Below are 56,127 nucleotides of genomic sequence, written 5' to 3'. Positions count from 1 at the left end.
CGGCCGGTCGCGCGCCCGCCAGGTGAGCCAGACCGCGGTGAGCAGGAAGCCGGCGGCCGGCACGTCCAGGGTCGCCAGCGAGCCGTGGGTGATGACGTCGGGCGAGAGGGCGTACAGGGCCAGCGCCAGCACTCCCCCGGCCGCGCCGGTCAGGTCCCGTGCGAACGCGAAGACGACCAGGCCGAACAGCAGGGTGAGGACGATCATCGGCAGCCGGGCCAGGAACATCAACCGGTACGGGTCGTTGCCGGCCTCGTACAGCACGTGCCGGCCCAGCTCGCCCTGGTCGCCCCGGAACGCGGGATCGAGGCGGGGCGACGCGAAGGCCAGCCCGGCGGCCATCAGCAGCTTGCCCAGCGGCGGGTGCTCGGGGTTGAACACGACGCGGCGCTCGTGCAGGTAGGTGACCGCGGTGCCGACGTACACGGGCTCGTCGATCGTCGGGGTCTGCTGCACCGCCGTGGTGACCATGGCCGCCGCCATCTGCCCGAGCAGCACCACGACCAGCAGCAACACCACCCACCGGCGGCGGCGACGGTCGGCGGGCGTCGCGGCGGGCAGGCGCTCCTCGGGCTCGGTCACCGGAAGAACCTACCCGGCGGAGCTAGGCTCGGCCCATGTGCCGAAACATCCGTCAGTTGCACAACTTCGAGCCGCCGGCGACGCCCGACGAGGTGCAGGCCGCCGCGCTGCAGTACGTCCGGAAGGTGGCCGGCTCGACCCGGCCCTCGCAGCGCAACCAGGAGGCGTTCGACAGGGCGGTCGCCGCCGTGACCGCCGCGACGAGCACGCTGCTGGAGGAGCTGGTCACCGCCGCCCCGCCGCGGGACCGCGAGATCGAGGCCGCGAAGGCACGCGAGCGCGCCCGCCAGCGGTACGCGTCCTGACCGTCAGCCCCACCGCAACGTCGCGCCGCGCAGCGTCAGGTACCACGGCGACGAGGTGAAATCCGGTCCGGTCTCCTCGCCGATGTACGCGTCGAGGTGCCGGTTGCCGCCGAGCCCGGGGGTGAACTCGTCGGTGACCGTCCAGCGGGCGTCGCGCAACGCCTTGCACACGGGCTCGGCCGGCCGGGAGCCGTCGTCCGTGCGCCCGCAGCCGGCGATCCGGAAGCGGGTGCCGCGCGCGAGCACGCCGGGGTCGGCCGCGGCGGAGACGAAGGGCCGCAGCCTCCGCCCGCCGGTGTCGCGCGGCTGGGTGTCGAGCCAGAAGCCCACGTCGTACGACCAGTTCAGATACCTGCCGTCGGCGGTACGCCCGGTGCCCTCCTCCCGTACCGCCGCCACGAAGCCGGAGCGGTACTCCCCCAGGTCCTCGTCGCCGTGCGCGCAGTCGAGCCCGGGGCACCCGGTCACCGTCTCCACGTCGCCGGAGTGGTACTCCTCGACCGCCGTGTAGTAGACCGTCACCTCCCAGCCCTTCGAGAGCACCGCCGGTGGACTCGGCCCGCGCGACGGCGACGGCGACGGCGACGGCGACGCGGACGCCGACGTCCCGCCCCAGCCGGCTCGGGAGGACGGGCCGGCCGCCGACCCCGGCATCGCCCCCGGCACCGGCGGCTCCTCCGGCGGCCCGGCTTCCGTGCAGCCGGCCAGCAGCGCGCACAGCAGGACCCCGGCCAGTCGCATCTGCCGAGTCTGCCAGCGCTCCCGGCCGGAAATCGCCTGATTCCGTGCTGGCTTATATAAGTGCGGCTTGATAACGTCGGCCCGTGCAGGCGTTCGACGTGCTCGGCGACCCCGTGCGCCGCCGCATCCTGGAGCTGCTCGCCGACGGCGAACAGTCCTCGGGCGCGGTGACCGCGGTGATCCGGGCCGAGTTCGGCATCTCCCAGCCGGCGGTCTCCCAGCACCTGCGGGTGCTGCGGGACAACGGCTTCGCGACCGTGCGCCCCGACGGCGCCCGGCGGCTCTACGCGGTGGACGACACCGCCCTGCGTGAGGCCGACGCCTGGCTGGGCCGGTTCCGGCGGTTCTGGACACCGCACCTCGACGCGCTGGCCACCGAGGTGGCCCGCGGCAAGCGGCAGCGGCGCCTCGCCGCCCGCGATGACGACGACCCGGGAGTGGACCCATGATCCAGGTGAAGCAGCAGATCAGCGACGTGAGCCGGACCCTCGGCACGCGGCGGCTCGAGGCCGGCGAGGCCCGCGTGGCGACGATCGTCCAGGTGTACGACACGAACCTCGACGACCTGTGGGACGCGGTGACCAGCGCCGAGCGGATCCCGCGCTGGTTCGTGCCGATCAGCGGCGACCTGCGCGAGGGCGGCCGCTACCAGCTCGAGGGCCACGCGGGCGGCACGGTCACCCGCTGCGACGCGCCGCACGCCTTCGACGCCACCTGGGAGTTCAACAACGAGGTGAGCTGGATCGAGGTACGGCTGACCGCGGAGGGCGACGGGCGTACCCGCTTCCAGCTGGAGCACACCGCGCACGTCACCGCCGAGATGTGGGACCAGTACGGCCCCTCCGCCGTCGGCATCGGCTGGGACAGCATCCTGCTGGGCATCGCCAACAACGTGGCCGCGCCGGGCTCCGCGATCACGCCGGAGGAGGCCGCGGCGTTCGTGGCGTCGCCGGAGGGCAAGGACTTCCTGCGGCAGAGCGCCGACGCGTGGGCCGAGGCGGCGATCGCGGCCGGCGACGACCCGGAGCAGGCCCGGGCGAGCGCTGGGCGGACGTACGACCTCTACACCGGCGCCGCCTGAGCCTCACCCCGCGGCCGCGTCCTGCTCGGCCAGCCGGGCCACCAGTTCCTCGCGGGCGCGGGCGACCCGGGAGCGGATCGTCCCCACCGGACAGTCGCAGATCTCGGCCGCCTCCGCGTACGAGAGCCCGAGGATCTGGGTCGCCACGAACGCCTCCCGGCGCTCCGCCGCGAGCCCGGACAGCAGGTCGTGCAGGGCGTGGTGGTCCTCGAACCGGGGCCGCTGCCCGGCCGTCGCCGCGTCGGCCGCGGCCTGCCAGTCCTCGATCCCGGCCAGCCGGGGCCGGACCACCGCCGCCCGCACCTGGTCCACCGCCACCCGGCGGGCGATCGTGTAGAGCCAGGTGCGGGCGTGCGAGCGCCCCGCGAAGGCGGGCAGGCTGCGCAGCGCGCGCAGATAGGTCTCCTGGACCAGATCGTCGAGCTCCGCCGGGCCGGCCAGGTGGTGCAGGAACCGCCGCACCTGCCGCTGGGTGGCCCGGACGAACGCCGCCGCCGCGTCCGCGTCGCCGCGGCCGGCGGCCAGCGCCCACCCGGTCACCTCGTCGTCGGTCACTCCGCGGCGGCCGGTCCGGCCGGCGGCGCGGCGGCGGCACCGGAGCGCCGGTACGCCAGCAGCCCGAGCACCAGCGCCGCCAGGCCGAGCGCGATGCCCGCGAACCCGGCCCACGTCCCGGTGCCGCCGCCCTCGTCGTCACCGTCGTCCGCGACCGCCCCGGCAGCCGGCGCACCGGCCGCGGCCAGGGTGTCCGCGGCGGTGGCGGTCAGCCTCAGCACCGGCGCGGGATGCTCCACCTCGGTGCCGTCCGAGGCAGGCTCGTCGATCCACCGCACGATCTTGCCGTCCGAGTACGTCTGCAGCGCCTTGAACACCACCCGGTCCGTCTTCGGCAGCGGGCCCAGCGAGACGTCGAACTCCTGGAACTGGCCCGGCTTGACGGCCGCGTCGCCGGTGGCGGTCCAGGCGATCTTCGAGACCGCCTCGCTGATCAGCGAGCCGTGATCCTCGATGGGCTGGGGCAGCTTCGTCTTCTCGGCCGTCATCGTCCACCCGGGAACCGGCTTCAGCGACACGAACGTGAACGGCGTGCCGGCGGGCAGGGCGACCTCGACCTTCGTCGTATCCGTGGCGTCGGTCTCGTTCGGCACCCGGAACGTGACCTTCGCGAAGCCGCCCTGGACGGCGGTGCCGGGGTTGACGGTCACGTGCGCGGCGGCCGGCACCGCCGTGGCGAGGGTCAGCGCGGCGATCGCACCGCCGACCACCACCGAACGCTTGAGCAGGGACATCTCGGACCTTCCGGCTCGACAGGGCGCGACGGGGGTGCGCGCACGGTCGTTGGTCGGGCCGGCGGGGGGAAAAGTTCCCGGGACTTCGGCGATTCAGGCGGCGGGCAGGCGCACCTCGGCGCGCAGGCCGGGCGGCGGGACAGCACCGCGCAGCGTGACCGTGCCGTGGTGCCGGCGAACGAGCTCCCGGACGATGGCCAGGCCCAGGCCGGAGCCGCCGGCGTCGCGGGCCCGGGCGTCGTCGAGGCGGGTGAACCGGTCGAAGACCCGCTCGCGGTCCGCCGCCGGGATGCCCGGGCCGTCGTCGACCACGGCGATCCGCTGGTACGCCCCGTCCGCCACCACCTCCAGCCGCACCGCCGAACGCGCGTGCCGCACGGCGTTGTCCAGCAGGTTCGCCACCACCCGGCCCAGTGCGTCCCGGTCGCCGCGCACCCGCAGCGGGACCGCCGGCCGCTCGTACGCGACCTCGTAACGGCCCGCCACCTCCGCGAGCAGCTGGCCCAGCTCGACCGGCTCGGCCGGCGCGCGGGCCGGCCGGGTCGTCGCGTCGTCCGCGCGGGCCAGCAGCAGCAGGTCGTCGACGAGCCGGCTCAGCCGCTGCACGTCGGTGAGCAGGTCCCCGGCCAGCTCCGGCCAGTCCGTGGTGTCCGGCAGCCGCTGCGCCACCTCCAGCTCGGTGCGCATGTTGGTCAGCGGGCTGCGCAGCTCGTGCGCCGCATCCGCGACGAACGCCCGCTGCCGCGCCCGCGCCGCGTCCAGGCGGTGCAGCATGTCGTTGAGGGTCACGGCCAGGCGGTGGATCTCGTCGCCGGAATCGGGTACGGGCAGCCGCCCCGGCCGCGCCCCACCGGTGATCTCCTCGGCCCCCGCCCGCAGCGCCTCGACCGGCCGCAGCGCCGCGCCCACGACCCGCCACGCCACCAGCGCCAGCAGCGCCACGAGCAGCGGGAACGTCACCAGCAGCGTCGTACGCAGCAGGTGCACGCTCTGCTTCAGATCGTCGGTGGGCCGGGCGACGAGCACCGTGACCCGCTCGTCCGCGGGCCCCGCCGCCAGCGCCACCACGCGCACCCGCCCGTCGAACCCGATCCGCGAACCGGGGATGAACATGCCCTCGCCGTCCGGCAGCCCCGACAGCTCCCGCGCGTAGAGGATCGGGACGAGCCGGTCGGCGCCGGCCGAGACGGACAGCACCTGGCCGCGGGCATTGAGAACCTGCACGCGTACGGCCGGAGCGGCCGGGACCGGATCGGACAACGAGTCGGTGTTCACCAGGGCGGCCACCGCGCGGGCGGTCTCCAGCGCCTCGGTGTTGGCCGTACGCAGCAGGGCGAAGTTCATCGTGGCGACCAGCGCGACACCGCCGCCGGCCAGCCCCACCGCCAGGACGACGACCGACACGAGCAGCAGGCGCGCCCGCAGGCTCAGCCGGCGCAGCCAGGCCACGCTCAGGCCCCGTCGGCACCGGCCGCGGCGAGCCGGTACCCGGCGCCCCGGACGGTCTCCAGCCGCTCCCGGCCGATCTTGCGCCGCAGGTAGCCGACGTACACCTCGACGGCGTTCTCGGCGGTCTCCAGCGCGGCGTCCCACACGTGGTCGAGCAGCTCGGTCTTGGAGACCACCTCGCCGGGACGCCGGATCAGGTACTCCAGCAGGGCGAACTCCCGCGCGGTGAGCGCCACCTCGGACCCGTCGACGGTGACCTTGCGCAGGGCCGGGTCCAGCTCGACGTCGCCGTGCCGCAGCACCGCCGGGCGCTGCGGGGTGCCCCGGCGCAGCAACGCACGCAGCCGGGCGAGCAGTACGACGTACGAAAAAGGCTTGGTCAGGTAGTCGTCGGCGCCGCAGTCGAGGCCGTCGGCCTGGTCGTACTCGCCGTCCTTGGCCGAGAGCATCAGCACCGGCAGCCACTTCTGCTCCGCCCGCAGCTGCCGCACGACCCGGTAACCCGACAGCCGGGGCAGCATGACGTCCAGGATCATCGCGTCGTACTCGCCGTGCCGCGCCATCTCGAGGCCGTCCGCCCCGTCCAGGGCGACGTCCACGGCGAACCCCTCGGCCTGCAACCCCCGGCGCAGCGCGCTCGCGAGCCGCTCCTCATCCTCCACCACCAGCAACCGCACCCGACTACCTTGGCACAGGGGCTCCTCCCCCTAAGGGATGTTCTCAGCCGGATCACAGGCCTCGCGGCGGAGGATGGCTGCACACAACGGGAGGTGGACATCGTGAGTGTCTTCAGGTCGAGGCCGGCGCTGCGCTGGCTGGTTCCGGCGGCCGCGGCGGTCGTCGTCATCGGTGGCGGCGCGGCGGCGGGCACGATCGCGGCGAGCGCGGACCCGGCACTGCCGGAGCGCAGCGCCGCCCAGCTGCTCGTGGACGTGCAGACCGCCAAGATCGACGGCCTGTCCGGCACGGTGGTGCAGACCGCGGATCTGGGGCTGCCCTCGCTGCCCGGCATCACCGGCGGGGCCGGCAGCAACGCCGACCTCATGAAGCTGGTGGCCGGCAGCAACACCGCGCGGGTCTGGTACGCCGGCGACGACAAGGTGCGGCTGGCGGTCCTCGGCACCCTCGGTGAGACGGACGTCATCCGCAACGGCACCGACATGTGGGTGTGGCGCAGCACCGAGAATTCCGCCACCCACATCAAGATCCCGGCCGACGCGAAGCGGCAGGAGCGCAAGACGCTGGCCGGCGCGGTGCCGGCCACCCCGCAGGAGGCCGCGGACGCCGCGCTCGCCGCCATCGACCCGACCACCGCGGTCACCACGACCGGCGCGGCGAAGGTCGCCGGCCGCGACGCGTACGAGCTGGTCCTGACGCCGCGCGACACGGCGTCGCTGGTCGGCCAGGTACGCCTCGCGATCGACGCGGAGAAGCACATCCCGCTGGGCGTCGACGTGTACGCCAAGGACGCCAACAACCCGGCGCTGCGGATCGCGTTCCAGCAGGTCAGCTTCGAGACGCCGGACGCCGAGCAGTTCACCTTCAACCCGCCGCCGGGCGCCAAGGTGACCACACCCGACCGCTCTTCCTCCGCGAAGCCGGGCGCGCCCCACAGGGCTGACAAGGCAGACAAGTCGGACAAGTCGGCGCCGGAGGGCACCAAGGTCGTCGGCAAGGGCTGGACGTCCGTCCTGGTGGCCAAGACCTCCACGGCCAAGACCGACACCAGGAACGCCGAGGGTACGCAGCAGCTCGAGGCGATCACCGGCGCCCTGCCGAAGGTCAGCGGCACCTGGGGCAGCGGCCGGCTGCTGCAGAGCGCCCTGTTCAGCGCCCTGCTCACCGACGACGGCCGGGTCCTCGTCGGCGCGGTCGCCCCGGAGAAGCTGTACGAGGTAGCGGGTCAGTGACCGACCTCGCGGTCGCCTCACACGGGCTGACCAAGCGGTTCGGCAGCCAGGTCGCGGTGAACGCCGTCGACCTGGCTGTCCCCCGCGGCGCCGTGTACGGCTTCCTCGGCCCGAACGGCTCCGGCAAGACGACCACGATCCGGATGCTGCTCGGGCTGATCGCCCCCACCGCCGGCAGCCACCACCTGCTCGGCGAGACGATGCCGGACCGCGCCGGCCACGTGCTGCCCCGCGTCGGCGCCCTGGTCGAGGGGCCGGGCTTCCACCCGTACCTCTCGGGCCGCGACAACCTCCGCCGCCTCGACGCCGCCGACCGCACCGCGACGGCCCGCACGGCCGAGGCCCGCATCGGGGACGCCCTCGACCGGGTGGGCCTGACCGCGGCGGCGGGAAAGCGGTACCGCACCTTCTCGCTCGGCATGAAGCAGCGCCTGGCGATCGCGGCGGCGCTGCTCAAGCCCCGCGAACTGCTCGTGCTGGACGAACCCACCAACGGCCTCGACCCCCAGGGCACCCGCGAGGTCCGCACCCTGGTGGGCGCGCTCGCGGCGGAGGGAGCGACGGTGCTGCTGAGCACCCACCTGCTCGCGGAGGTCGAACAGGTCTGCACCCACGTCGGCGTCATGCACCGCGGCACCCTGGTGGCCCAGGAACCGCTGGCGGACCTGCGCTCCGACGCGGCACCCCGGGCCCGCGTCCTCACCGACCAGCCGGCCGAGGCGGCGCAGGTCCTGCGCACCCTGGGCCTGACCGAACTCGCCGAGACGGCCTCCGAGGCCTCCGGCCAGCTCGGCGCGGTCGCCCCGGAGAAGGTCGTGTCGGACCTCGTGCACGCAGGCGTGGCCGTACGCGGCTTCACCGTCGAAGCACCCAGCCTCGAGGACGTGTTCGTGCACCTGACCGGGCGAGGATTCGATGTCTCAGGCTGACACCCGGCTCTCCCCCCGCTTCCTGCTCTCGGAGCTCCGCCTGATCGCCGTCCGCCGCCGCAACCAGGCAGGCCTCGCGGCGCTCGCGGCCGTACCCGTCATCCTCGCCGCAGCCATGAAGCTCACGGTGCCGGACGCCGGCCGCGGCCCCGGCCAGGGCCCGGACTTCTTCAGCCAGATCACCGGAAACGGCTACTTCGTAGCCCTCGCAGCCCTCGGCGTGGAACTCACCCTCTTCCTCCCGATAGCCGTAGCCATGCTCGCCGGCGACGCGGTGGCGGGCGAAGCCAACCAGGGCACCCTCCGCTACCTGCTGACGGTCCCGGTGGCCCGCACCCGCCTCCTGGCGATCAAGTACGCGGGCATCCTCATGGGCGCCTTCCTCGCTCCGCTCGTGGTGGCAACCTCGGGCCTCCTCGCCGGCTTCCTCCTCTTCGGCGCCGGCGACGTGACAACCCTGTCGGGCACCCGCATAGGCTTGGCAACGGCCCTCCTCCGCCTCCTGGTTATCTGCCTCTACCTCGGCGTCTGCCTGGCAGCCCTGGGAGCGGTAGGCCTCTTCCTGTCGACCCTGACGGAGCAACCGATGGGCGCCACCATCGCCCTGACGATGCTGACGGTGGCCAGCTTCGTCCTGGGCCAGATCCCCCAACTCGACTGGCTGCACCCCTACCTCCTGACCCAGCACTGGCGAGACTTCGGCGAACTCCTCCGCGAACCGGTTGCCTGGGAAGCACTGATCCCGGGACTGACATCAGCCGGCGCCTACATCTTGGTCTTCCTGTCGGCAGCCTGGGCCCGCTTCAGCGGCCGCGACGTCACAAGCTGACCCGAGACGGGTCACACGGCGACCGGATCGACCGGGTCGAGGAGACGCCCGCCGCGACCCGCCACCGCAGAACGATCAGCCACCACGAACCGGAGGCGCCCGCAGCGCAGCCCCACCGGCGCTCCCGCCACACGCGCGTCCCCTCCCACACGCGCGCCTCCTCCACACGCGCGCCTCCTCCACACGCGCGTCCGCGCTCGCGCACCAGGTCCACACGCGCCCGTTCCGCTCGCGCACCAGCTCCACAGGCGTCCCCAAGTCCACAGGCGTCCCAACTCCGCATGTGTCCCAGCTGCACGCCGTCCTACTCGGGCACCAACCCCACTCACGCCGACCTGCCCGTGCCATACCCGGCTCGCGCCGCACACCCGCAGTGCAGCCCTCCGCCGCGCTGCCCGCTCGCGCCGCACCCGCAGCGCGTCCCCACTCATCCACGCCCCGCCCGCAGCCTCCGCCACGCACCCCACCCGTCCACGCCCCGCCCGCTCCGCCGGCCGCACCGCAGGGCGTCCCCACTCGTCCAGGCCCGCTCCCGCCGCATTCGCAGCACGCCCCGCTGTGGGCGCACCGGGCACCGCGCCGCCCACCGTGGCCCACTCACCGTGGGGCGGTCCAACCCGGCGGCGGGCGGCGGCTCGGCGGGCCGCTGCGCGAGACCGGCGGGTGGGTCAGTTCTGCTGGCGGGTCCATTGGAGGGAGACGCCGGTCGCGGCGCGTTCGGTGCGGATCTCCATGACGGTGCCGAGGATCGTCGCGCGGTCGAACAGGATCGGCCGGTTGTCGAGCCCGTACGTGACCCGGTCGGACACGAACACGGGCAGCCCCGCCTCCTGGTGCATCAGCGCGGCGATGTCCTCGTCGAGGAGCGCGGGCCGCAACACCTCCGAGGCCCGGTGCACCACCACGCCGTGGGCCGCGAACACGGCGTACAGCGAGGCACCGCTGTAGTCGAGGTCCGCGAGCCGAAGGCCCACACGGTCCGGAGCCCACGACAACTGGTGCACGGCGGGCCGCCCGGACAGCAACCGCAGCCGCTCCAGGCGCAGCACCCGGCGGGTCGCCGGGACATCCAGGTGAGCGGCCACCCAGGCAGGCGGGCGACGCATGTCCTGGCCGACGATGTGGGTGGTCACCGCCTGCCCCTGCGCCTTGAGGTCCTCGGCGAGCCCGCGCAGCGAGTCGAGCCGGTACATCAACCGGGGCGAAGCCACGAACGTGCCCCGTCCCGGCTCCTGCGAGACCAGCCCCTCGTCCTCCAGCCGTTGCAGCGCCTGACGCAGGGTCACCAGCGTCACCCCGTACCGGGAACTCAGTTCCTTCTGCGGCGGCAGCATCGAACCCGGCGCCAGTTCGCCGGCGCGGATCTTCGCGGTCAGGTCATCGGCGATCACCTGATATTTCGGCGTGCGGCGTTCCAGTGGACACCCCCAGGTCGAGTGCGGCGCGCAGGGCCGCGACGTCGTCCCGCAGATCGTCGGCCGAGGCCCCGCTGAGCACCCTACGCATGAGCGCCGCACCGACGATCACACCGTCCCCGGCGCGTCCCGCCTCGGCGGCCTGCTCCGGCGTCGACACCCCGAACCCGATCAGCACTGGCAGCCCACCGCCCCCGCCACTCGGCCCCTCGACTCCGGCACGCACCTCGTGAGCCGCAGCGCTCGGCTGAGCACCCTCATCCTCGACAGGGCGGCCAGCCGAAACGCCGCGAGTTCCGTCGCCGACCCGGCCAGTCGGAAGCCCCCGAGTTACCCCGGCCGCGCGGCCAACAGGAACGCCGCTCACTTCCCCGGCAACGTGGCCAGCGGGAACGCCGCGAGCATCCCGGACAACGCGGCCAACAGGAACACCGCGAGCTCCCTCGGTGAGACCGTCAACCGGAACGCCGCGAAAGTTTCCGTCGCCTGATCGATCGGCTTGTCCGCGGTCGGCGCACCCTTCGGCGACCGGGTCGTCAGGACTTCGCTCGGTGGTGCCGGTATGCGGGCGCGGGCCCGCGGTCCGGTCCCGGGTTCGCGGGGTTGCTGCTTCCCACACCCGTCGCACCAGGTCGGCCGCCGTGGCGGAAAGCCTGTCGCGCTCCCCCGTCGTGCCCATGACACTGATCGCGTACACGAAGCCTCGGCTGCGGGCGCAGATCTCCCGGAGGCGGTCGTCGGGGGTTGCGGGAGCAGCGAGCAGCACGAGGTCGATGCCGACGGCGGCGGCTTCGCCCTCGAGCTCCGCCGACTCCTCCAGCGGCAGGTCCGGAACGATGAGCCCGGAGACGCCGGCGTCGGCGAGCCGGCGGACTCCCACGCGCAGCGCGAGGTTGGCGTAAGTCATCACGATGATCGGCACGCGGAGCCGACCGGTCGCGGCCGCGAGGTCCGCGAGGATCCCGTCGACCGTGGCGCCCCGGGCAAGGGCGCGGTCGGACGCCTGCTGGATGGTGGTGCCGTCGAGCATCGGGTCGGAGAAGGGCAGGCCGACCTCGATGGCATCCGCGCCGGCGTTCTGGCAGGCCAGTACGTAGTCGATCCAGGCCTCGGTCACACCGCCGGTCACGTAAGGCACCAGCAGGGGGCGCCGGGCAGCGCGCAGCGCCGCACCGAGGGAAATCCGCCGGGAGCCCGGCGTCGCGGTGGGACCGCCAGGAAGAGCCGCGACTTCGCCGCCCATCAGAGCACCTCCCCGCCCGGCACCGCGGCGGCTCCGGGGTGAGCACGCCCCGCAGCGGCATCGACCCGAACGCCGGGTTCGCGCAATGCGGCCATCTCCTGGAGCTGGCCCATGTCCTTGTCGCCGCGCCCCGACAGGGTCAGCAGCACCGTCGATCCTGACGGCAGCCGATCCGTTCCCGCCGCGCCCAGCACCCAGGCCACCGCGTGCGCCGATTCGAGCGCGCAGATGATGCCCTCGGCGCGGGCGAGCCGGCGCACCGCGGCCAGAACCTCCTCATCGGTCACGGTGACGTATTCGGCGCGGCCGGCGGCTCCCAGGTGGGCGTGTTCCGGCCCGATGCCCGGATAGTCCAGGCCCGCCGCGACCGAGTGCGCCTCCGCGATCTGGCCCTGCTGGTCCTGCAGCACCATGGACCGGGACCCGTGCACGACCCCCACGGTGCCGTCGGTCATCGCCGCGCCGCCCGCCGCCTCGACACCGATCAGGCGGGCCCCGGTGTCGACGAAGCCGGCGAAGGTTCCCGCGGCGTTGGATCCACCGCCGACGCAGGCAACCACGACGTCGGGGGCACCGGTGGACAACTCGGCCGCGCACTGGCTGCGAGCCTCGTCGCCGATGACCCGCTGGAATTCCCGGACCATCCACGGGTACGGGTGGGGCCCGGCGACCGACCCCAGACAGAAGTGGGTGTCGCCGACCGACGAGACCCACTGCCGCATCGCCTCGTTCGTCGCGTCCTTCAAGGTGCGGCTACCGCTCGTGACGGGCACGACCTCGGCACCGAGCATGGTCATCCTGAAGACGTTCAGCGCCTGCCGCGCGATGTCGAGCTCTCCCATGAAGACAGTCGCGCGCAGGCCGAAGAGCGCGGCGGCGGTCGCGGTGGCCACGCCGTGCTGGCCGGCTCCGGTCTCGGCGATGAGCCGGGTCTTGCCCATCCGCCGGGCGAGCAGCGCCTGACCCAGCACGTTGTTGATTTTGTGCGAGCCCGTGTGCGCGAGATCCTCGCGCTTGAGCAGGAGGGTGACACCCAGCTCGGCGGAGAGGTTCCACGCCGGCGTGAGAGCGGTGGGGCGGCCGGCGTACACGGTGCGGAACATGTCCAGCTGCTGCCGGAACGAGGGATCAGCCCATGCCTCCCGGAAGGCCTCCTCGAGCGCGGCGCAGGCGGGGATCAGGGACTCGGGGACGAACCGGCCACCGAACGCGCCGAACCGGCCGCCAACTGCCGATTCGCGCATCGGTCGGGACAGGGCGAGGGTCATCACAGCCTCCATAGTTCTATAACTCTTCGCAGAGCATGCCATATCGCTCGGCGGAGTTCTAGAACTGTAAGAAGTTCGTAAGATCGATCGGCGGCTGTCCGGGACATAATTTGTTCGTGAAGGGACTCCAGATCGCGTGCGACGAATCCGGGTACGAGGGCGAGAAGCTCATCGGCACCACCACCGATGTCTTCGCGCATGCGGGTGTCCGTTTGCCCGCCGACCTCTCCGCCGCCTGTCTCGCGGAGCTGCGGCAGCGGATCCGCTCACCCGCGACCGAGTACAAGGCGAACCATCTGCTGAGGGAGAAGCATCGGGCCGTGCTCGTGTGGTTCCTGGGCCCGTCGAGCCCACTGTTCCGCAACGCCCATGTGTACGTGATCGACAAGGTCTGCTACGTCCTGGGCAAGCTCGCCGATCTGGTTTTCGCCGAGCCCGATGCTCCCGGTCTCAGCACCGATCGCCGGGCCAGGACCGCCGCCGACAGGCTCTACCGCTGGGCGTGGGCAGGGCAGGCGGTGGCCGGCCGGGCGGACGCGGCGACCGCCAGGCCGGTGCAGGAGCTGCTGGTGGCGGCGAACGACCTCATGCGCGGCAAGGATCGGGACGACGTCGCCGGGCCCGTCGACGCGTTCTTCGCCGCCCTCGACCGCGAGGACGACGCCGGTGGCATCGGCGGTGAGACCGGAGCGCGGGACAAAGCGGTGGCTCTGCGCGTACGGATGAAGAATGATCCTTCGCTGTCGATCTTGGACCCGTTGATCCCCGCTCTCGTGCGGGCGGTGGCACGGTGGGGCGGAGGCGGGCGGCCCGTCACCATCGTCCACGATCGGCAGACGATGCTGCCCGGTGAACGGGTGGCGGAGCTGCAGCGGGTGCTCCGGCGATCGGGGATGACGCTGGAGCGGGTGGAGCTCGCCGCGGCCGAGACGGAGCCGCGCGTGCAGCTCGCGGACATCCTGGCGGGCACCGTGCGGAAGATCACGCAGGACGAGCTGCACGGGCACGGGGACGCCGAGCTCATCACTCTCGCGCGACCGTACCTCGACCCCTACTCGATCTGGGGCGACCGCCGGAGCTGGGCGCGCCTGCACGGCCGGCCGACGGCGGATCCGGACGACCAACCTGTGGACACCGGGTGAGGCCGGCCGCAGCCCTCACGGCGCGCTTGATCCAGCTCCACCGCGTCGCCGGGCGACCGAGCACGCCCAGCGCGCCCAGCACCGTGCGCCGTGCGTCGTCCGGGTCTGCCGTCGGCACACGTCCACGTGGCCCCGTGGGTCGACGCCGGGGCTGGGAGCGGGCCATGGCACAGGCCTGCCGCGGCCCGGCGGGTCGACGCCGGGGTTCGCAGCCGGCCAGCACGCAAACCTGCCGCGGCCCGACGGGCTGGCGTCAGGGCTCGCAGCCGGCCAGCACGCAAACCTGCCGCGGCCCGACGGGTTGACGTCAGGGCTCGCAGCCGGCCAGCACGCAAACCTGCCGCGGCCCGACGGGTTGACGTCAGAGTTCGGAGCGGGCCAGCACGTAGGCCTGGGGTGATTGCTCCTTCAGGACGACGTAGTCGTCGGGGGCGCGGACCGTTTCGAGCCGGATCTCGAAGCCGGCCGTGCGGAGGGCGTCGGTGACCTGCGCGGGGCGCCGGCGGCGGAAGGTGAGGCCGCGGTGGTGGCGTTCGTCGTCTCCGACCTGGAACGCCAGGAAGAGGTGACCACCGGGGCGCAGGACGCGGCGGAACTCCGCGAGGACTGTCGGCAGTTCCTCGTCGGGGACGTGGATGATCGAGTACCAGGCGACGACCGCGGCAACGGTGGCGTCGGGGCGATTCAGGGAGGTCATGGAGCCGGTGGTGAAGGGGATGCCGGGGTGGTCGCGGCGGGCTATGGCCACCATCTCCGGCGAGAGGTCGACTCCGGAAACGTCCAGACCGAGGCCTTTCAGGTACGCCGTGACGACGCCCGGGCCCGAGCCTACGTCGAGCACCGGGCCCGGAGCAGCACGTAGTACGTCGGCGAGTCCGTTGAGCAGGGCGCGGTCCCAGTGCTTGTGGGCAAGCTCGTCGCGGAAACGGTCGGCGTACTCGCCGGCGAACGCGTCGTAGCCGGCGCGGGCTTCGGTGAGGAAGGATGGTTCGCGGAGGCGCTCGCGGACGGCGTCGATCTCCGACCGGGTGACGCCGGCGGTCCGCAGGTACGCCTCGACGCCGCCGTACTCGCGCTCGGCGTGGTCGAGGGTGTTCAGCATCGTGGCGGCGAGGGCGTCGGCGGTGAGGGCGTAGTCCTCGGCGATCGCGGCGGGTGCGACGCCGGCGGCGGCGAGGGCGAGGGCCACGACGATGCCCGTACGGTCTCGGCCGCCGTGGCAGTGCACCAGCACGCCGCCGGGCGGGGCTGTGGCTACGGCCCGGAACGCGGCGGCGACGTGCTTCCGGTTGTGGTCGAGGAGGGGGCCGTACGACTCGTCCGTGTAGTCGTAGGTGATCGGATCCATGAGGAGGGGAACGTGCACGTAGACCGGGTCGCCGGCGAACGGGCTGGGGTGCTCGTCGAGTTCGTGCGGCCAGCGCAGATCGACGATCCGGGAGACTCCGGCCGCTCGGATGCGTTCCATCGCCGCCGGGGTGAGCCGGGCGTGATGATCCGAGCGGAGCAGCGCGCCCGCTCGGATCGACGCGCCGTCGACGGTGGGCAGGCCGCCGACGTCACGGGCATTGCGGCAACCGGGCCAGTCGAGGATCACCGGGCGCACTCCGTTCCGATGGGGAGGGGCGGGTCGGGAGGTCCACCCAACCTCGCGGGGACGGGAGCCGTCAAACGGGCCGCGGGTACGGCGAGGTCGGCCCGGGATGTCGCCGGCCGGCCGGGCGTGTCGGATCAGAGCTCGGCCAGACCCGGCAACTCGCCGCGCCGATCGGCCGGATCAGAGCTCGGCCAGACCCGGCAACTCGCCGCGCCGACCGGCCGGATCAGAACTCGGCCAGACCCGGCAACTCGCCGCGCCGACCGGTCGGATCAGAACTCGGCCAGGCCCTTCGCCGCGCCGATCAGCCCGGCTGTTCAGTCAGCCACGGTGTCTGGCGTGTCCCGCACCGCCTCGCGACGCGGCGCTCCCCCGGCTGCCCACGTCCGCCACCAGCGCCGCCAGGCCTGTGGTTATCGGGACCGAGGCGACCAGGCCGATCGTTCCCACGGCGCTGCGGAGGACCTCATGGGCCAGGAACTCGCTGGTCAGCAACTCTCCCACCGGCTGACTCCCGGCGGCGATCAACAGCAGCAACGGCAACGACGCTCCGGCGTACGCGAGAACGATGGTGTTGACCGCCGAGGCGACGTGGGCGCGACCGACTCTGATCGCTGCCTGATAGAGCGCCCAGCGGCTGGTTGCCGTCGGTGTCAGCTCCGCCACGGTCACCGCCTGGGTCACGGTCACGTCGTCGAGTACGCCGAGCGCGCCGATCACGATGCCCGCGAGCAGCAGTCCGCGCAGGTCCAGCCCGGCCCGGGTCACCGACAGGTACGCGCTGTCGTCGCTGCCCGCGCCCGTCAGGTGCATCGCCGACGTGAACACCGCGCCGAGCACGCCGGTGAGGACCAGGCTGGCCAGGGTTCCGGCCACCGCCACCGACGTGTGGACGTTGATGCCGTGCGTCAGGTACAGGGCCGCGAACATGATGGCCGACGCGCCCACCACGGCCACCACCAGCGGAGGCGAACCGTCGAGGATGGCGGGCACCACGAACAGCAGCAGGACGCCGAAGCTCACCGCCAGACCCGCCAGCGACGTCACGCCGCGGAGGCGGCCGAAGGCCAGGATCACCGCGACCGCGAGCGCCACCAGCCAGGTCATCGGCGTGGACCGCTGCCGGTCGACCACCGCGTACGCCCGGCCGCCCGGCACCGCCTCCGGGAAGTACAGCAGCACCACGTCGTCGCCGACGTGCAGGGCGGTGGAGCCGGGGCCCTGCGGGAGGTCGACGGCGGGGCTCGTGCCGCTGCCGGGGCCGTCGGTCACCCGTACGGTGGCGGAGCCGCAGCGGCGCTGGGCCGAGCCCGCCGGGCACGCCTGCTCGGCGACCGCGGTGACGGTGCCGAGCGCCCGTTCCCCGCCGGCGGTGGAGGGCTCGTCCCGGACGCTGCCGGGCGACAGCACGACCAGCGCGACCAGGGTGAGGACGGCCGCGGGGACCAGCACCGCGGTGACGATCCGCCGGGTGCGGCGGGTCGCGGCGGGCACAGGACCATGCTGATGCGCGTGACTCACCGCCCGGGCCGTTCCTGCCGCGGTCCGGAGTGTCCTGAATGTCCTGGTGGCGGCTCAACCCCGGAAGCCGGCGAACCCCCAGGCGGCGAGAACCCGGACGGCGGCGGGGACCCCGGAGGCGGCGGGAAGCCGGGAGCCGGCGAGGACCCCGGAGGCGGCGGGAAGCCGGGAGCCGGCGGGGATCCCGGAGGCCACGGGTAGCCGGCAGGCGGCAAGGACCCCGGAGGCGGCGGGTAGCCAGGGGGCGGCGAGTGCCCGGCAGGCGGCGGGAAGGGCCCCGAGCCCGGAGGTGGGAAGCCGGCCGGAGGCGGGGAGCCGGCGGCAGGGTCGGGCGATGCGGGATCGGCTCCGGACTCGCGCAGGGTTCGCTTCGTGTCGCGCCACCACTGCTTGAAGTCCTCGCCCCAGGCCCGGAACTCCTCCCTCGAGTCGCCCATCGCGTGCCGGAAGCCGGGATCGTCGATGCGCAGGCCCAGCATCTCCGCCGCGCCGAGGACCCACAGCACCGGCACCGCCACCACGGCCAGGAGCGCAAACCACGAGAGACCCGTCATTGCGTACGCGATGAGCAGCGTGACCATGGCACCCACCGTGACCAGGCTCGCGTGGGTGGCCCGGCGGAGCAGCCGGGGCACCAGGTGCAGGCAGCGCCACGGGAGACGGCCGGCCGGGATCAGCACGCGGAGTCCGAAACCGATCACCACCGCCGCGATCAGGGCGGCGAGGGCGCGGCTCGGGGTGACCGCCGGCGGCCAGCGCAGCGCGACCAGGGCGGCGATCGTGACGAGGGCGGTCGCCGCCGCGAACCAGCGGCGGAGGGCGGTGAGGAGGCTGCGTACCGGCCAGGTCATGGAGATGACGTCGGGGCGGGCCGGGTTGTCGCGGGCGACGTCGCGCAGGGCGCGCATCGAGCGGCCCACGTGGAGGCGTTCGGCGTCGAGCATCGCCGTGAGCCAGCGTCCGTACGTGTTCTCCGGGTCGAGGGCGAGGGCCGCGCGCACGGCCTCGCCGGCGTTGTCGCGGCGGCCGGCGTACCGTTCGACCTCGGCGACGGTGAGCAGGGCCTCGACGGACTGCGGGTCGAGGGACAGGCCGTGGCGGGCCGCGGCGCACGCCTCGTCGAGCCGGTTCGCCGTGGCGAGGGCGCGGGCGAGCACGAGGTGACCGCCGGGGCGGGCCGGGTCCAGCCGGACCGCCTCCTCCGCCGCGGCCGTCGCGTCCCTGCCGCGGATGAGGGTGATCAGCACCTCGGCCCGCTCCGCGTGGGCGCCGGAGGAGATGGGGTCCGCCGCGATCGCCGCGTCGCAGGCCTGCAACGCGGGCAGATAGTTCTGCTGCCGGCGCCGGGCGTAGGCGAGCAGGATCAGCAGGTCGGCGTCGTCCGGGTCGTCGGCGAGGGCGGTGCGCAGCTTCGCCTCGGCGTCGGCGTAGCGGCCGATCTCCGCGAGGTGCCGCGCTTCGCGGTAGGCGGCGTTCACCACGGCCGGCGGTTCAGGGCGTCGCTCATGACACGCGATTATGCCTGCGCCCCATCCCCCGGGTCACGGCGGAAAGGGTCCAGGAAAGTGCCGGCAAGGGGGAAAGGCCCAGGAAAGGGCCGGGAAGAAGCACGGAGAGGGAGCGCCGGGCACGAGAGGCCGCGGAGGGAACGAGCCGGGCCAGAAGGCCGGCGGGCGGTGAGGGGGTGGACAGGTGATGCGACAAGCGCGCCGCGGCGGGCAACGGGGGCCGGCGTGAATCGCCGCGAGCCGGGACGGGCCGCGAGGCCGGGACGGGACCAGCAGGCCGGCGCGGGATGAAGGGTTGGCGCGGGATGAAGGGTTGGCGCCGGATGAAGGGGTGGGGGTGGGAGAAAGAGCCGGGGTGGATGAAGGGTCGGGGTGGGAAAGAGCCCGGGTGGGATGAGGGGCCGCGGGTGAGATGAGGGGCCGGGGGTGAGAAGCGAAAGAGCCGCCACGTGGGGCGTGGCGGCTCTTGCCTACGGTGGTGCTGGGTCAGCCCGGCCGGCGGATGGCCGTGATGGCGCCCGGGCTGTCGATCTTTGCCATGCGGACGTGGTCGCCCGTGTGGGGGGCGTGCACCATGGTGCCGCCGCCCACGTAGAGGCCCACGTGGTGTACCGGGCGGCCGTAGAAGAGCAGGTCGCCCGGGTAGAGGTCGTCTCGGCTGACCGGTCTGCCCGTGTGCACCTGGTCGCCGGTGAAGTGCTCGAGGTGCACTCCCGCGGCGGCCCAGGCGACCTTGGTCAGGCCGGAGCAGTCGTAGCCGTTGGGCCCCTCGGCGCCGAAGATGTACTTGACGCCGATGAGGTCGCACGCCCGCTGCGCGGCGCGCCCGCCCTTGTCGTTCGTGTAGGTCACGGGACAGGGGCCGGTGCGCAGCGGACCGTCGTTGGCGCCGGCGGCTCCGTACGCCCGGGTCCGCAGCTTCTGCAGCGAGTCGACCTTCTTCTGGATCTCCTTCTTCCGCGTGGCGAGGTCCTTGTCGCGGGCCGCCACGGCGTCGGTCAGGGTGACCAGTGCTTCCTTGTCCTTCGCGTACTTGTCGCGGAGCTTGGCCACGCCGGCCACCTCGCGCCGCTGGTGACTGGCGATCTGATCGAGGAACGTCAGCTTCTCGGTCAGCCCGGTCGGTGAGCCACTCACGAGCATCGCCTTCATCATGCCCGGCGAGCCCTGCATGTACGCGTCGGCCGCCATCCCGCTCACCTGCGACATGGCCAGATCCACTTCGAGCTGCAGGGGTTGCAGCCGCTTGTTGATCTTGTTGAGCTGTGCACGGTTCTTGATCAGCTGGTTGTGCACGTCGTTGTACTGCTCGATGACCGGTTCGAGCTTGTTCCACTGCTCATCGATCTGCTTCTCGATGCTCGAGGGCGACGGCGTGGCATGCGCCGCGGTGGGTACCAGCAAGACCCCGACCGCCACGATGACACCGAGCAGACTGCGCAGAATCGCGGCGCGTCGCGTCCCGATCCGTTTCACGTAGGTGCAGTGTCCTTTCTTCCCTCGGCCGCCGACCGGGTCAGCTGTCGGGTTCGGACGGGAAGCGCGCCCGGCCGCGGTGGTGCTGCGGCTTCACCCCAGGTACATGGGTCCCCGGTTCGTGTGCACGATTAGGCGGTGACCCGCCAGTTCGCCCGGTTTGGACGAGGGGGGACCGACGAGTCGGGCACCACCGTACTCCCGATCTCCGCAGAACAGAACACGGCGGTAACAGGACACCCACCGCGTCACGACCGGTGACGGTGCGTAATAAGGGACGACCTAGAGCGGCCATGCGGAGAGTGCGCGGTCGAGCCACGGGACCACCACGATGACTGTGGGTAGCACCAGCAGGCCGACCGCCATGAGCGTCGCCGCGACCGTCCACATCGACGAGCGAGGATCCGGACCGTCGAGCCGATCGATCCGCTGCCGCCGCTCCGCACCCGCCCCACCCCCGTCCTCCGCGCCGCCGGGATCCCGCACGCCCGCCTCCCCCGGGCCGCCACGGCGCCGAGCGCCCGCGCCGCCGGGCTGTGCCGCATCCCGGGACCCCGGGCCGCCGGGCCGTGCCGCATCCCGGGACCCCGAGTCGCCGGGCCGCGGCCCGTCCGGGCCCACCGCGTCGCCGAGCACGGCCAGCGCGCTGCGCAGCGGAGCGGCCCCGCACCGCCGCCGGGCCGCGTCGTCCGCGACCATCTCGAGCAGCAGGTGCACCGCGTCGAGCGGCACCCGGCTGCGCAGCGGCCGGGGCACCGCCCGGTGGAACGCGGTGAAGGACTCCATCACGAGGTCGTGCCGGTGCCGCAGATGCGCCTGCTCGTGCGCGATCACCGCCGCGACCTGCGCCCGGTCCAGCACCCGCAGCGCTCCCCCGCTGAGCACGACGCGCGGGCTGCGGCCGGGCAGGCAGTACGCGAACGGCAGCGGGCCGTCGAGCACCCGCAGGCCCTCGGGCACCTCGGCGGGCAGCTCGCCGTGGCGCTCGGCGTCGTCCAGCAGGTCGACGAGGAGGCGGTGCCGGGCCCGCCGGGTCCTCGACCGGTACGTCACCCCGGCCAGCGAGACGAGCAGCCGGACGATGATCAGCGCGGCGACGACGAGGGCGGCGACGAGGGCCGCCGCACCGGCCGGCTTGCCGGAACCGAGCTCCTCGACCAGTTCCTGCGGGCCGGCCAGCACGACGCCGAGCGCGCAGAGGATGCCGGTCAGGGTGATGCTCTGCCACAGCGCCACCGCCGCGGCCGGCGCCCGCGCGGGCCAGCGGGCCGCGGCGAGGCTTCCGGGCACCACGAGGGACAGGGTCAGGCCCAGCGCGCCGAGCAGCAGCGCGGTCACGATCCGGCCGGGCCCCTGCGGGCGGCCTCGATGGCGGCGGTGAGCGCGGACGGGTCGATGCGCCCGACGAAGTGGGCCAGGGCCGCGTCGCGTACCCCGTCCGGGGCGGCGCTGAGCGCGTCGAGCATCAGCGCGGCGGTCATCTCCTCGCGGGACTGCGCGGGCGCGTACCGGTAGGCCCGGTCGGTCTTCTGCTGGGTGACGACCTTCTTCTTGGCGAGCCGGTCCAGCACGGTCATGACCGTCGTGTACGCGAGGTCGCGCTCGCGGCTGAGCCGGTCGTGCACCTGGCGCACGGTCAGCGGCTCGCCGGCGTCCCACAACTGCTGCATGACCTCGCGTTCGAGGTCCCCCAGTGCCATGTGACCCACTCTACTGCACGTCGTCGTACTACGCGTCGTAGTATCTACTACGAGTTGTCGTAGAGGGGACGCTGGCGTGGACGTGCTCGACCTGACCCGGCTGCAGTTCGCGGTCGTGACGATCTACCACTACTTCTTCGTGCCGCTGTCGATCAGCCTCGCCGGCACCGCGGCCGGGCTGCAGATCGCGTGGCTGCGCACCGGCAGGGACGCGTACCGGGACCTGACGAAGTTCGTCGGCAAGCTGCTGATCGTCACCTTCGCGGTCGGCGTGGTCACCGGCCTGGTGCAGGAATTCCAGTTCGGCATGGGCTGGAGCGCGTTCGCCCGCTTCTACGGCGACGTCTTCGGGCCCACCCTCGCCATCGAGGGCATGCTCGCGTTCTTCCTCGAGGCCACGTTCCTCGCGCTGTGGTACTTCGGCTGGGACCGGCTGCCCCGCACGCTGCACGCCGCCACGATCGTCGTCGTCGCCCTCGGCACCGTGATGTCCGCGTTCATCATCCTGGCCGCCAACTCGTTCATGCAAAACCCGGTCGCGTACTCGCTCGACCCGGTCACCGGGCGCGCCCGCCTCGACGACTTCGGCGCGCTGCTGCTCAACAAGGTCAACCTCGCGGCGTTCCCGCACACCCTGGCCGGCGCGGCCATGGCCGGCGGCTCGCTGCTGCTCGCCGTCGGGGTGTGGCGGCTGCGCGACGGCGCCGAGGCCTCCTTCCGTACGCTCGCCCGCCTCGGCGCCTGGCTCACGGTGGCCGGCGGCGCCCTCACCGCGCTGACCGGTGACCACCTCGGCAAGGTCATCACCGAGGTGCAGCCGATGAAGATGGCCGCCGCCGAGGCGCTCTACCGCACCACCACCGGCGCGCCCTTCTCCGTCTTCGCGCTCGGCAGGCCCGGCGCCGGCGAACCGTTCCTCAGCATCGAGATCCCCCGGCTGCTCTCGATCCTGGCCAAGGGCGGCCCGGGCGCCACCGTGCAGGGCATCGACGACCTCCAGGCGCAGTACACCGCCCAGTTCGGGCCGGGCAGCTACGTGCCGATGATCCCGGTCGCCTTCTGGAGCTTCCGGCTCATGATCGGCATCGGCATGCTCGCCGCCGCCGTCGCCGCGTACTACCTGTGGAGCACCCGCGGCGCCCGGCGTACGCACCCGCTGCTGCGGCGCTTCCTGCCGCTGATCCCGGTGCTGCCCGCCGCCGCGAACACCTTCGGCTGGATCTTCACCGAGACCGCCCGCCAGCCGTGGCTCGCCTTCGGCATCTCCCGCGTCGCCGACGGCATCTCCCCCGGCCTCACCCGCGGCGAGGTGCTCGGCTCCCTGATCGGCTTCGCGGTGGTCTACGGCGTCCTCGCCGTCGTCTGGCTGCGCCTGGTCCGCCACCTCTCCCGCCTGCCGCTCGCCCCGGAACCCACGCCCACGCCCGGCGCCGAGCGCGTCCCGGCCCCCGTCTACTGAGGAACGCCATGGTCACCGTGTGGTTCTCGCTCGTCGTCCTCTGCTGGGTCCTCTTCTTCGTCCTCGAGGGCTTCGACTTCGGCGTCGGCCTGCTGAGCCCCGTGCTCGGCCGCGACGACCACGAGCGCGGCGCGATCGTGCGTACGGTCGGGCCGTTCTGGGACGGCAACGAGGTCTGGCTGGTCGCCGCGATCGGCGTGACGTTCGCGGCCTTCCCCGACTGGTACGCCGCCCTGCTCTCCGGCCTCTACCTGCCGATGGCCGCCCTCCTGCTGCTCCTGGCCGTGCGCGGGGTGGCCCTGGAGTTCCGCGGCAAGGGCGACGGCGAGCGCTGGCGCCGCCGCTGCGACGCCGCCCTCGCCGCCAGCTCGGCCGGCATCGTCGCGCTCTGGGGCGCGGTCCTCGGCGTGCTCACCCACGGCCTCGCGCTCGGCGCCGGCGGCGAGGTCACCGGCACCGGCCCGGCGCGCAGCCTGGGCCCGCTGGCCACCGGGCCCGCCCTGGCCGGCGCGGCCCTCGCCCTGTTCGCCGCCCTGCTCCTCGGCGCCACGTTCCTCGCCCTGCGCACGACCGGTCCGGTGCACGCCCGGGCGCGGCGCTGGAGCGTACGCCTCGCCGCGGCCGGCACGGTGCTGCTGGGCGCGGCCGGGTTCCTCGCCGGGTCGCGGGTGATCCTCGCCGCCGCCGTCCTCTGCATGGGCATCGGACTGATCGCCCGCCACGGCCACGAACCGGTCGCCTTCGGCGGCGCCGCGCTCGGGGTCGCCGGCGCCGTCGCCGCCGTGTTCACCGTGCACGGCGACGTGCTCCTGCGCAGCACCCTCGACCCGGCCTGGTCGCTGACGAGGACCGGCGCCGCCGCCACCGACTCGGCGCTGCGGCTGCTCAGCGTCGTGGGGGTGGTCGTGCTCCCGGGCGTGCTGGTCTACCAGGCCTACTCCTACTGGGTGTTCCGCAGGCGCGTCGCCAGCGAGCGGGTGCCGTCGTGAGCCGCGGCCCGGTCGACCCCCGGCTGCTGCGGCACGCCCGCTCCGCGCGTACGGGAACAGCCGTGCTGTCCTTGATCGGGGCCGGTCAGGCCGCCGCCACGGTGGTCGTCGCCGTGGCCCTCGCCCGGATCGTCACCGGTCGCGAAGCCGTCCCGCTGCTCGCCGCGGCCTTCGTGCTGCGGGCCGGACTCACCTGGGCCGAGCAGGTCGTCGCCCGGCGCACCGCCGCCCGGGTCACCGACGAGCTGCGCCGCGCGACCCTCGCGGCGGCGCTGCGGCACGGCCCGGCGCGGGTGGCGTCCTACGGCAGCGGCCGGCTCAGCGCCGCGCTCACCTCGGGTCTCGACGCGCTCGGGCCCTGGTTCTCCGGCTACCTGCCCGCCCTCGTCCTGGGCGTCGTGCTGCCGCCGCTGGTGCTCGTCGCGATGGCCGTCGTGGACCCCACCTCCGCGGTGATCGCCCTGGTCACGCTGCCGCTGATCCCGGTGCTGGGCGCGCTGATCGGCTGGGCCACCCAGCAGCGGGCCCGGCAGGCCCGGGACGCCGACGCGCGCCTGGCGGGCCACTTCCTCGACGTCGTGCGCGGGCTCGCGACGCTGCGCGTCTTCGGCCGGGCGCACCGCCAGACCGCCGTCGTGCGCGAGCTGACCGACGAGCACCGGTCCGCCACCGTACGCGTGCTGCGCGTCGCGTTCCTCTCCTCCACGGCGCTGGACCTGGTGGGCACGCTGTCCGTCGGGCTGATCGCCGTGGAGGCCGGGCTGCGGGTCGCGAGCGGGAACCTGGGGCTGGGCCCGGCGCTGCTGGTGATCCTGCTGGCGCCGGAGGCGTACCGGCCGCTGCGCGAGGTGGCGGCCCGGTTCCACGCGAGCGCGGACGCGTCCGCGGTGATCGCCGAGGTGGACGAGATGCTGTGCGAGCCGGCCGCGTACCTGCCCGCCCGCTCCGGCGACGGTGACGTGCCCGCCGTGTACGCCTCCGGGCTGCGCGTGCGCTATCCCGGTGCGGCCTCGGACGCGCTGGAACTCGACGGCCTGGCGGTCCGTGATCACGAGGTCGTGGCCGTGCGCGGGCCGTCGGGGGCGGGCAAGACGACGCTGCTGCGGGCGGTGGCGGGCCTGCAGCCGCCGGACGGTGGCCGGGTCGAGGTCTCCGGGCCGGGGGTGCTGTATCTGCCGCAGCGGCCCGCCCTGCCGCACGTGCGGACGGTGGGTGACGTCTTCCCGGGGGCGGGGGCCGAGGGGGTCCGGGAGGCGCTGGAGTCGGTCGGGCTCCGGACAGAGGTGACGGCGGAGACGGTGCTGGGCGAGCACGGCAGCGGGGTGTCGTCCGGGCAGCGGCAACGCCTGGCGCTGGCGGCGTTGCTCCGGACGGCGGCGGGTCGCAGCCCGGTGGTGGTGCTGCTGGACGAGCCCACGGCGCATCTGGACGCGGCGGCGGAGGCCGCGGTGATCGCGCGGATCCGGGCGGTGGCGGCCCGGGGATGCGCGGTGCTGGTGGTGGCGCACCGGCCGGCGCTGCTCGCGGCGGCGGACCGGGTGATCGAGGTGACGCCCCCGGGCCGGGCCGGCTCCGGTGAACGCGCGGCGCCGGGCGCGCGGGACGAGGGCGGGACGGGTGCCGGCGCCGGGCGACCGGGCACACCACCCCTCAAGCATCCTAGGAGGATAGGGAGAAGCGTCGGGACGGCCGTGGGGCTCGGGGTGGGGTCGTCGCTGGCCGGGATCGTGCTGACCGGGGCGGCGGCCTGGCTGCTGGTGCGGGCCTCCACCCTGCCGCCCGTGCTCAGCCTGTCGACCGCCGTGGTGCTGGTGCGGGGGTCCGCGGTCGCGCGCCCGCTGCTGCGCTACCTCGAGCGTCTGGTGGCGCACGACGTGGCGTTCGCCCGGCTGGGACGGTGGCGGTCGCGGGTCTATGCCGACCTCGTGCCGCGGGTGCCCGGCCCCCGGCTGCGGCGGCGCGGTGACCTGCTCACCCGGATCGGCACGGACGTCGACGCGCGGGTGGACGGGCTGCTGCGCGGCTCGCTTCCCGCCCTGAGCGCGGTGGTGGTCCTGCTCGTCACCACGGCCGTCGCGGTGGCGGTGGTGCCGGGGCTGCTCCTGCCCCTCGGCGCCGGGCTGCTCGTGTCGGCGGTGCTCGCGCCGGCCCTCGCCGCCCTGCTGACCCGGCGCGGGGAGGCGGCGCTCGGGCGGGCCCGCGCCGAGGTTCGGGACGCCGTGGTGGAGACCGTGGAGGGGGTCGAGGAGCTGGCGCTGCGGGGCGACGCTCTCGGCGTACCGGATCGGCGGAGCCGGGAGCTGGCCCGGCTCGAGGCGCGGGCGGCAGGCGTGGCCGGTGCGGCCGCCGCGCTGGGCCTGCTGGGGTGGGGTGTGGCGGTGGCCGGCACCGCGATCGTGCTGCGGGGCGCGGACGGGATCTCGCCGGAGTGGGCCGCGGTCCTGCTGCTCGCGGTGGTGGCGCTGGGCGAGCCGGTCGCCACCCTGCCGGACGCGGCCGGCGCCCGGCGCCGGGCGGCCGCGGCCCGGGCCCGCCTCGCCGAGTTGACCACGACGCGGCCGACCGCCCCGCGCACGCCCGGCGAAAGACCGGCCACGCGGCGCACGCCCGGCGAGGGGGCGGGCGGGGTGGTGCTGCGCGGTGTCGTGGCCGGATGGGACCCCGGCCGTCCGCCGGCCGTGCGGGGCGCGGACCTCGACCTGCCGGCCGGGGCGAGGGTCGCGGTGCTCGGTCCCTCCGGCGGTGGCAAGTCGACGCTGGCCGCGGTGCTGGCCGGGCTGCTCGAACCCCGTTCCGGGACGGTACGCCGGCCGGCCCGCACGGTCCTCGTCGGCGACGACACCGATCACGTGTTCGCGTCGACCGTACGGGAGAACCTGCGTCTCGCGAGCCCGGCCGCGACGGACCCGCAGCTGCGGACGGCCCTGACCCGGGTGGGACTCGGGCCGTGGCTGGCGGGGCTGCCGCGGGGGCTGGACACGTGGCTGGGATCGGGCGGCGGCACCGTGTCCGGCGGGCAGCGGCGGCGGCTGGCCACCGCGCGGGCGCTGCTGGCCGATCCCGGCCTGCTCGTGCTCGACGAGCCGACCGAGGGACTGGACGAGGCCGCCGCCGCGGCGCTGATGGCCGACCTGCTGGAGGCCGCCGGCGGGCGCACGGTGCTGCTGTTCACCCACCGGACCGAGGGGCTCGACCGGGTGGACGCCACGTTCGAGCTGCGCGCGGGCCGGCTGACCGCCCCGGCCGGAAGCACTGCCTGAGGACCGCCCGGCACCGGCCGTTCGGCGGAGGCCCGGGCCCGCCGGGTTCCTACCCGCGGCCGATCCGGACGGCGCCTCCCACCTGCGAGAGTCCTCCCCAACAAGGTCCACTACGGACCCGCGGAGCGAAGGAGCACACCGGTGAAGCGTGTCATGGCCACTGTCCTGATCGGCGCGACTGTCCTGCTGTCGGGCGCGTGCGGCAGCGGGGACGGCGGCAAGCACGGCGAGATCACGTACGAGGTCTCCGGGGAGAGCGGCGCGACCGCGGACGTCACCCGGGTGCTCCCGCCGGAGGAGGGCGGGAACTCGTCGGTGACGTTCGCCGCCCAGAAGCTGCCGCTGTCGCAGAACGCCAGGATCAGCAAGGGTACGTTCGAGGTGCGCGCCACGGCGTCGAAGGGCGCCGCCACCTGCCGCATCGTGGTGGACGGCAAGGAGGCCGACAAGCGAACCGGCGCGCCCGGCAAGGAGGTCACCTGCAAGGCCACGGTCGCGGAGAGCTGAGCGGGGGGCTGACAACACCTGGTTCGCCCCCGCGCGGCCCGGTGATACTCGCCGCACACATCGGGCGACGAGGGGAAACACCAGTGAGAGCCTTGCAGATCCGGGCGTACGGCGACGCGCCCCGGCTTGCCGACGTGACCGGCCCCGAGCCGGGCCCCGGTGAGGTGCTGATCGACGTCGCCGCCGCGGCGCTCAACCCGCTCGACCTCAAGATCGCGGCCGGGGCGATGCACGGGATGTTCCCGGTGCGGTTCCCGTACACCCTGGGGACCGACGTCGCCGGCACCGTGCGCCGGGCCGGCCCGGGCGCCCCGGGCTGGGCGCCGGGCGACCGGGTCCTCGCCCGGCTGGACCCGTCGGCCGGCGGTGCCGTCGCGACCGCCGCGGTCGTCCCGGCGGAGCAGCTGGTGGCGGCGCCGCGGTCGGTGCCGCCGGGGCCGGCCGCCGGAGCGGTCACCGCGGCGGCGACGGCGTGGCAGGCCCTCACCGAGGTGGCCGGGGTCCGCGCCGGGCAGCGGGTGCTGATCCACGCCGCGGCCGGCGGCGTCGGCAGCTTCGCCGTGCAGCTCGCCCGGCGGCTGGACGCGTACGTCATCGCCACGGCGTCGGGGGCGGGCGTCGCGATCGCGGAGGAGCTGGGCGCCCACGAGGTCATCGACCACACGGCGGCGCCCTTCGAGGACCGGGTGTCGCACGTCGACGTCGTCCTCGACACCGTCGGGGGCGCGGTCGAGGAGCGGTCGCTGGCCACCCTCGTCCCGGGCGGGCTGCTGGTGGCGACCCCGGTGCCCCCGGACGTCGCGCGGGCAGCCGCGCGGGGGCTTCGTGCCGAGTTCGTCTTCCACGCCTCCGACGCGGCCCGGCTCGAGACCGTCGTGAAGCTGCTCGACGACGGCCTCCGGGTGCTGGTGGACCGCGAGATCGGGTTGCCGGAGGCGGCCGGCGGCCTGGCGTACCTCGCCGAGGGTCACACCAAGGGCAAGGTCGTCGTCAGGGGATGAGCGGCCGGCCGGCGGGCAGGACCGCCTCGGCGACGCGGGCGAGGCTGTCGGGCGTACCCGTGCAGACCAGGGCGCGCAGCCCCAGGGCCACCGCCGCGGTGACGTTGGGGGCGCGGTCGTCGGCGAAGACGACCGCGCCCGGCCGGGCGCCGAGCAGGCCGAGGGCCGCCGCGTAGATGGCCGGGTCGGGCTTGGTCAGGCCGAGGTCGGCGCTGAACAGCAGGCGGCGGAAGGGGCCCAGGCCGGGATGCCGGTCCAGCTCGCGGGCGAGCTCGAGCGGGGCGTTCGACAACAACGACACGGGTACGCCCGCGGCGTGCACGAGCGCGAGCATCCGCATGGCGTCCGGGTTCAGGTGCAGCCAGCTGGCCACGTCGAGCTCCACGAGGCGGCGCAACAGGGTCGGGCCGGGCGCCGCGCCGAGGACGTCGTGCCAGTAGTCGCGGGCGCTGCCGCCGCCGTCGTAGCCGGGGCGGCAGGCCCAGTAGCGGGCGCTGAACTCGGCGGCGGGCAGCCCCGCGGCGTCCGCCATCGCCGTGACGTCGGCGGCGGGCTGCGCGACGCTGATCACCTCGCCGAAGTCGATCAGGAGCTGGGTGCGGGCCACACTCCACCATCGGCGGCGCCGGACGCGGGCGCAAGGGAAATCGGCTTGTAGAAGAAGCTGCAGTCGCGAAGTTCACCGGACGGTCCCGCCGCGTAGTCCGGAACGATGCCGTAGCGACGCCAACCGGCCGATCGGTAGAGGTGTTCGGCCGGGCTGTCCGTCTCGGTGTCGAGCAGCAGCAGGGTGATCCCGGCGGCGGCCGCGGCCCGCTCGGCGACGTCCAGCAGCGCCCGGCCGAGGCCGCGGCCCCGCTGGTCGCGGCGCACGGCCAGTTTGACGACGTCGGCGCGGTGCCGGGCGTTCGGCTTGCCGGCGAAGGCCAGGCTGATCGTGCCCGCCGGGCCGGCCGGCCCGGCGGCCACCCAGACCGCGAGGCTGCCGTCGGCGACGGCAGCGGCCCGCTGCCCCCACCACGCGGCTGCCGACTCCCGGTCGAGGTCGGCCAGGAATCCGACGGAGGCGCCGCCGCGCACGGCGTCGACCAGCAGGTCCGCCAGGCCGGGCAGGTGGGCGGCGAAGGTCTCGGGGGTCAGTCGTTCGATCACGGCGGAGGATATCCCGGCGTCTGGGATCAGTCGCGCAGCAGGTCGAGCACCGCCTCCTCGGTCGGCTCGCCGACGGTCTCGCCGTTCTCGTACGCCTCGACCACGCGCGGGTCGACGTACGAGCTGCGCGCCACCGCCGGGGTGTTGCCGAGCAGCTCCGCCACCTCCTTCATGGCGTGGGACACGGCTCTCCTGCGGGCGGTGCCGCTCTTCTGCGGCCCGGCCTGCGCCAGCGTTCCGGCGGCCTTGACCGTGCCGTGCCACGTCCGGAAGTCCTTCGCGGTCATGTCGTGCCCGCTGATCTCGCGCAGGTAGTCGTTGACGTCGTCGGCGCGGATCTCCCGCCACCGGCGGGTGCTCCGGTCGTACCAGGCGAACAGCCGCTCCTCGCCGCGCCGCCGCCGGCGCAGGTCGCGCAGCACCTGGCAGACCTCGCCGTCGCCGACCGGGGTGGCGTGCTCCTTGCCCGACTTGCCGACGAACTCGAGGACCACGCAGCCGCCGCGGGTGCGCACGTGCTCGGGCCGCAGCGTCGACAGGCCGAACGACGGGTCCTCGTCGCGCTGGGCGTACTGGTCGCTGCCCACCCGGAACATGCCCATGTCGAGCAGGCGGGTGATCGCGGCCAGGACCCGGTCGCGGGTGAGGCCGCGCCCGCTGAGGTCGGCGCAGAGCCGGGAGCGGATCTCCGGCAGCCGCTCGGCGACCTCCAGCGCGTGCTCGAACTTCTTCTCGTCGCGGGCGGTGCGCCACCGCGGGTGGTAGACGTACTGCTTGCGCCCCGCGGCGTCGACCCCGGTGGCCTGGATGTGCCCGCGAGGGTCGGTGCTGATCCACACGTCGGTCCAGGCCGGCGGGATGACCAGCTCCCTGATCCGGGCGACCGCCGCGGCGTCCTTCAGCGGCCCGCCGCCGGTGTCCCGGTAGCTGAAGCCCTTGCCGCTGCGCCGCCGGCCGTACCCGGGCCGGGTGAGGTCGCTACGCCGTAACCGCATGACGCTCCACCTCGGCGGTCGCGGCCAGCACCTCGTCGACGCCGGCGGCGAGCAGGGCCGGGTGCACCCCCGGCCCGGGCAGGTCGCCGCGCTCGGCCCGGGTGCCGTGCCAGATCGCCCGATGGTACGGCCGGTCCGGCGGCGGCCCCCAGCGCCGCGGCGGCACCGGCCCGAACAGCACGACCGAGGGCGTCCCGTACGCCGTGGCCAGGTGCGCGATGCCGGTGTCCCCGCTGACCAGCAGCCGGGCATGCGCGACCAGGCCGGCGAGCTCCGCCAGCCCGGTCCGCGCGACGGCGCCGGGGCCGAGCCCGGCGAGGGCCGCGACCCGCCCGGCGAGGTCCCGTTCGGCGGCCGACCCGGTGATCACCACCCGGTGCCCGGCCGCCGCCAGGTGCTTCGCCACCGCGGCGTACCGCTCGGGCGGCCAGCGCCGCGACGGGGACTTGGCGCCCGGGTGCACGATCGTCGCGCCGCGCGGCACGGCGGCGTCCGGGACGGCCAGGGACAGGTCGGTCGGATCGGCGGCAACGCCGTAGTGGCGGAGCAGCCGGCACCAGCGTCGCACCTCGTGTTCCTCCTCGGCCCAGATCGGACCGACCAGATGCCCCGCCTCCGGGCCGGCAAACGCCCAGAGCTCCGCCGGCCGCACGGCCCGCAGGAGCCGGTGCGACTCGGGCCCGCTGCCGTGCAGGTTGACCGCCACCTCCACGGGCGGCAGCGCGGGCAGCGGCGCACCGAGCCCGTCGGTGGGCACCACGCGGTCGACGCCGCCGATCAGGTCGATCAGCGGCGTCAGCCAGGCCGGCGCGGCGAGGGCGAGGGTCCGGGAGGGAAAGGCTGACCGGACCGCGCGGACGGCGGGCACGCCCGCGGCGAGGTCGCCCACGCCGAGGGCCCGCAGCACCAGGATCACGGGTACGACGTCTCCCGCTCGGCGGCGATGACCAGCTCGCGGACCGCGCTGCCGGCGGGCTGGCTCAGCGCGAACATGACCGCGTTCGCCACGTTCGCCGGGTCGTTGAGGATCGCGTCCGGGCCGGGCCGGTAACGCTCGTCGCGGTCGTCGAAGAACCTCGTGCGCATTCCGCCCGGGATCACCAGGGTGACGTTGACCTGGCCGGCGAGTTCGGCGGAGAGCGCCCGGGTGAAGCCCACGACGCCGAACTTGGCCGCGCAGTACGCGGTGGCGTCGCTGACCGCCTTCACCCCCAGCGTCGACGCGACGGTGACCACGCCGCCGTGCGACTCCTTGAGCGCCGGGATCGCGGCCCGGATGACCGCGGCGGTGGCGAGCAGGTCGATGGTGACGATCCGGTCCCAGGTCTCCCCCGGCACGTCGGCGAGGGCACCGGGCACGTCCATGCCGGCCGCGGTGACCACGCCGTCGATGCCGCCCCCGGCCCGCGCGACGAGCTCGCGGGTGGCGGCCTCGGCGGCGCGGGTGTCCGCGAGGTCGCACTCGACCCACGGGACGCCGTCGGCCGGCGGCTGCCGGTCGATGACGAACGGGCGTCCGCCGGCCTTGACCACGGCGTCGACGACGGCGGCGCCGAGGCCGCTCGAACCGCCGGTGACGATGACTGCGTCCATGACTACCTCCTGGAGGCGGCGGACCGGGCCGCCGCGATGGTCTGGGTGGTGGAACGGCCGTCGAGATAGGGGACGATCACGGTCTGGCCGCCCCAGCGGTGCATCAGCCCGGCCTCGGGCAGGTCCGGGCCGCCGTCGGCGTAGTCGCCGCCCTTGACCCAGACGTCCGGGCGCAGCCAGGTCAGCACCGCCTCGGGCGTCGGCTCGTCGAAGACCACGACGGCGTCGACGCAGTCGAGGGCGGCGAGCAGGCGTGCCCGGTCCTCCTGCCGGGTGAGCGGGCGGTCCGGCCCCTTGAGGGCGGCGACGCTGCTGTCGGAGTTGAGGCACACGACCAGGCAGTCGCCGAGCCGGCGGGCGGCCCGCAGGGTGGCCAGGTGTCCGATGTGGAGCAGGTCGAAGCAGCCGCCGGTGGCGACGACCGTGCCGCCGTGCGCGCGGACGCCGGCCACCAGGCGGCCCGCCTCCGCCGCGCCGATGCGTTCCGGTTTCCCGGGCTTCTCCGCGGGGACCGGTGCGGCGGCCACACCCCCGGCGGCCACGTACGCGGTCGCGGCGGCGACGGCCTCCTGGACCGCCTCGGACACCAGGGCGCCGCGGGCGAGGGCGAGAGTGGCGGTCGCGGCGAACCGGTCCCCCGCCCCGCACGTGTCCCCGTCCGCCTGCTCCGGCGCCGGCACGACCAGCGGGGTGGGCCCCTGGTGGCAGAGCACCGCGCCGGCCGCGCCGACGGTGACGGCCACCGCCCCGGCCCGCCAGCGCTGCCGCAACTGGTGCCCGGCGCGCTGGACCGTGCTCAGCATCGAGCCGGCGCCCGCGTCGCCGGTCAGCTTGCGCACCTCGGCCTGGTTCGGGGTCACGAGGCGCACATTCGGCACCGGCGCCGGGCCGTGCGGGTGCGGGTCCCAGACGATGGGCGCCCGGGCCGCCTCGAGGGCGCGGCGCAGCTCCGGGTGCCGCGCGACGCCCCGGCCGTAGTCGCTGACCAGGATGGCGGTGGCGGCGCTCAGGACGGCCAGCGCCGCGTCGGGGGCGGCGCCGGGCGGCACCGGCTCGCCGCCGCGGTCGAGGCGGACCAGGACCTGGCCGCCGGCGCGCAGCCGGATCTTCTCCGGGGTGGCGGCGGGCAGCGGCAGGGCGTACACCTCGATGCCGGCGGCGGCCAGCAGCTCGCTGAGCCGGGCCGCGGCGGGGTCGTCGGCGAGCGCGGTGACCAGCGCGACGTCGTATTCCCCGCCGGCGGCCAGCAGCGCGGCGAGGCCCGCGCCGCCGGGCCGGTCGGTGACCGACCGCTCGTCGAGCACCGGCGCGGGCGCGTCCGGCGCGACCCGGTTCACCGCGCCCTCGACGTCGCGGTCGAGCAGGGTGTCGCCGACGACGACCAGCAGGGGGCGGCTCATGACACCAGCACCGCCTCGCGCCGGCCGGACCCGGCCTGCGCCAGCACCCCCGGCAGGTGGGCGTCGACGTACTCGCACATCACGTGCACCGCGATCAGGTGCAGCTCCTGCACGACCTGCGAGTCGCCGGCCGGGCAGCACAGCACCTCGTCGCAGGCCTCGGCGAGCGGGCTCGGGCCGTCGCCGACCATCGCCCAGCTCCGGACGCCGACCTCGCGCGCGGCCCGCGCGGCCCGCACCAGGTTCGGGCTGCGGCCGCTGGTGGACAGCAGGATCAGCACGTCGCCCGGGCGGCCGTGCGCGCGCACCTGCCGGGCGAAGACCTCGTCGTAGCCGTAGTCGTTGCTGATCGCGGTGACCGCGCACGACTCCGGCGTCAGGGCGATCGCCGACAGCGGGATCCGCTCGCCGCGCAGCCGCCCGACCAGCTCGGCGGCCAGGTGCTGCGCCTCGGCGGCGCTGCCGCCGTTGCCGGCCACGAGCAGCCGGCCGCCGGTGCCGAGGTGGCCGGCGAGCTGGGCGCCCCAGCGGGCCAGCCGCTCGGACGCCACGGCCCGGAAGGGGCCGAGCGCGGCCGCCATGCCACGCAGATGGGAGTCCAACAGGTCCATCACACAACCGCCTCTCGGGGGGAATCCGTGGTGGTGCTCAGGGTCCGGCCGGCGACGGTCGCGTAGACCGCCGCGAGCCGGGCGGCGACGCGCCGCCAGGAGTACGAGTGGGCGGCCCGGTCGGCCGCCGCCGCCGCGTACGAGACGCGGCGCAGGTCGTCGCCGAGCAGCCGGCGCAGGGCGGTGCCCAGGTTCCGGGGGTCGCGGGGCGGCACGAGGTCGCCGGTCACGCCGTCGACGACCGTGTCGGTCAGGCCGCCCACGGCGGTGCCGACCACGGGTACGCCGCACGCCATGGCCTCCAGCGGGGTCAGCCCGAACGGCTCGTACCAGGGCGCGGCGGCGAGCACGTCCGCGGAGCGGTACCAGCGCGGCATGTCGCCGGTGGGCACGGCGCCGGCCAGGCGTACCCGGCCGGCGACGCCGCACTCCTCGGCGAGGGCGCGCAGGCGGCGGGCGTACGGGTGGTCGTCGAGGCGGCCCTCGGGCGGCCCGCCGACCACGACGAGCTCGGCGCCGGGCACCGCGGGCAGCGCCCGGACCACGTCCTCGTAGCCCTTGCGCTCGACCAGCCGGCCGACCGTCAGGATCCGCGGCCGGGCCGGGTCGCGGGGCTCGGCCGGGCCGCCCGGGCGGAACAGGGTCGTGTTGACGCCCGAGGGCACCAGCGCCATCGAGGACCGCGGTACGCCCATGGCGATCAGCTCGCGGATCTCGTCCTGGCACTGCACGACGACGCGATCGGCGACCCGGCCCAGCTGGCGCTCGTACGCGACCCGGTGCTGCGGGCTGGTGTCGTTCGCGCCCTGGTGGCGGCGCTTGACCGAGCCGAGCGCGTGGTACGTGAGCAGCACCGGCACGTCGTGGCGGCGGGCGGCGGTGACCGCGGCCAGCCCGCTCATCCAGAAGTGGGCGTGCACCACGTCGGGCAGCCAGGTGCCGCGCCAGTCCGCGGCGGTCCACTCGGCGAAGTCGCCCATGAACGGCAGCAGGTCGTCCTTGGCCAGCGTCCGCGCGGGACCGGCCGGCACGTGCACCACCTCGAAGCCGTTCGCCGCGACCACGACGGGCAGGTCCGGGTCGTCGCGGCGGGTGTAGACGCGGACCTCGTGGCCCTGCTCGGCGAGCGCGGCGGACAGCTCGGCGACGTGCGCGTTCTGGCCGCCGGCGTCGACCCCGCCGAGGGCGGACAGCGGGCTGGCGTGCTCGGAGATCATCGCGATGCGCATGTTTCCTCTTCCAGCAGTCGGTCCCAGTCCGCGAGGAAGCGGTCGAGGCCGTAGCGGGCCAGGGCGACCTGGCGGGCGCGCGCGCCGAGCCGCCGCGCCGCGTCCGGCTCGTCGATCAGCCAGTGCGCCGCCTCGACCAGGGTGTCGACGCGGGTGGAGAGCACGCCGGCGTCCAGGGGGACGGCGGCGATCGCCTCGGTGGTGGCCAGCGCCAGCACCGGCATGCCGATCTGCATGGCCTCGAGCAGGCTCAGCCCCAGCGACGTCCACCGGCACAGGTGCAGGTACGCCCGCCGCCGCGCGATCTCCTCGTGCATGCGCGCCTGCGGCGGGTCGTCGTACGGCGTGACCCCGGCCAGGCGCAGACCGGCGACGCCCATGCCGTACACGTCGAGCGGGGCGACCGCCGCGAACCGCGGTATCAGGTCGGTGCCGGTGACCCGGTGGCGCCGCACGGGTTCGTTGGTGACGACCGCGAACCGTTCCAGCTCGCCGGTCCAGCGCGCCGCGGGCTCCACGATGCCGTGCTCGATCACCGCGGTGCGGGTCGCCCCGGTGTCCCAGAACAGGTCGTTGAAGTGGGTGACGTGCGCGATCACCAGGTCGTCGCGGTCGGCCATCGGGTGCCGCGAGTCCGGCACGCCGCCCTTCGGGGTGTTGTGCTCGACGTAGATCCGCGGCGCCGGCAGGTGCGCCACCCGCTCGAGCTCGCCGGGGCGCTGGAGCAGGACCACGTCGACGTCCTCGGGCCGCAGGGCGCCGACGTCGACCTCCTCGGCCGTTCCCGGCCAGTCGAAGGTACGCGCCCGGCCCCGCCCCCACTCGTCGCGCTCGTCGTTGACCGGGACGAGGTAGCGGTGCTTGCCGTGGACGAACGAGGTCGTCCAGGACCCGTGCACGTGCCACAGGAGGATGTTCACGCGGCTACCTCTTCCGTGTGCGTCGCGGGGGCCCGGACGCCGAGCAGCCGCAGGGCGGCGAGAACGTCGGCGGGCCGGATCGAGGAGAGACAGGGGTGTCCCGCGACCGGGCAGCGGGTCGCGCGGGTGTCGCGGCAGGCGGCTGCGGGGTCGCCGAGGCGCACGTACGGCACCCGGTACGGCCCCCACTGCCCGAAGGGGACGGTCGGGGCGTAGAGGCTGACGACGGGTGTGCCGACCGCGGCGGCGAGGTGCGCCGGTCCGGTGTTGGCCACCACCGCGCAGGCCGCGCCGGCGAGGAGGCGCGCCAGCCCGGCCATGCCGGTGGGTCCCGCGTCGGTGGCGTCGTCGCCGGCCACGAAGGCGGCCAGGTCGCGTTCGCCGGGACCGCCGGTGACCAGCACCTCGTGCCCCTCGGCGGCGAGCGCGGCCACGATCGCGCGCATCGTCGCCGGCGGGCAGGAGCGCGCCTCGACGGACGCGCCCGGGTGCACGACCACGTAGGCGCCGGCCGGGACGGGTCCCACGTCGACGCGCAGGCCGCCGTCGTCGGTCTCCGGCAGGGCGAAACCCGCGGCGGCGGCGACCGAGCGGGCCCGTTCCGCTTCGGGCACCCCGGCGGGTACGCGATGCCGCACGTCCAGCAGCGACCCGGGATAGTCGTCGCTGACCGCCGTGATCCGGGCGACCCCCGCGGCGCGCAGCAGCAGGGCGAGCGGCAGCGCGGACTGGTGGAACGACGTGAAGACGACGGCCTCGTCGGCGCCGATCGCCGCGAGCCGCGCGGTGAGGCCGCCGACGAAGGCGGCGTCCACCGGCGACGGATCCGGGTCGATCCACGGCAGCCGCGCCTCGATGATCTCGTCGACGCCGGGCAGCAGCTCGGCGGCGCCCCGCCCGCGGGGGCCGCACAGCAGCACCACCCGTTCGGCGCCGGCCGCGACGGCGCGGATCCCCGGGCCGGTCAGCAGCAGGTCGCCGGCCGAGTCGGCGCGCACGACCAGCACGGTGCCGGCGCGCCGGCGGCCGGCGGCCGGCGTGACCAGGGCCTGGCGCTCGAGAATGAGGCTGGCGGCGTCGGCGAGGCCGGCGGCCACGGCGGGGGCGGCGGCGATCTCCGGGGCGAGGGTGACGCCGGTGGGCACGAGGATGCCCGCGGCGCCGGCCGCGCCGGCGGCCACCATGTCGCGGCCGATGTCGCCGACGACGACGCAGCGCTGCGGCACGGTGCCCAGCGCCGCCGCCGCGTCCTCGACGAGGCCGGGCGCGGGCTTGCGGCACCGGCAGCCGGCCGTGTCGTCGTGCGGGCAGATCTGCCAGGTGCCGAAGGGCCCCAGCAGCTCCTCGACGCGCGCGTTGACGGCGTCGAGCTGGGCCGCGGTGAACCGGCCGCGGGCCAGCCCGGACTGGTTGGTGACCACGCCGAGCCGCAGCCCGGCGGCGCGCAGCCGGTCGAGCGCGTCCCGCGCCCCGGGCATCGGCCGGACCAGCCCGGGGTCGCCGTTGTACGGAACGTCGGCGATCAGCGTGCCGTCCCGGTCGAACAGGACGGCCGCGTACAGGGCGCTCATCGCGGGGATCCCACGGGCCGGGCGCCGCGCCACCGCAGCAGGCCGCGCAGCCAGTGGACGGTGGCGACCGGCGGGATGACAGCGCTGGTCAGCGCCATCGTGACGACCTCGTCCCGGGTGCGGGGACCGGGCCCGATCCGGGCGGCGGCGAACTCCGCGGTGCCGGCGGCCCAGAGCGCGCCGGCCGCCACCGCCGCCACGGCCGGCACCCGGCGCCGGGTGCGGACGGCGGTCGCGGCGAGCGCCACCGCGAGCGCCGCGACGGCGGTCACCGTCACGTGCCGGCGCCGGCGACCCGGCGGGATCTCGAGGCGCGTGCGCCAGGCAGGGCCGTACAGGTGGCGCAGCAGCGCGTCGTCGGCGTTGCCGCGCTGGGTCCGTACGCTGACCCAGCGGTTCTCCGGGCGCACCGGATGGGTGACCGTCCGCGCCCCCTTGACCAGCGCGAACCCCGCCTCCCGCACCCGGTACGCGAGCTCCGCGTCCTCCCGGAACGCCCGCGGCAGCCGCTCGTCGAAGCCGCCGGTGGCCAGCAGCGCCGACCGCCGGTAGGCCATGTCCGCGGTGATCCAGGCGCCGTCGGCCAGCGCCGCGGTCACCCGTTCCCAGTCGGTCGGCGCGCGGTCCGCGGGCAGCGGGACCCGCAGGTCGCCCTGCACTCCCCCGACGTCCGGGCCCGCCCCGGCAAGGTCCTCGTGCAGCCCGCGCAGCCAACCGGCGTCCGGCAGCACGTCGTCGTCGAGGAACGCGACCCACTCGTGGCGCGCGGCCCGCCAGCCGGCGTTGCGGGCCGCGGCCGGACCGGCGGCGGGTCCCCGGAGGACCTTCGCGTCGAGGCCGGGCGGCACGGGCAGCTCGCCGGCCGCGTCGCGCCGGTCGTCGACGACGAGGAACTCCACCGGCCCGGGCGCGGCGTCGCCGGCGGCCAGCGCCGTCAGCAGCGCGGTCAGGCTCGGCCGGCCCAGCGTCGGGACGACCACCGAGACGCCGGTCATCGACCGTCCCCGAAGGCGGTCGCGCGGTGCACCGCGAACGGGCCCAGGGCGAGCAGGTCCACCGGGGCGGACCCGAACAGCTCCATCGCCTCGCGCGGGGTGTCCACCATGGGCCGTCCCGCGGTGTTCAGCGACGTGTTCACCACGACCGGCAGCCCGGTGCGGCGCTCGAACTCGGCCAGCATCTCCGCCACCAGCGGCTCGGTGCCGGTGTCCACCGTCTGCACGCGCGCGGTGCCGTCGACGTGGGTGACCGCGGGGATGCGGTCCTTCCACTCCGGCCTCACCCGGTGCACGAAGAGCATGTACGGGCTCGGGAAGACGCCCTCGAAGATGTCGGCGAAGCGCTCGGCGCGGACCATCGGCGCGATCGGGCGGAACTGCTCGCGCCCCTTGACGTTGTTCATCCGGGTCTGGGTGTCGGCGTCGCCCGGGTGCGCCAGCAGCGAGCGGTGGCCGAGGGCGCGGGGGCCGTACTCGCTGCGGCCCTGGTACCACGCGACGATGCCGTTGCGGGCCAGCACCCCGGCGGCCTCCGCGGCGATCGAGGCGGGCCGGGTGTACGGCAGCGCGGCCCGCGTCAGCTCCGCCTCCAGCTCCTCGTCGCTCCAGCCGCGGCCCAGGTCGGCGCCGGTGAACGGGGCGACCGGCCCGCCGGTGCGGGCCACGGTGAGGGCGGCGCCGAGCGCGGTGCCGGAGTCGCCCGCGGCGGGCTGGACCCACACCCGCGCGAACGGGCCCTCGGCGGCGATCCGGGCGTTGGCCACGCAGTTGAGCGCGGTGCCGCCGGCCATGGTCAGGGTCTTCGCCCCGCCGGACGCCTCGTACGTCCACCGGGCCAGGTCGAGCAGCACCTCCTCCAGGCGCACCTGCACGCTCGAGGCGAGGTCGGCGTGCGCGTCGGTCATCTCGCCGTCGGCCGGACGCGCCTTGGTGAGCGCGGACCAGTCGATCCGCTCGACCGTGAAGCCGCCGTCGTCGTTCGCGTGCACCCACTCGCGGAACAGGTCGAGGTAGCGGGGCCGGCCGTACGAGGCCAGCGCCATCACCTTGTACTCGTCCGACGAGTGCAGGAAGCCCAGGTGGCGGGTCAGGTCCTCGTAGAGCAGCCCGAGCGAGTGCGGCAGCTCCTGGCTCGCGACGGTGGTCAGCTGCCCGTCGCGGTAGACGCCGGCGAGGTGGCTGGCGACCTCGCCGCGCCCGTCGAGCACCAGCACGGCGCTGTCCTCCGGCACGGACAGCCCGGCCGAGGCCGCGTGCGCGACGTGGTGCGGCACGAAGCGCACCTGCTCCGGGTCGAGGCCGGGCAGCGCGCCGGCGAGGAACTGCGGCGCCCGCCGCGCGTAGTCGGCGCGCAGGTGGTCCCACGGGTCGTCGAGGCCGAGGGAGGATGCCTCACGCGTCATCCCCGGGTCGAAGGAGTACGCGACGGCGTCGAGATCGCCGGGCCTCAGGCCGGCCTCCTCCAGGCACCACGCGGCGGACAGTTCGGGCAGCTCCCAGGCCGAGAACGGCACGGGGCGCTTGCCGTGCTTGCGCCGGCTGAAGCGCTCCTCCTCCGCGGCGGCGACCACCTGACCGTCGACGATCAGCGCGGCGGCCGGATCGTGGAATATCGCATTGATTCCCAGGACTCGCATGGGGCGCCGGGTACCCGTGCTCTCCGCCTTTACTCGCATGGTCATCGACATCTTCGAAACTTCTTTACTCGCGTCGTGACCTGCACTGATAGGCACGCCCGCGAGGTTTGGACGGGATCGGCGAGGGCAACCGGCGCCTCATGTATGACGTGGAACAGCTCATCGGCGGCGCCTGGGGTCCCGGCGCCGGAACGCGCCGGATGACCGTGGTGAACCCTGTGGACGGCGAGCCGGTCAGCGCCGTGCCGATCGCCTCCGGGGCCGACGTGGCGGCGGCGGTGAAGGCCGCCCGCGACGCCGCAGCCGGCTGGGCGCGGACGGCTCCGGTGGCCCGCGCGGCGGCCCTGCACGCGGCGGCGGACGCGGTGGAGGCGGCGGCGGACGAGCTCGCGCGGATCATGAGCGCGGAGATGGGCAAGCCCGCCGGCGGCGCGAAGGACTCGATCGGCGCGGGCGTCGGCACGCTGCGCCAGTACGCCGAACTCGGCCCCACCCACCGCGGCCGCAGCCTGGCCGGCAACGACGAGGCGATCGACCTGATGGCGTACGGCCCGCGCGGGGTCGTCGCCGTCATCACCCCGTGGAACGACCCGGTCGCGGTCTCCTGCGGCCTGCTCGGCGCCGCCCTGGTCACCGGCAACACGGTCGTCCACAAGCCCAGCGAGCGCACCCCCGCGACGGGGTGGCGGCTGGCGCGGCTCCTCGCCCCGCACTTCCCGGACGGCGTGTTCTCCCTGCTCAGCGGCGACGGTACGGTCGGCGCCGCGCTGGCGGGGTCGGAGGTGGACGTGGTGGCGCACGTCGGCTCGACCGCCACCGGCCGGGCGATCGCGGCGGCGTGCGCGCGCACCGGGGCGAAGGCGCTGCTGGAGAACGGCGGCAGCGACCCGCTGATCGTCGACGCCGATGTGGACCCCGCGTGGGCGGCACGGCAGGCGGCCCTCGGCGCGTTCGCCAACTCCGGCCAGATCTGCGTCGCGGTCGAACGCGTCTACGTGCACCGCGACGTCGCCGAGCCGTTCCTCGCGGCGCTGGCGCGGGAGGCCGGCACGTGGGCCGCCGAGCTCGGCCCGCTGGTCGACACCCGGCTGCGCGAGGGCGTGCACGCGCAGGTCAGCGCCGCGGTGGAGGCGGGCGCACGGGTGGTCGCCGGGGGCACCGTGCCGGACGGGCCGGGCGCTTTCTACCCGCCGACCGTGCTGGCCGGCTGCACCGACGACATGGCGGTGGTGCGTGAGGAGACCTTCGGTCCGGTCGCGCCGGTGGTCACGGTGGACTCGTTCGCCGAGGCGCTGGCGCGGGCGGCGGACTCGCCGTACGGGCTGGCCGCGACCGTGCTGACCGGCTCGATGAGCCACGCCCAGCAGGCCTGGCGCGAGCTGCCGGCCGGCACCGTCAAGATCAACGCGGTCTTCGGCGGCGCCCCGGGCGGCGCCGCCCACCCGCGGCGCGGCAGCGGCCAGGGCTTCGGGTACGGCCCGGAGCTGCTCGACGAGCTGACGGCGGCGAAGGCCGTCCACATCGAGGCGCCGCCGTCCGGCTGGTGACCGGCGTCAGCCGCCGAGAGTGACCAGATCCCGCTCGACGTCCCGGGGCAGCGGCCGCCGGTGCCCCAGGACCCAGGGCAGCATCCGCAGGGCGTCGGTGACCCCGCCGCGGTCCTCCCGCCAGCCGGCCGCCAGGGTGCGGCGCACGACCGCGGGTGGCCGCCGCAGCATCGCGGTCAGCACCCGGTTGCGCACCTCCTGACGGCGGCGGGCGCCGGCATCGCGGCCACCCGGCTGCGGGAGGTGCCGCACGGTGAGCGCCGGCGTGTACGCGAGGCGGTGACCGGCCGCGGCCAGGTCCATCGCGAGCAGCGCCTCCTCGCCGTACACCCGAAGCTCCGGCGCGAAGCCACCCGCCCGCAGGAACGCGTCCCGGCGGACCACGACCGCGCAGGCGAGAAAGCCCAGGATCGACGGCCCCGGCGCGTCGCCGGGCACGCCCAGCGGGGCGCCGGCCATGGCCCGGGAGGTCGGGTCCTCCCGGCCCTCCGGCCCGACCAGCACGCGGGCACAGACAAGAGCGGTCCTCGGGTACGCGTCCAGCAGCGCGGCCGCCCCCGCCAGCGAACCGGGCTCCCAGTACGAGTCGTCGTCGGCGAACGCCACGTACCTCGTGGCGGCCCGCTCGACGCCCACGTTGCGCGCCGCCGCACCCCGGTTCTCGCCGAGCCGCACCACGTCCACGCCGGGCCGGTCGTCCGGCCCGCCGTCGTCGGACCCGTTGTCCACGAGGATGACGGGCGCGGCGTGCCGCGGCAGCGTCTCCCGCAGCCGCTCACGCCGGTTCCGGGTGGCCACCACCACGGTCACGTCATCCGTCTCGGGCGCGGCGCGATCGATCCGGGTCGTCATGGCCCTCGCCTATACCCCGATCTTGCGAACCCTACCGGGGAAATCAGTCTCGCCGGCGTCGTGGCTACAGGGCCCGGATCCGGTCGCCCAGGTCCTTCTGGAAGAAGTCGATGAAGCCCTCCGGGTCCGGTCCCGCGTTCTGCAGCACGATGTGGTCGTACCCGGCCTCGACGTAGGTCCGGACCGCCTCCACGTACGGCTCGGGGTCGGGGCCGACGGCGAACTGCCCGCGGATGTCCTCCTCGCGTACGGTCGCCGAGGCGGCCTCGAAGTTGGCCGGATTGGGCAGCTCGCTCATCACCTTCCAACCGGTCAGGGCCCAGCGCGTGGTCCGCAGCGCCTCCCGCACCCCGGCCTCCTCGGTCGTCGCCCACGCCATCGGCACCTCGGCGTAGCGCGGCCCGTCACCGCCCGCCGCCCGGTACGCCTCCACCAGGTCGGTCCGCGGCTCGGTCGTGAACAGGCCGTCCCCCAGCTCGCCGGCCATGGCCGCGGCGTCCCTGCCCCCGGCGGCGACCGCGATGACGGGCAGCCGGTCCGGCAGATCGAACACCCGGGCGTCCTCCAGCCGCAGATGCTTACCCTCGTACGACCGGTAGCCGCCCTGCCACAGCAGCTTGATGATCTCCAGCGCCTCGCGCAGCAGCTCGTGCCGCCCCCGCACACTCGGGAACCCCTGCCCCACGACGTGCTCGTTGAGCCGCTCCCCCGCGCCGATCCCCAGCGTGAACCGGTCGTCCGACATGATCGCCAGCGTGGCGGCGGCCTGCGCGATGATCGCCGGGTGATACCGCACCGTCGGGCACGTGACCCCGGTCGCCAGCCCGATCCGCGACGTCCGCGCCGCGATCCCCCCGAGCACGGTCCACGCGAACGGCGAATGCCCCTGGACGTCCAGCCACGGATGGTAGTGATCGCTGATCTCGACGAAGTCGAACCCGGCCCGCTCGGCCTGCACGGCCTGAGCGATCAACTCCTTGGGCCCGAACCCCTCGGCCGCCAGCTTGTAACCGACCTTCATGCCCGCCCCCTCGTCATCACTGTCCGTATCGGTGCCCCGCCGCGCGGCCGTCAAACAACCGATTGATATAGGCTTCCATCGATGAGAGCCTTGCGTTTCGCCGCCGCTTCCGCCGTCGTCGCGGTGGTGTTCACCGCCGGGGCCGCCGTGCCGGTCGCCGCCGCCGCGCCGTCCTGCGCGCGCCCGTCCGGGGACGTCACCGTCGACGTGGACTTCGAGGGAACGACCTATCCCGTGCTGGCGCACGTGCCCGCCGGCCTGTCCCCGGCCCGCCGCGCCCCGCTGGTGCTCAACCTGCACGGCAGCAGCGGCAACGGCCCCGGCCAGATGGACTACAGCGGGCTCCGCCCGGTCGCCGACGACGAGGGCTTCATCGTCGCGGCCCCCAGCGGCGCGATCACCCTGCCGCAGGACCCGATGCCCCCGGACGGCAGCTGGGCGTGGAACGTGCCGGGCGTACCGACCACCGCCGGGCAGCTGCCCCCGCCGGACGCCCGCGACGACATCGCCTACCTCGGCCGGGTCATCGACGTCCTCGCCACCCGGCTCTGCACCGACCTTCGCCGCACCTACGCCACCGGCTACTCCGGCGGCGCCCGGATGTCGTCCGCCCTGGCCTGCCATCTCTCTGACCGGATCGCGGCCGTCGCCCCGGTCGCCGGGCTGCGCGCCGGCCGCCCCGACCCGGACGACGTGACCGTGCCCGAACTCGAGGACTGCCGCCCCACCCGGCCGGTGCCGGTGGTGACCTGGCACGGACAGCAGGACACGGTGAACCCGTACCCGGGCAGCACCGACCTGCGCTGGGGCTACGCGGTGCCCCTCGCGGCGCAGACCTGGGCACGCCTCAACGACTGCCGGACCGGCCCGACGCCGACGACCGTGACCGAGCACGTGACGCGGCTGGCGTACACGGACTGCCGCCGCGGCGCGACCGTCGTCCTCTACCGCATCAGCAACGGCGGCCACGTCTGGCCGGGAGCGACCGAGCCCGGTTCGGAGGTGGACGCCTCCCGCACCCTGTGGGACTTCGTCCAGCAGTTCCGCCTCCCGGCCGCCTGACTCACCGCGGGGGCTCCCCCCACGACGAGGGGATGTGCCATGTACTGACGCTGGTGGTGACCGATTCCGGAGGAGCCGCGGGATCGATCCGCTCGAGCAGGTCCGCCAATTCCGTCCACATCGCGGTGATGTCCGGCCACAGCGGCCCGATCTGCCCTCCCACACCGGAGCGCAGCATCACGCAACCGTGCAGCCTTCCGGCGCGGCAGTCGACGAACAAGGCGTCGCTGTCCTCGGAAACGGTGACCCATTCGTCCAGACGAGCCCAGGCGTCGGTCGTGGAACCCGCCGGATGGGCGCGAATCTCGGCGACCAGGTCGGCGTATTCCTGGTCCACCCCGGCCTCCCGGACGGCCAGCTCCCGCCCGCGCAGCAGATTGGCCACGGCTCCGCTCGTCGTGGCGGGATAGAAACCACCGGGAATGATGGAGGCCGTGCTGCCGGCGCCGGGTGTGACTCCGTCGGACCGCCGCCACCAGGCCGCCAGGTCAGGAGGGAGCCGCAGGCCGTGGGCCTCCTCCACGGCGGCGACGTCAGCGTCCGTGGCCGGCGGGGCGAGCCGCTTGCCCTGTGCGCCGGGTTGCGGCCAAGCCGCCCGCTATGGGAGGAATCCTCATGGCCGGCCGTCGCGGTTTCCGGTGATCCGGCGCGGCCTCGACCTCTAGCCCTAGAATGATCGTTATGTCCTTTTGGCTCGATCTGTCGGCGCCGCCGGGCGCAGAGGGGTCGCACCCCCCGGCCGGCGACCTCGCCCTCGCGCCGGCGGGGCCCACCGCGGACGGCTACCGGCGCATGGTGGCCGTGGGCAGCGACGTGGCCGGCCGCGTCAGCCACTGCCTCGCCGGCCCGGCGTGGCTCAGGCGCCGTTTCCCCGCCCGCAGCCACGTCCAGATCCACGCCTCGCCGGCCGCTGGCCCGGCGGCCGCGGTGGAGTACCTGCGGACCGAGCCCGGGCCGGACGGCGACGACGGCCCGTACGGTATCCACTGCGGTCTGGCGATCCCCGGAGCCTGGACGGTGACGCCCGGGGACGGGCTGCTCGGGCTGCGCCTGCTCCAGGCGGTGCTGCACGCCCTGCAGGTGGTCGGCGCGCACCACGGCATCGGCATGCCCTCGGCCGTGCGCCCCCAGGCCGACCCCGGCCTGGGGGACCCGTTCGGCCCGCCGCCGCGGCCCTCCTACGCCGCCGCCAACCCGGACCCGCCACACCTCGCCGGCTCGCCGGACCCCGGCCACCTGCTGCTCGCCGTGAAGGAACCCGCCCCGGCCACCCATCCCGTCCCGCCCCTCCCGCTCGTGACCCTCAGGGCCGAAACCGCCGGCCTCACCGCCGCCAGGCCGAAGAAACTGCAGACCGCGGTCACGACCGCCGAACACTGCCTGGACCTGTGGCGGCCCTTCATCGCGGCGGCCACGTCACGCCCGCTGCAGATCACCGTCACGGCAGCAGACACCCTCCGGTACGCCGTCGACAGCGCGGGCTTCCGCCTCCAGGTGCCGCAGAGCCTCCTCGACGCGCCACCCAGCCGCCTCGCGACCCGCATCCTCGAGATCGCGATCCCGGCGCTGGTGATGCACGCGGAGGACCACCCCCATCCCCAGCCGCCCGGCCTCCGGCCGGACCCGGACGCACCGCAGCCGGCAACCGACGACCCCGAACCCGGCCCCCACCTCGAAGACCTCCTCGACGGCCCCGACGCGGCCTCCTCACGCGCACGCGCGCTCGACGACTACCTGTCCGCGCACCTCGAAAACCCCGGCATCGCCGCCCACAGCACAGACACCACCCTCTCCCGGACCCTGGAACTCCTCCACCACGACCAGCCCGAAACCTGACACCGGCGCGCGGACGTTGTCCGGCGGGCGGCCCCGAGCGGGACTGCTCCGGTGGAGGAGCCGCTCGCTGGTCGGCCGGCCCACCATCGCGCACGCTACGGAGACGTACTGTTGCCGGCAGCGGGTCAGAACTCGCCCACTCCCGGATGTGCGCTGGACCCCTCGCGCCGGCGCACCGACGGTTCGACGCCGAAACCGGCGTGCCCGTAGCCGTCCTCGTCCCCACCACCGGCCGGGAACGGGCCGGTCCGCGCAGGACGGGAGTCCCCGGCGGCGCGGGTGCCGGCCGGGAACGGGCCGGTCCGCGCAGGACGGGAGTCCCCGGCGGCGCGGGTGCCGGCCGTACCTTCGCGGACCTGCATGCCGGCAGCGGCGAGCGTCACCCCACCCACCGAGGCCGCGACCAGCCCGACCACGACCCGCTGCACGAGGGTGCCCTCACCCCAGCCGGCCACAGTAACGACACCGGCGACGACAAGAACGGCCGCGACCAGGAAGAAGGCCCCGACAAGGAAGCTTCCGACGACGGCCGCGAACGCAACCCACGACCGACCCGCACGATGCTGGCGCTCCATCCACGAACGATAGTCAGCGCCCGCCCCGGCGAACAAGCTCCATATCGTACGGTTCCCTGACCCTCATCACTCCCGGTGCCGACCTGTCGCGGAACGGGTGCGTCAGCACGCGATCGTGGCTCGGCGCCGTGATGGCCAACACCACCGATGGCGCCCGACGTGAACGGTACTGACCATCACCGGCCAGTCGTGTCCGCCCACCGTCGACCCACTCCAGCAACACCCTTCGGCCCTCGTCGTCTCGGCGACCGTGAAGACCCCGCCGACAAGGTTCGGGCCGGCCCAGTTGAGCCCAGCGCAGCCGCGGTCGCATAGTGCGGTGCGGCTGTCCGGTCCGGCCAACGGGGCGGCGACAGTCCCGATCTTCAATGTTGACCGACGTCCCTACATTGGACTCGTGCATCCCCAGCATTCCCGGCCGCACGGCGATCAGCATCCGTACCAGCCGCCGCCTCCGCCGCCGGCGCAGCATCCGTACCAGCCGCCGCTCCCGCCACCGGCGCAGCATCCGTACCAGCCGCCACTCCCGCCACCCGCCCAACATCCGCATCGGCCCCCGCCCCTGCCCTCGACGCGGCGGAAGCCGGAGCCACACTGGCTGGAGCAGGATCTGGCCGGCATGCCGATCTGGGGTCACCTGCTGCTCGGCGCGCTGACCCTCGGGATCTACTTCCTCTTTCTCCCGCTCATCATCCTCTTCGACGCCGTCGCACGAGCGTGGGCCAAGGTCGTCGAATGGGTGCTGTCAGCGATCTTCAGCGCCGTCTACCGCACGCTGCAGGCACCGTTCCGGTTTCTCTGGCGCCACGTCAAGCGGTGGGTGAACCAGCCTTCGAACAGAACCTGAACACCAGCGCACCGCGCCTGCCAGCATCCCGTCGACGACGGCGATACCCCTCCCGCAAAGCATCCGGATCTGCCACGGAGAACCCACGATCCGCAGCTGCACAGCCAACTACGTGCGCCGACAGCGGCCGTCCGACACGCGGCGTAGGTCGTCGTAAGCGGGCCTATGCCGAGATGAGTGGACCGAGCCTCCTGCTGACAATTGCCTCGTGCGGCCTTTCAGTTGGTGCTTCGTCCGCTGCCGGTCAGGTCGACTTATTGTGTGTGGTCGGCGATGGCGGTGACGAGATCGGTCCAGAGTTCTCTCGGGCGGTCGTGTCCCATATCGGGTACTAGCATAAGCTTTGCGCCGGGGATGAGCTCGGGGTAGCGGCGTGACGCCCACACCAGCTCACGTTCGGCGGAGGAGATGTAGCCGTTGCGGTTGGCTGGTCTCGGGGTGAACAGGACTTGTTGAGCCTGCGGCGTGGACTGCCCCACCTCGGGTTCGCCGGTCGAGGACATCATGGATGTCAGCGTGCGGACTCGGGAAGGATGCTCGATCGCCATTCGTTGCGCGATCATGCCACCCATCGAGGCCCCGACAACGTGCGCGCGCTCGATTCCCACCGCCGTGAGCAGGTTGATGCCGTCGGTGGCCATGTCCGAGAGGGTGTAGGGAATCATTTTCTGAGCTGCCAGAATGTCACCGGCGCTGACCGTGCCGATGAACGCCATCAGGTCGACCGGGTACTGGTCCCATGTCGTGGACAGACCGCAGTCCCGATTGTCGTACCTGATCACATATCGGCCCTGTCCGGCGAGCATCTGGCACAGGTCTTCGTGCCAGGCGATCATCTGCGCTCCGAATCCCATGACAAGCAGCACCGCGGAATCGCGCGGGTTCCCGAACGTCTCGTAGGCGATCTGAACGTCTGAGGAAACGCTGGCTACCGGCACCCGATGATCATGCCAGCGCGACGCCGCGATCGCCGGGAATTTCGCCGCCACGTGGACGTGGACCGGTGCACTGTCAGGCCGCCGTCGGTGCGAGGCGTGCCGCTGATGTCTGCCACGTTCGGTATCGAAGCGACCGCGGTGCTTGGGTGAGGCGCTGCGCGGCGCCTGCTTCCGGGTCGGTGCGATCAACCTGAGGTCGGCGGCCGACGCCGGGCACGCGGACGGACGATGCGTTTGGCCAGGACGGGTTGACTTCGGCCGGCGCTCCGGCCGCGACGACAACCATTACAGTCGCACTCGTGAGCGTAGACCAGGTTCTTGTCAGGGTGTCCGATGCGTTCGGCGTACGCCGTGCCCGAACCGGATCGATCCTTGCCGATGACGGGACGATCTATCACGTCAAGTGGGATGACACCGGTGAGGAAGAGCGCGTCCGGCGAGCCGCCGACGTTCACGTCGCGACGAGGGGTTCGCTCCGGTTCCTGGCCCTGTCCGACACTCGGCTGTTCCATGCCGTCTTCGCCCAGGAGCCCCTCGCGGTGGTTCTCCACCTGCTGGCCGACTCGCCGGTCCCGCTGAAGGTTCGAGAGATTCGGGAGCATCTGATCGAGCTCGGGCTCCGGAACGAGACGTGGGCCCGGCACTGGCCCCGCGCGCTGGCGGTGCTGCCCAAGTGGCCAAATGTCGTCCGACGGCAGAAGGGCGACACCCTGGCCTACGCCTGGGTGGGCGACGATCTTCCCGATCTTCCGTGGGACGCCGAGTCCGAGCCGGAACCGGAGCGGGCTACCCCCGCGCCTGCGTCGAAGCCCGATCCTGGGTCCGCCAAGCCGGCCGCGGCGGCCGCGGCACCGGTCGAACCGGCGGTGCCGTCCGCTGAGCGCCTCCGGCGCCAGATGACCGCCGCGCGGAGCCTCAGCGAGGTCGCGCGCCTGCTCACGCTCCCGAGAGAGTTCGTGGCTGAGTTGTCACCGGAGGTGGTCGCCTCCGCTCTGCGCCGGGTCGCCGCCCAGGATCCGCTGGTCAGGGGATGGATCGACGCCCTGACCGCCTCCGGGCCGATCGGGGCGCTGACCGAGGAACTCGCGGCCGCCCGGGCGGCGAACGCCGCACTCCAGAGCCGGGTCGACGAACTGGAGGAGTGGTGGACGGCCCTCGAACAGAGCACCGATCCGGGCACCGCGATCGGTCAGCCGGGTAGCTGACAAGATGGGCGTGTTCTGAGCAGCGGCGAGCACGTAGAGGGCCATTTCGGAGAAGCCGCCCGCGGCGAGTGCCTGTCGGCGAATCTGAGCTACCACGACTCCGGGCTGAGACCGATGTTTCGGTGGCCGGGGCCGTAGGTGCCGTCCGGTGGAGGTTGTGTGTAGGAGCGCGCCGGCGAGTTGACTTGCGAGTCGCGGTCACAGGTCACGGACCGATGCTGGTTCTTCCCAGGAACCCTTGTCGTCGCTCTCATCCGGGAAGCGCTGTACCCGGCAAGCGCTTGCTCACCGGCCGGGACGCCAGCCTCGGCGCCTGGCAGAAGGTGATGCTGAACGCCGCGACGGTCGCTTAGAGCCTTTGCCGGCGGCGGGGCGAGGTAAGTGGGCGGTAAGCGGCACCTGCCCAGAATTGCGTGCGGCGGAGATGACTCGCCACACGCATCGAAGGGACATCATCGTGATGCTCACGTCGTCGCGGATCGGCCGGAGGCTGCTGCTTCTCCCGTTCGTCGTTCTGCTGGCCGGCGCCTGTGCGGGCCCGGATGAGGCGCTGCCGGCAGACGTCCGTTCGCTGGCACTCGGGGCCGACGACGCCGCCGTCCTGCGGCTCGCCGAGACGGTTCTGGTCGGTCGGTGTATGCGAGGTGCCGGGTTCGACTATCCCCTGGACCCGGTGGAGCTGCGGCAGGAGTTGGCCGCTCCCCCTCACCCGGCGGCCCTCGACTCCGCGTGGCCGGAGGACGACGAGAAACGCGCCGCTGCGGCCGGACCGGGCGCGGCCACGGAGTCACCCCCGGCTCCGACCAGGCTCGGCCGCTACGTCGAGGGGCTCGCTCCGGCTCGCCGCGAGGCGTTCGCCACCGCACTGTACGGCTATCCGGCGACCGGCCCGTGGGTGGAGGTGACGCTGCCCAGTGGCACCGTGCGGCAGAGCCGGGCCGGCTGCCGCAGCGAGGCGCTACGGCTGCTCTACGACGATCTCGACGCGTACGTGCGCGCACGGATCACCAAGGACAACATCAACCCGCTCGTCCAGGCCCGCGTCACCGCCGACCCGGCCTTCACCGCCGCCCAGGCCCGGTGGCGGACCTGCATGGCGAAACGGCACTGGGCCGTCGCCGACCCGGCCGAGCTCACCGCCCGCGTGGCCGAGGCCGGCGCGGCGCTTCCCCCCGATCAGCGGGCCGAGCGATCGCGGACCGCCGCCGTGGCCTCCGCCCGGTGCAACCGGCAGGCCGGGCTGTCGGCGACCGCGCGCCGCCTCACTCCGGCGGCCCAGCGACGGGTCCGCGCCGACCTGAGGGTCCCGCTCACCGATCTGTCCCGCCGGGAACAGGCCGCACTGCCGTACGCGCGCCGCCTGCTCGCCGGCGAGGACTCCTGAATTCCCGGGACCGTCCCGGGTGCACACCGGCACTACGAAGGAGCACCAACGATGAAACGCCTCCTGGCCGCCGCGCTCAGCTTCGCCGGCGCCGCCGCGACCATCGCGGTCGCGTCGCCCGCCCGGGCGGACCTCCCCCAGCAGTGCGATCCCGGGCAGTTCTGCGTCTACAACAACGTCAACTTCAAGAACGGCGTCTGGGGCACCGCCGGCAACGACGACAACTGGGGTGACAACTGGTTCAGCAACCGCTCGGACAAGGTCTTCAAGCACGACTCGTCCTGGTACAACCACGGCTACCTTTCCGGCCCGACCTTCGTGCGGGTGTACGACAACTACAACCGGACCGGCAGGATGACCATCTGCCTGCAAGCCGGCACCTACTTCGAGAGCAAGCCCGCGTCCAGCGACAAGGGCGTCTCGCACGGCTGGTACTACAACTGCTGATCGTCGGCGACACGCGGTGCGGGGGCATCCGGGGAGAGATGATCTCCCCGGATCGCCTCGGTCCGGGCACGTTCCGCCCCCTGACCTCAGGATTTCTGTACGCGGGATACGACCGTCAACGCAGAGTCTCTGCTGGAGCGGACCGGGCCGCTACACTCCGCCGCATGCCAATCCGTCCTCTGTGGTCCGCTAAACGTACGGCGATCGGGACGCTACTGCTGGTCTCGGCCACCGCAGGCTGCGGCTCCGAGGCGCCACCGACCTTCGTCGCCGCCGCACCCTCGGCGACCCCTTCCAGCGCTGCTTCCCCGTCGAGCATCGGCGACGCCGCGCCCTCCCCCACCGCGGGCAACACCCGCAAGGCCAAGCCCAGGACGTCGAAGAAATCGAAAGCGCCGAGTGGCGGCGGCACCGAGTTCCCGGGCTGCGCCGACGGCGACTGCAAGGTGGCCTTCTCGGGATCGGTCGAGTTCTCGCTCCGGGACTGGACGGTGTCGGCCTTCCTGGAGAACGGCGGCGTCAAGGCGCGACTGACCAAACCCAATGGCTGGGGCGGAGGTGGCGGCTACCTGGCAGGCCCGGGGTGCGCTCTGGAGATCCACGCCGACGGCGGCGCGAGGCTCGGGTGCGACAGAGCCCCGGCCAAACCCAAATCCGGAGGGTACGTCGTACAGCTGCTGAAGTTGGACGGGCGCGCAGCGACCATCCGGGCGACCCTCGGCTGAGCCCTGGTCCGAGTCCGGTGTTCCTTCGTGGACTTCGCGGTGGAGGCGCGACCCGGTGGCCCGCGCGCGACGCTCAGGAACCGCCGCTGCTGTTCCTTCGCGGTGCGATGAAGATGGCCCAGGCGGCCACCCCCAGGCACGAACCCAGCGCGATGCCCAGACCGACGTTGTCGAGAAGCCCTCCGCCGACGACGCCGAAGAGCGCGCCGAATGCGATCCAGATCGCGAGATTTCGCCAGATCCCTTGGCCGGCGGCGTCCGGGGGCGGGTTGTTGCTCGTCATCGCATCTCTCCCCGGACTCGGGCGGAAGCCGGCCATCACGGCGGGTGCGCACCACATTACCCCGACCTCAAGCTTCCCGGGACGCCGCCGCCGGCCGCGGCTTCCGGCACCGCAGACGTCGGCGCACCCTCGTCGAGAAGTCGGCCCACTTCAAGCAGCCTCATGATCCCGCATCGGTTCCTTCCGGCTGCCGATGACGTGCGCAAACGTGATGTCACTCCACACAGGATCAGATGCTCTCTAACGGTCGTCTCAGATTCGCTCGATACGAATTCGGCGTCGGATGAGCGAGACAACCCGCGTGCAGGAGGGTAGTGATGGCAGCCAACGCAGCGCCGTCGGGGCGGTTGAGGTGCCGAACGGGGACCGCATCACACAGACACCTGAAGAGAGACCTGACATGAAGCCCATGGGACGCCGCGGCTTCCTGGCCGCAGCCACGGCACTCGGCGTCGGTGCCGGCCTGTCCACGCATGCCATCGCCTCGGCGACTGACGACAACAAGGCGGTGGACGACAACGAGGCGGCGGACAAGACGACGGACATCGCCCTGCGAGACCGGGATCTGCCCTTCATCGGCACCGAGGAGACCTTCTCCACGCGTGAGTTGATGGTGCTGAACGACAGGCTGTTCCTCGAGGACACCGGACTTGCCGAGCTCGGCCCGCGCCGCATCGGCGCGATGGATGAGGCGGGGCTCAACGTGCAGATCCTCTCCGCGCATACGCCGGGCGTCCAGAACGTCCCGGGCAAGAAGGGCATCGACTTCGCGCGGCGCCTCAACAAGCTGCTGGTCGACGGGCCGATGGCCACGTATCCGGGGCGGTTCCAGGCATTCGCCACCTTGCCGCTGCAGAATCCGGAGGCCTCGGCGGACGAACTGGAGCGGGCGGTCCGGGAGGATGGCTTCCTCGGATGTCTGACCAACGGGATCATCGGGAAGAAGTTCCTCGACCATCCCGACTTCGAGCCCGTGCTGACGCGGGCCGAGGCCCTCGGCAAGCCGATCTACATCCATCCGGGCCTGCCGCCTGACGAGGTCTTCCAGATCTACTACAGCAACATGCGGCCGGAGTATCAGAAGGAGTTCCAGGACCAGGTTCTCAGCATCTCCGCATACGGATGGCACCAGGAAGTCGTCACCCAATGCGTCCGGATGATCACCTCGGGGGTCTTCGACAGGCACCCCCGGCTCCAGATCATCATCGGCCACATGGGCGAGGGCCTCCCGTTCTTCTACAAGCGCATCCTCGAGAAGATGAGCGAGGTGACCGAGAAGAGCCTGGACAAGCCGTTCGAGCAGTATCTCCAGGACAATTTCTGGTTCACCACCAGCGCGTTCCCCCAGACCGAACTGCTCGAACTGCTGCTGAGGTACTTCAGCGTGGATCGGGTGATGTTCGCCACCGACTACCCGTTCGCGGACATGAAGGTCCAGACCGACTGGTTCCGCGGCGTCGATCTGCCCCGCGAAGCCAAGGAGAAGATCGCGTACCGAAACGCCGAAAAACTGTTCGGAATGAAGGTCTGAGCATCTCGGCGCGTTATTGACGGCGAGCGCCTGCTGCGGAGCCCCGGCTCAAGGACGAATTGAGGTTCCCATCAAGACCGGAACGGGCGCAGTGACGTTTGGTCACCGCGCCCGTTCGTCGCTGGGCCGGTCAGGAGCGGGCGTCCGCGACCGCCTGCCTGCTCTGGTCCTTGGCGTCCTGGGCCGAGGACCGGGCCTGCTGCCGGGTCGTCTGGGCGGCGTCCTGGGCGGTCTCCTTGAGCTGGCCGGCGGCCTGCTGCACGGTGCCCGTGACGTCGTCCTTCAGTTCGGCCGCTACGTCCTTGACCTTGTCGGTCAGGTCGCCGCTGTGTTCCTTGAGTTGTTCGCCGGCGCGCTTCTCCGCGTCGGTGACCGGGATCAGGGTGGCGGCCAGCATGCCGACGCCGAAGGCGATGATGCCGGCGGCGAGGGGGTTGCCCTGGGCCTGCTGGGTCACGGCCTGTGGGGCGCCGCGGACCGAGTCGGCGACGCTGTGGGCCGCGTCCGACGTCTTGCCGGCGACGGTGTGGGCGGCGTCGGAGGCCTTGTCGCCCAGCTGCGATGCCT

At 73.9% G+C, this 56,127-nt stretch carries 54 protein-coding genes, 1 pseudogene and 1 riboswitch (2 of these 56 cut by a window edge); of the genes and pseudogenes, 21 read left to right on the top strand and 34 right to left on the bottom strand.

Annotation, left to right across the window (positions count from 1 at the left end):
• Positions 1-483, bottom strand: partial view of an ArnT family glycosyltransferase gene (locus tag CLV70_RS06755; RefSeq protein WP_106125636.1) — the 5' end (the start) only. The gene continues 1,068 nt to the left of window position 1, outside the view; 483 of the gene's 1,551 nt are visible here — the first part of the coding sequence; its start codon is at positions 481-483; its stop codon lies off the left edge, out of view.
• A gap of 134 nt (positions 484-617) precedes the next feature.
• On the opposite strand from CLV70_RS06755, the gene CLV70_RS06750 reads away from it, so the two are divergent.
• A complete protein-coding gene (locus CLV70_RS06750; RefSeq protein ID WP_106125468.1) occupies positions 618-887 on the top strand; it encodes a DUF2277 domain-containing protein in 270 nt (89 codons plus the stop codon).
• Positions 888-890: 3 nt separating this feature from the next.
• Here the strand turns inward: CLV70_RS06750 and CLV70_RS06745 are convergent, their stop codons facing one another.
• Positions 891-1,628 carry a hypothetical protein gene (locus tag CLV70_RS06745; RefSeq protein ID WP_106125467.1) on the bottom strand — a complete coding sequence of 246 codons (738 nt, stop codon included), beginning with the start codon at positions 1,626-1,628 and terminating at the stop codon, positions 891-893.
• Between the two features lie 83 nt (positions 1,629-1,711).
• On the opposite strand from CLV70_RS06745, the gene CLV70_RS06740 reads away from it, so the two are divergent.
• The gene (locus tag CLV70_RS06740; protein ID WP_106125466.1) at positions 1,712-2,077 is read left to right on the top strand and encodes an ArsR/SmtB family transcription factor; all 366 of its coding nucleotides are present in this window, start codon (positions 1,712-1,714) and stop codon (positions 2,075-2,077) included.
• A complete protein-coding gene (locus CLV70_RS06735; RefSeq protein WP_106125465.1) occupies positions 2,074-2,709 on the top strand; it encodes an SRPBCC family protein in 636 nt (211 codons plus the stop codon). Before CLV70_RS06740 ends, CLV70_RS06735 begins: the two co-directional genes overlap by 4 nt.
• A 3-nt stretch (positions 2,710-2,712) precedes the next feature.
• Here CLV70_RS06735 and CLV70_RS06730 read toward each other — a convergent pair whose 3' ends face one another.
• From CLV70_RS06730 to CLV70_RS06715, 4 genes are all read right to left on the bottom strand, one after another.
• Positions 2,713-3,264: a sigma-70 family RNA polymerase sigma factor gene (locus tag CLV70_RS06730; RefSeq protein ID WP_106125464.1), complete on the bottom strand. Its 552-nt coding sequence runs from the start codon at positions 3,262-3,264 to the stop codon at positions 2,713-2,715.
• Complete coding sequence (locus CLV70_RS06725; protein ID WP_106125463.1) at positions 3,261-3,998, bottom strand: YcnI family copper-binding membrane protein; 738 nt, start codon at positions 3,996-3,998, stop codon at positions 3,261-3,263. The genes CLV70_RS06730 and CLV70_RS06725 overlap by 4 nt, the downstream gene beginning before the upstream one ends.
• Positions 3,999-4,091: 93 nt before the next feature.
• Positions 4,092-5,453, bottom strand: a complete 1,362-nt coding sequence (locus tag CLV70_RS06720) for a sensor histidine kinase (protein WP_425440122.1) — start codon at positions 5,451-5,453, stop codon at positions 4,092-4,094.
• The gene (locus CLV70_RS06715; RefSeq protein ID WP_106125462.1) at positions 5,450-6,124 is read right to left on the bottom strand and encodes a response regulator transcription factor; all 675 of its coding nucleotides are present in this window, start codon (positions 6,122-6,124) and stop codon (positions 5,450-5,452) included. Before CLV70_RS06715 ends, CLV70_RS06720 begins: the two co-directional genes overlap by 4 nt.
• A 102-nt stretch (positions 6,125-6,226) precedes the next feature.
• On the opposite strand from CLV70_RS06715, the gene CLV70_RS06710 reads away from it, so the two are divergent.
• From CLV70_RS06710 to CLV70_RS06700, 3 genes are read left to right on the top strand one after another with little or no spacing between them, the layout of a single operon-like run.
• Positions 6,227-7,357: a LolA family protein gene (locus CLV70_RS06710; protein WP_106125635.1), complete on the top strand. Its 1,131-nt coding sequence runs from the start codon at positions 6,227-6,229 to the stop codon at positions 7,355-7,357.
• The gene (locus tag CLV70_RS06705) at positions 7,354-8,286 is read left to right on the top strand and encodes an ABC transporter ATP-binding protein (RefSeq protein ID WP_106125461.1); all 933 of its coding nucleotides are present in this window, start codon (positions 7,354-7,356) and stop codon (positions 8,284-8,286) included. Before CLV70_RS06710 ends, CLV70_RS06705 begins: the two co-directional genes overlap by 4 nt.
• The gene (locus CLV70_RS06700; protein WP_106125460.1) at positions 8,273-9,115 is read left to right on the top strand and encodes an ABC transporter permease; all 843 of its coding nucleotides are present in this window, start codon (positions 8,273-8,275) and stop codon (positions 9,113-9,115) included. Before CLV70_RS06705 ends, CLV70_RS06700 begins: the two co-directional genes overlap by 14 nt.
• 668 nt (positions 9,116-9,783) lie before the next feature.
• Here the strand turns inward: CLV70_RS06700 and CLV70_RS06695 are convergent.
• Genes CLV70_RS06695 through trpB form a run of 3 tightly spaced genes read right to left on the bottom strand, consistent with a single transcriptional unit; the run spans position 9,784 to position 13,041 of the window.
• Positions 9,784-10,506 (bottom strand): GntR family transcriptional regulator, encoded by a 723-nt coding sequence (locus CLV70_RS06695; RefSeq protein WP_106125459.1) that lies wholly within the window; start codon positions 10,504-10,506, stop codon positions 9,784-9,786.
• The gene (gene trpA, locus CLV70_RS40890) at positions 10,493-11,773 is read right to left on the bottom strand and encodes a tryptophan synthase subunit alpha (RefSeq protein WP_245908066.1); all 1,281 of its coding nucleotides are present in this window, start codon (positions 11,771-11,773) and stop codon (positions 10,493-10,495) included. Before trpA ends, CLV70_RS06695 begins: the two co-directional genes overlap by 14 nt.
• The gene (gene trpB / locus CLV70_RS06685) at positions 11,773-13,041 is read right to left on the bottom strand and encodes a tryptophan synthase subunit beta (protein WP_106125458.1); all 1,269 of its coding nucleotides are present in this window, start codon (positions 13,039-13,041) and stop codon (positions 11,773-11,775) included. Before trpB ends, trpA begins: the two co-directional genes overlap by 1 nt.
• A gap of 116 nt (positions 13,042-13,157) precedes the next feature.
• Between trpB and CLV70_RS06680 the strand changes: the two genes are divergently transcribed.
• Complete coding sequence (locus tag CLV70_RS06680) at positions 13,158-14,183, top strand: hypothetical protein (RefSeq protein WP_211303657.1); 1,026 nt, start codon at positions 13,158-13,160, stop codon at positions 14,181-14,183.
• Between the two features lie 361 nt (positions 14,184-14,544).
• On the opposite strand, the gene CLV70_RS06675 is transcribed toward CLV70_RS06680, so the two are convergent.
• The 6 genes from CLV70_RS06675 to CLV70_RS06650 form a co-directional block, all read right to left on the bottom strand.
• The gene (locus CLV70_RS06675) at positions 14,545-15,780 is read right to left on the bottom strand and encodes a tyrosine-protein phosphatase (RefSeq protein ID WP_106125632.1); all 1,236 of its coding nucleotides are present in this window, start codon (positions 15,778-15,780) and stop codon (positions 14,545-14,547) included.
• A 321-nt stretch (positions 15,781-16,101) separates the two neighbouring features.
• A complete protein-coding gene (locus CLV70_RS06670; RefSeq protein WP_106125456.1) occupies positions 16,102-17,274 on the bottom strand; it encodes a YibE/F family protein in 1,173 nt (390 codons plus the stop codon).
• Between the two features lie 23 nt (positions 17,275-17,297).
• Positions 17,298-18,782, bottom strand: a complete 1,485-nt coding sequence (locus tag CLV70_RS41680) for a tetratricopeptide repeat protein (RefSeq protein WP_106125455.1) — start codon at positions 18,780-18,782, stop codon at positions 17,298-17,300.
• Between the two features lie 513 nt (positions 18,783-19,295).
• Positions 19,296-20,285, bottom strand: coding sequence for a C40 family peptidase (locus tag CLV70_RS06660; protein ID WP_106125454.1), 990 nt, complete (start codon positions 20,283-20,285; stop codon positions 19,296-19,298).
• Positions 20,286-20,299: 14 nt separating this feature from the next.
• A riboswitch (cyclic di-AMP (ydaO/yuaA leader) is annotated at positions 20,300-20,433 on the bottom strand.
• A 134-nt stretch (positions 20,434-20,567) separates the two neighbouring features.
• Positions 20,568-21,623 carry a M56 family metallopeptidase gene (locus CLV70_RS06655; protein ID WP_245908065.1) on the bottom strand — a complete coding sequence of 352 codons (1,056 nt, stop codon included), beginning with the start codon at positions 21,621-21,623 and terminating at the stop codon, positions 20,568-20,570.
• Positions 21,620-21,985: a BlaI/MecI/CopY family transcriptional regulator gene (locus tag CLV70_RS06650; protein ID WP_106125453.1), complete on the bottom strand. Its 366-nt coding sequence runs from the start codon at positions 21,983-21,985 to the stop codon at positions 21,620-21,622. The genes CLV70_RS06655 and CLV70_RS06650 overlap by 4 nt, the downstream gene beginning before the upstream one ends.
• 76 nt (positions 21,986-22,061) lie before the next feature.
• Here CLV70_RS06650 and CLV70_RS06645 point away from each other — a divergent pair, with 76 nt between their 5' ends.
• From CLV70_RS06645 to CLV70_RS06625, 5 genes are all read left to right on the top strand, one after another.
• Positions 22,062-23,444 carry a cytochrome ubiquinol oxidase subunit I gene (locus CLV70_RS06645; protein ID WP_106125452.1) on the top strand — a complete coding sequence of 461 codons (1,383 nt, stop codon included), beginning with the start codon at positions 22,062-22,064 and terminating at the stop codon, positions 23,442-23,444.
• 8 nt (positions 23,445-23,452) lie between these two features.
• Entirely contained in the window at positions 23,453-24,433 is a 981-nt protein-coding gene (cydB, locus tag CLV70_RS06640) for a cytochrome d ubiquinol oxidase subunit II (RefSeq protein ID WP_106125451.1), read from the top strand.
• Positions 24,430-27,693, top strand: a complete 3,264-nt coding sequence (gene cydC / locus CLV70_RS06635; protein ID WP_106125450.1) for a thiol reductant ABC exporter subunit CydC — start codon at positions 24,430-24,432, stop codon at positions 27,691-27,693. Before cydB ends, cydC begins: the two co-directional genes overlap by 4 nt.
• Positions 27,694-27,846: 153 nt before the next feature.
• Positions 27,847-28,200, top strand: coding sequence for a hypothetical protein (locus tag CLV70_RS06630; RefSeq protein ID WP_106125449.1), 354 nt, complete (start codon positions 27,847-27,849; stop codon positions 28,198-28,200).
• 83 nt (positions 28,201-28,283) lie between these two features.
• The gene (locus tag CLV70_RS06625; RefSeq protein ID WP_106125448.1) at positions 28,284-29,201 is read left to right on the top strand and encodes an NADP-dependent oxidoreductase; all 918 of its coding nucleotides are present in this window, start codon (positions 28,284-28,286) and stop codon (positions 29,199-29,201) included.
• On the opposite strand, the gene CLV70_RS06620 is transcribed toward CLV70_RS06625, so the two are convergent.
• The 12 genes from CLV70_RS06620 to CLV70_RS06565 are packed head-to-tail and all read right to left on the bottom strand — an operon-like array spanning position 29,191 to position 41,307.
• A complete protein-coding gene (locus tag CLV70_RS06620) occupies positions 29,191-29,808 on the bottom strand; it encodes an HAD-IA family hydrolase (RefSeq protein ID WP_106125447.1) in 618 nt (205 codons plus the stop codon). The two genes, CLV70_RS06625 and CLV70_RS06620, sit on opposite strands and share 11 nt — an antisense overlap.
• Positions 29,787-30,353, bottom strand: a complete 567-nt coding sequence (locus tag CLV70_RS06615; protein WP_211303656.1) for a GNAT family N-acetyltransferase — start codon at positions 30,351-30,353, stop codon at positions 29,787-29,789. The genes CLV70_RS06620 and CLV70_RS06615 overlap by 22 nt, the downstream gene beginning before the upstream one ends.
• A gap of 26 nt (positions 30,354-30,379) precedes the next feature.
• Entirely contained in the window at positions 30,380-31,348 is a 969-nt protein-coding gene (locus CLV70_RS06610; RefSeq protein ID WP_106125446.1) for a DNA topoisomerase IB, read from the bottom strand.
• Positions 31,332-32,264: a glycosyltransferase family 9 protein gene (locus CLV70_RS06605; protein ID WP_106125445.1), complete on the bottom strand. Its 933-nt coding sequence runs from the start codon at positions 32,262-32,264 to the stop codon at positions 31,332-31,334. Before CLV70_RS06605 ends, CLV70_RS06610 begins: the two co-directional genes overlap by 17 nt.
• A complete protein-coding gene (locus CLV70_RS06600; RefSeq protein WP_106125444.1) occupies positions 32,261-32,941 on the bottom strand; it encodes an SDR family oxidoreductase in 681 nt (226 codons plus the stop codon). Before CLV70_RS06600 ends, CLV70_RS06605 begins: the two co-directional genes overlap by 4 nt.
• A gap of 2 nt (positions 32,942-32,943) precedes the next feature.
• Positions 32,944-34,341, bottom strand: a complete 1,398-nt coding sequence (locus tag CLV70_RS06595; protein WP_106125443.1) for a PfkB family carbohydrate kinase — start codon at positions 34,339-34,341, stop codon at positions 32,944-32,946.
• On the bottom strand, positions 34,338-34,952 hold the full coding sequence (locus CLV70_RS06590) for a D-sedoheptulose-7-phosphate isomerase (protein WP_106125442.1): 615 nt from the start codon (positions 34,950-34,952) through the stop codon (positions 34,338-34,340). Before CLV70_RS06590 ends, CLV70_RS06595 begins: the two co-directional genes overlap by 4 nt.
• A complete protein-coding gene (locus CLV70_RS06585) occupies positions 34,952-36,181 on the bottom strand; it encodes a glycosyltransferase (protein WP_106125441.1) in 1,230 nt (409 codons plus the stop codon). Before CLV70_RS06585 ends, CLV70_RS06590 begins: the two co-directional genes overlap by 1 nt.
• Positions 36,166-37,101, bottom strand: coding sequence for a glycosyltransferase (locus CLV70_RS06580; RefSeq protein ID WP_106125440.1), 936 nt, complete (start codon positions 37,099-37,101; stop codon positions 36,166-36,168). The genes CLV70_RS06585 and CLV70_RS06580 overlap by 16 nt, the downstream gene beginning before the upstream one ends.
• Positions 37,098-38,672 (bottom strand): HAD-IIIA family hydrolase, encoded by a 1,575-nt coding sequence (locus CLV70_RS06575; protein WP_106125630.1) that lies wholly within the window; start codon positions 38,670-38,672, stop codon positions 37,098-37,100. The genes CLV70_RS06580 and CLV70_RS06575 overlap by 4 nt, the downstream gene beginning before the upstream one ends.
• Positions 38,669-39,667, bottom strand: coding sequence for a glycosyltransferase (locus CLV70_RS06570; RefSeq protein WP_106125439.1), 999 nt, complete (start codon positions 39,665-39,667; stop codon positions 38,669-38,671). The genes CLV70_RS06575 and CLV70_RS06570 overlap by 4 nt, the downstream gene beginning before the upstream one ends.
• The gene (locus CLV70_RS06565; protein ID WP_106125438.1) at positions 39,664-41,307 is read right to left on the bottom strand and encodes a carbamoyltransferase family protein; all 1,644 of its coding nucleotides are present in this window, start codon (positions 41,305-41,307) and stop codon (positions 39,664-39,666) included. The genes CLV70_RS06570 and CLV70_RS06565 overlap by 4 nt, the downstream gene beginning before the upstream one ends.
• 140 nt (positions 41,308-41,447) lie before the next feature.
• On the opposite strand from CLV70_RS06565, the gene CLV70_RS06560 reads away from it, so the two are divergent.
• A complete protein-coding gene (locus CLV70_RS06560) occupies positions 41,448-42,854 on the top strand; it encodes an aldehyde dehydrogenase family protein (protein ID WP_106125629.1) in 1,407 nt (468 codons plus the stop codon).
• Positions 42,855-42,860: 6 nt separating this feature from the next.
• On the opposite strand, the gene CLV70_RS06555 is transcribed toward CLV70_RS06560, so the two are convergent.
• Both CLV70_RS06555 and CLV70_RS06550 read right to left on the bottom strand, forming a co-directional pair.
• Positions 42,861-43,706, bottom strand: coding sequence for a glycosyltransferase family 2 protein (locus CLV70_RS06555; RefSeq protein ID WP_106125437.1), 846 nt, complete (start codon positions 43,704-43,706; stop codon positions 42,861-42,863).
• 64 nt (positions 43,707-43,770) lie between these two features.
• Positions 43,771-44,727 carry a TIGR03557 family F420-dependent LLM class oxidoreductase gene (locus CLV70_RS06550; protein WP_106125436.1) on the bottom strand — a complete coding sequence of 319 codons (957 nt, stop codon included), beginning with the start codon at positions 44,725-44,727 and terminating at the stop codon, positions 43,771-43,773.
• A gap of 81 nt (positions 44,728-44,808) precedes the next feature.
• Here CLV70_RS06550 and CLV70_RS06545 point away from each other — a divergent pair, with 81 nt between their 5' ends.
• On the top strand, positions 44,809-45,789 hold the full coding sequence (locus CLV70_RS06545) for a CE1 family esterase (protein ID WP_146163984.1): 981 nt from the start codon (positions 44,809-44,811) through the stop codon (positions 45,787-45,789).
• 1 nt (position 45,790) lies between these two features.
• Here the strand turns inward: CLV70_RS06545 and CLV70_RS06540 are convergent.
• Positions 45,791-46,327, bottom strand: a pseudogene (locus CLV70_RS06540) (SMI1/KNR4 family protein); the annotation flags it as partial.
• Between the two features lie 143 nt (positions 46,328-46,470).
• On the opposite strand from CLV70_RS06540, the gene CLV70_RS06535 reads away from it, so the two are divergent.
• The gene (locus CLV70_RS06535) at positions 46,471-47,625 is read left to right on the top strand and encodes a hypothetical protein (protein WP_106125433.1); all 1,155 of its coding nucleotides are present in this window, start codon (positions 46,471-46,473) and stop codon (positions 47,623-47,625) included.
• A 125-nt stretch (positions 47,626-47,750) separates the two neighbouring features.
• Here CLV70_RS06535 and CLV70_RS06530 read toward each other — a convergent pair whose 3' ends face one another.
• Complete coding sequence (locus tag CLV70_RS06530; RefSeq protein WP_146163982.1) at positions 47,751-48,200, bottom strand: hypothetical protein; 450 nt, start codon at positions 48,198-48,200, stop codon at positions 47,751-47,753.
• Between the two features lie 619 nt (positions 48,201-48,819).
• On the opposite strand from CLV70_RS06530, the gene CLV70_RS06520 reads away from it, so the two are divergent.
• Positions 48,820-49,047 carry a hypothetical protein gene (locus tag CLV70_RS06520; protein WP_106125430.1) on the top strand — a complete coding sequence of 76 codons (228 nt, stop codon included), beginning with the start codon at positions 48,820-48,822 and terminating at the stop codon, positions 49,045-49,047.
• Between the two features lie 254 nt (positions 49,048-49,301).
• Here CLV70_RS06520 and CLV70_RS06515 read toward each other — a convergent pair whose 3' ends face one another.
• Positions 49,302-50,036 (bottom strand): alpha/beta fold hydrolase, encoded by a 735-nt coding sequence (locus tag CLV70_RS06515; protein WP_245908064.1) that lies wholly within the window; start codon positions 50,034-50,036, stop codon positions 49,302-49,304.
• A gap of 197 nt (positions 50,037-50,233) precedes the next feature.
• Between CLV70_RS06515 and CLV70_RS38990 the strand changes: the two genes are divergently transcribed.
• The 4 genes from CLV70_RS38990 to CLV70_RS38985 all read left to right on the top strand — a co-directional run bounded on the left by CLV70_RS38990 (position 50,234) and on the right by CLV70_RS38985 (position 53,746).
• On the top strand, positions 50,234-51,190 hold the full coding sequence (locus CLV70_RS38990; protein ID WP_146163981.1) for a hypothetical protein: 957 nt from the start codon (positions 50,234-50,236) through the stop codon (positions 51,188-51,190).
• 457 nt (positions 51,191-51,647) lie between these two features.
• Positions 51,648-52,574 carry a DUF2268 domain-containing putative Zn-dependent protease gene (locus CLV70_RS06505; RefSeq protein WP_146163980.1) on the top strand — a complete coding sequence of 309 codons (927 nt, stop codon included), beginning with the start codon at positions 51,648-51,650 and terminating at the stop codon, positions 52,572-52,574.
• 51 nt (positions 52,575-52,625) lie between these two features.
• On the top strand, positions 52,626-53,021 hold the full coding sequence (locus CLV70_RS06500) for a peptidase inhibitor family I36 protein (RefSeq protein ID WP_106125428.1): 396 nt from the start codon (positions 52,626-52,628) through the stop codon (positions 53,019-53,021).
• Positions 53,022-53,185: 164 nt separating this feature from the next.
• A complete protein-coding gene (locus CLV70_RS38985) occupies positions 53,186-53,746 on the top strand; it encodes a hypothetical protein (RefSeq protein WP_146163979.1) in 561 nt (186 codons plus the stop codon).
• 73 nt (positions 53,747-53,819) lie between these two features.
• Here the strand turns inward: CLV70_RS38985 and CLV70_RS06490 are convergent, their stop codons facing one another.
• Entirely contained in the window at positions 53,820-54,029 is a 210-nt protein-coding gene (locus tag CLV70_RS06490; protein ID WP_106125426.1) for a hypothetical protein, read from the bottom strand.
• A 283-nt stretch (positions 54,030-54,312) separates the two neighbouring features.
• On the opposite strand from CLV70_RS06490, the gene CLV70_RS06485 reads away from it, so the two are divergent.
• Entirely contained in the window at positions 54,313-55,560 is a 1,248-nt protein-coding gene (locus CLV70_RS06485) for an amidohydrolase family protein (RefSeq protein ID WP_211303655.1), read from the top strand.
• 130 nt (positions 55,561-55,690) lie between these two features.
• On the opposite strand, the gene CLV70_RS06480 is transcribed toward CLV70_RS06485, so the two are convergent.
• Positions 55,691-56,127, bottom strand: partial view of a DUF3618 domain-containing protein gene (locus CLV70_RS06480; RefSeq protein ID WP_106125424.1) — the 3' portion only. Its footprint extends 256 nt past the window's final position; only the last 437 of its 693 coding nucleotides appear in the window; the start codon falls outside the window, past its right edge; its stop codon occupies positions 55,691-55,693.

This window comes from Pseudosporangium ferrugineum, assembly GCF_003002065.1.
GTDB lineage: Bacteria > Actinomycetota > Actinomycetes > Mycobacteriales > Micromonosporaceae > Actinoplanes > Actinoplanes ferrugineus_A.
Note: the sequence above shows the minus strand (reverse complement) of the source record. Positions and strands in the feature narration are given on the sequence as shown.

What these genes read in the sequence shown, in the direction of transcription:
- CLV70_RS06520 (WP_106125430.1), top strand. Translation starts at nt 48,820, where the DNA reads ATGCCGATCTGGGGTCACCTGCTGCTCGGCGCGCTGACCCTCGGGATC.
- CLV70_RS06570 (WP_106125439.1), bottom strand. Translation starts at nt 39,667, where the DNA reads ATGACCGGCGTCTCGGTGGTCGTCCCGACGCTGGGCCGGCCGAGCCTG.
- CLV70_RS06485 (WP_211303655.1), top strand. Translation starts at nt 54,313, where the DNA reads ATGAGCGAGACAACCCGCGTGCAGGAGGGTAGTGATGGCAGCCAACGC.
- CLV70_RS06550 (WP_106125436.1), bottom strand. Translation starts at nt 44,727, where the DNA reads ATGAAGGTCGGTTACAAGCTGGCGGCCGAGGGGTTCGGGCCCAAGGAG.
- CLV70_RS06600 (WP_106125444.1), bottom strand. Translation starts at nt 32,941, where the DNA reads ATGGACGCAGTCATCGTCACCGGCGGTTCGAGCGGCCTCGGCGCCGCC.
- CLV70_RS06750 (WP_106125468.1), top strand. Translation starts at nt 618, where the DNA reads ATGTGCCGAAACATCCGTCAGTTGCACAACTTCGAGCCGCCGGCGACG.
- CLV70_RS06610 (WP_106125446.1), bottom strand. Translation starts at nt 31,348, where the DNA reads ATGCGGTTACGGCGTAGCGACCTCACCCGGCCCGGGTACGGCCGGCGG.
- CLV70_RS06545 (WP_146163984.1), top strand. Translation starts at nt 44,809, where the DNA reads ATGAGAGCCTTGCGTTTCGCCGCCGCTTCCGCCGTCGTCGCGGTGGTG.
- cydB (WP_106125451.1), top strand. Translation starts at nt 23,453, where the DNA reads ATGGTCACCGTGTGGTTCTCGCTCGTCGTCCTCTGCTGGGTCCTCTTC.
- CLV70_RS06630 (WP_106125449.1), top strand. Translation starts at nt 27,847, where the DNA reads ATGGCCACTGTCCTGATCGGCGCGACTGTCCTGCTGTCGGGCGCGTGC.
- trpB (WP_106125458.1), bottom strand. Translation starts at nt 13,041, where the DNA reads ATGACCCTCGCCCTGTCCCGACCGATGCGCGAATCGGCAGTTGGCGGC.
- trpA (WP_245908066.1), bottom strand. Translation starts at nt 11,773, where the DNA reads ATGGGCGGCGAAGTCGCGGCTCTTCCTGGCGGTCCCACCGCGACGCCG.
- CLV70_RS06745 (WP_106125467.1), bottom strand. Translation starts at nt 1,628, where the DNA reads ATGCGACTGGCCGGGGTCCTGCTGTGCGCGCTGCTGGCCGGCTGCACG.
- CLV70_RS06725 (WP_106125463.1), bottom strand. Translation starts at nt 3,998, where the DNA reads ATGTCCCTGCTCAAGCGTTCGGTGGTGGTCGGCGGTGCGATCGCCGCG.
- CLV70_RS38985 (WP_146163979.1), top strand. Translation starts at nt 53,186, where the DNA reads ATGCCAATCCGTCCTCTGTGGTCCGCTAAACGTACGGCGATCGGGACG.
- CLV70_RS06595 (WP_106125443.1), bottom strand. Translation starts at nt 34,341, where the DNA reads ATGAGCCGCCCCCTGCTGGTCGTCGTCGGCGACACCCTGCTCGACCGC.
- CLV70_RS06555 (WP_106125437.1), bottom strand. Translation starts at nt 43,706, where the DNA reads ATGACGACCCGGATCGATCGCGCCGCGCCCGAGACGGATGACGTGACC.
- CLV70_RS06535 (WP_106125433.1), top strand. Translation starts at nt 46,471, where the DNA reads ATGTCCTTTTGGCTCGATCTGTCGGCGCCGCCGGGCGCAGAGGGGTCG.
- CLV70_RS06560 (WP_106125629.1), top strand. Translation starts at nt 41,448, where the DNA reads ATGTATGACGTGGAACAGCTCATCGGCGGCGCCTGGGGTCCCGGCGCC.
- CLV70_RS06490 (WP_106125426.1), bottom strand. Translation starts at nt 54,029, where the DNA reads ATGACGAGCAACAACCCGCCCCCGGACGCCGCCGGCCAAGGGATCTGG.
- CLV70_RS06700 (WP_106125460.1), top strand. Translation starts at nt 8,273, where the DNA reads ATGTCTCAGGCTGACACCCGGCTCTCCCCCCGCTTCCTGCTCTCGGAG.
- CLV70_RS06585 (WP_106125441.1), bottom strand. Translation starts at nt 36,181, where the DNA reads ATGCGCATCGCGATGATCTCCGAGCACGCCAGCCCGCTGTCCGCCCTC.
- CLV70_RS06590 (WP_106125442.1), bottom strand. Translation starts at nt 34,952, where the DNA reads ATGGACCTGTTGGACTCCCATCTGCGTGGCATGGCGGCCGCGCTCGGC.
- CLV70_RS06500 (WP_106125428.1), top strand. Translation starts at nt 52,626, where the DNA reads ATGAAACGCCTCCTGGCCGCCGCGCTCAGCTTCGCCGGCGCCGCCGCG.
- CLV70_RS06530 (WP_146163982.1), bottom strand. Translation starts at nt 48,200, where the DNA reads ATGGAGCGCCAGCATCGTGCGGGTCGGTCGTGGGTTGCGTTCGCGGCC.
- CLV70_RS06565 (WP_106125438.1), bottom strand. Translation starts at nt 41,307, where the DNA reads ATGCGAGTCCTGGGAATCAATGCGATATTCCACGATCCGGCCGCCGCG.
- CLV70_RS06575 (WP_106125630.1), bottom strand. Translation starts at nt 38,672, where the DNA reads ATGAGCGCCCTGTACGCGGCCGTCCTGTTCGACCGGGACGGCACGCTG.
- CLV70_RS06650 (WP_106125453.1), bottom strand. Translation starts at nt 21,985, where the DNA reads ATGGCACTGGGGGACCTCGAACGCGAGGTCATGCAGCAGTTGTGGGAC.
- CLV70_RS06735 (WP_106125465.1), top strand. Translation starts at nt 2,074, where the DNA reads ATGATCCAGGTGAAGCAGCAGATCAGCGACGTGAGCCGGACCCTCGGC.